General features: G+C 56.0%; 48 protein-coding genes (2 of these 48 only partly in view). 35 read left to right on the plus strand and 13 right to left on the minus strand.

Translation table 11 applies throughout. The annotated features are described in order from the left end of the window. The 5 genes from purL to glnB all read left to right on the plus strand — a co-directional run. Positions 1-132, plus strand: partial view of a phosphoribosylformylglycinamidine synthase gene (purL, locus tag KTJ90_RS04925; RefSeq protein WP_499025975.1) — the 3' portion only. Its footprint begins 3,756 nt before the window's first position; the window shows 132 of its 3,888 coding nt (coding positions 3,757-3,888); its start codon lies off the left edge, out of view; its stop codon occupies positions 130-132. Positions 133-711: 579 nt separating this feature from the next. Beyond that, on the plus strand, positions 712-2,139 hold the full coding sequence (locus tag KTJ90_RS04930; protein ID WP_003848629.1) for a sensor histidine kinase: 1,428 nt from the start codon (positions 712-714) through the stop codon (positions 2,137-2,139). A 3-nt stretch (positions 2,140-2,142) separates the two neighbouring features. Then, positions 2,143-2,811, plus strand: coding sequence for a two-component system QseEF-associated lipoprotein QseG (qseG, locus tag KTJ90_RS04935; RefSeq protein ID WP_003848631.1), 669 nt, complete (start codon positions 2,143-2,145; stop codon positions 2,809-2,811). Next, positions 2,811-4,145 (plus strand): two-component system response regulator GlrR, encoded by a 1,335-nt coding sequence (gene glrR / locus KTJ90_RS04940; RefSeq protein WP_003848633.1) that lies wholly within the window; start codon positions 2,811-2,813, stop codon positions 4,143-4,145. The genes qseG and glrR overlap by 1 nt, the downstream gene beginning before the upstream one ends. Before the next feature lie 184 nt (positions 4,146-4,329). Beyond that, entirely contained in the window at positions 4,330-4,668 is a 339-nt protein-coding gene (gene glnB / locus KTJ90_RS04945; RefSeq protein ID WP_003848647.1) for a nitrogen regulatory protein P-II, read from the plus strand. Between the two features lie 405 nt (positions 4,669-5,073). Here glnB and hmpA read toward each other — a convergent pair whose 3' ends face one another. Continuing rightward, complete coding sequence (hmpA, locus tag KTJ90_RS04950; protein WP_499025977.1) at positions 5,074-6,258, minus strand: NO-inducible flavohemoprotein; 1,185 nt, start codon at positions 6,256-6,258, stop codon at positions 5,074-5,076. A gap of 326 nt (positions 6,259-6,584) precedes the next feature. Between hmpA and glyA the strand changes: the two genes are divergently transcribed. Then, positions 6,585-7,838 carry a serine hydroxymethyltransferase gene (gene glyA / locus KTJ90_RS04955; protein ID WP_003848651.1) on the plus strand — a complete coding sequence of 418 codons (1,254 nt, stop codon included), beginning with the start codon at positions 6,585-6,587 and terminating at the stop codon, positions 7,836-7,838. Positions 7,839-7,966: 128 nt separating this feature from the next. Further along, positions 7,967-9,115: a 3-phenylpropionate MFS transporter gene (locus KTJ90_RS04960; protein WP_003848653.1), complete on the plus strand. Its 1,149-nt coding sequence runs from the start codon at positions 7,967-7,969 to the stop codon at positions 9,113-9,115. Here KTJ90_RS04960 and csiE read toward each other — a convergent pair. Further along, positions 9,097-10,365 (minus strand): stationary phase inducible protein CsiE, encoded by a 1,269-nt coding sequence (gene csiE / locus KTJ90_RS04965; protein ID WP_499025978.1) that lies wholly within the window; start codon positions 10,363-10,365, stop codon positions 9,097-9,099. The genes KTJ90_RS04960 and csiE overlap by 19 nt on opposite strands. A gap of 155 nt (positions 10,366-10,520) precedes the next feature. Between csiE and KTJ90_RS04970 the strand changes: the two genes are divergently transcribed. The 3 genes from KTJ90_RS04970 to KTJ90_RS04980 all read left to right on the plus strand — a co-directional run bounded on the left by KTJ90_RS04970 (position 10,521) and on the right by KTJ90_RS04980 (position 13,330). Further along, positions 10,521-11,147, plus strand: a complete 627-nt coding sequence (locus tag KTJ90_RS04970) for a DUF1007 family protein (protein ID WP_008926712.1) — start codon at positions 10,521-10,523, stop codon at positions 11,145-11,147. Next, the gene (locus tag KTJ90_RS04975) at positions 11,138-12,112 is read left to right on the plus strand and encodes a nickel/cobalt transporter (RefSeq protein WP_499025979.1); all 975 of its coding nucleotides are present in this window, start codon (positions 11,138-11,140) and stop codon (positions 12,110-12,112) included. Before KTJ90_RS04970 ends, KTJ90_RS04975 begins: the two co-directional genes overlap by 10 nt. A 204-nt stretch (positions 12,113-12,316) precedes the next feature. Beyond that, positions 12,317-13,330 carry a TIGR04086 family membrane protein gene (locus tag KTJ90_RS04980; protein WP_008926710.1) on the plus strand — a complete coding sequence of 338 codons (1,014 nt, stop codon included), beginning with the start codon at positions 12,317-12,319 and terminating at the stop codon, positions 13,328-13,330. 63 nt (positions 13,331-13,393) lie between these two features. Here KTJ90_RS04980 and suhB read toward each other — a convergent pair whose 3' ends face one another. Continuing rightward, entirely contained in the window at positions 13,394-14,197 is an 804-nt protein-coding gene (gene suhB, locus KTJ90_RS04985) for an inositol-1-monophosphatase (protein WP_008926709.1), read from the minus strand. A 132-nt stretch (positions 14,198-14,329) separates the two neighbouring features. Between suhB and trmJ the strand changes: the two genes are divergently transcribed. From trmJ to sseB, 5 genes are all read left to right on the plus strand, one after another. Beyond that, a complete protein-coding gene (gene trmJ, locus KTJ90_RS04990) occupies positions 14,330-15,082 on the plus strand; it encodes a tRNA (cytosine(32)/uridine(32)-2'-O)-methyltransferase TrmJ (RefSeq protein WP_003848663.1) in 753 nt (250 codons plus the stop codon). A gap of 130 nt (positions 15,083-15,212) precedes the next feature. Continuing rightward, complete coding sequence (gene iscR / locus KTJ90_RS04995) at positions 15,213-15,710, plus strand: Fe-S cluster assembly transcriptional regulator IscR (RefSeq protein WP_039659528.1); 498 nt, start codon at positions 15,213-15,215, stop codon at positions 15,708-15,710. An 88-nt stretch (positions 15,711-15,798) separates the two neighbouring features. Beyond that, positions 15,799-16,959 carry an IscS subfamily cysteine desulfurase gene (locus tag KTJ90_RS05000; protein ID WP_105098910.1) on the plus strand — a complete coding sequence of 387 codons (1,161 nt, stop codon included), beginning with the start codon at positions 15,799-15,801 and terminating at the stop codon, positions 16,957-16,959. Between the two features lie 161 nt (positions 16,960-17,120). After that, entirely contained in the window at positions 17,121-18,407 is a 1,287-nt protein-coding gene (pepB, locus tag KTJ90_RS05005; RefSeq protein WP_003848667.1) for an aminopeptidase PepB, read from the plus strand. A gap of 60 nt (positions 18,408-18,467) precedes the next feature. Beyond that, complete coding sequence (sseB, locus tag KTJ90_RS05010; RefSeq protein ID WP_039659530.1) at positions 18,468-19,232, plus strand: enhanced serine sensitivity protein SseB; 765 nt, start codon at positions 18,468-18,470, stop codon at positions 19,230-19,232. A gap of 41 nt (positions 19,233-19,273) precedes the next feature. Here sseB and sseA read toward each other — a convergent pair whose 3' ends face one another. Beyond that, on the minus strand, positions 19,274-20,116 hold the full coding sequence (gene sseA, locus KTJ90_RS05015) for a 3-mercaptopyruvate sulfurtransferase (protein ID WP_003848671.1): 843 nt from the start codon (positions 20,114-20,116) through the stop codon (positions 19,274-19,276). 146 nt (positions 20,117-20,262) lie between these two features. On the opposite strand from sseA, the gene KTJ90_RS05020 reads away from it, so the two are divergent. The 13 genes from KTJ90_RS05020 to KTJ90_RS05080 all read left to right on the plus strand — a co-directional run bounded on the left by KTJ90_RS05020 (position 20,263) and on the right by KTJ90_RS05080 (position 40,419). After that, positions 20,263-25,194 (plus strand): alpha-2-macroglobulin family protein, encoded by a 4,932-nt coding sequence (locus tag KTJ90_RS05020; RefSeq protein WP_499025980.1) that lies wholly within the window; start codon positions 20,263-20,265, stop codon positions 25,192-25,194. A gap of 3 nt (positions 25,195-25,197) precedes the next feature. After that, complete coding sequence (gene pbpC, locus KTJ90_RS05025) at positions 25,198-27,534, plus strand: peptidoglycan glycosyltransferase PbpC (RefSeq protein ID WP_192377779.1); 2,337 nt, start codon at positions 25,198-25,200, stop codon at positions 27,532-27,534. 175 nt (positions 27,535-27,709) lie between these two features. Beyond that, positions 27,710-28,141, plus strand: a complete 432-nt coding sequence (ndk, locus tag KTJ90_RS05030; RefSeq protein WP_003848684.1) for a nucleoside-diphosphate kinase — start codon at positions 27,710-27,712, stop codon at positions 28,139-28,141. A gap of 186 nt (positions 28,142-28,327) precedes the next feature. Continuing rightward, complete coding sequence (rlmN, locus tag KTJ90_RS05035) at positions 28,328-29,497, plus strand: dual-specificity RNA methyltransferase RlmN (RefSeq protein WP_078804666.1); 1,170 nt, start codon at positions 28,328-28,330, stop codon at positions 29,495-29,497. 80 nt (positions 29,498-29,577) lie between these two features. After that, complete coding sequence (pilW, locus tag KTJ90_RS05040) at positions 29,578-30,312, plus strand: type IV pilus biogenesis/stability protein PilW (protein WP_008926706.1); 735 nt, start codon at positions 29,578-29,580, stop codon at positions 30,310-30,312. Beyond that, positions 30,302-31,321 (plus strand): cytoskeleton protein RodZ, encoded by a 1,020-nt coding sequence (gene rodZ / locus KTJ90_RS05045; protein WP_003848690.1) that lies wholly within the window; start codon positions 30,302-30,304, stop codon positions 31,319-31,321. The genes pilW and rodZ overlap by 11 nt, the downstream gene beginning before the upstream one ends. Positions 31,322-31,358: 37 nt before the next feature. Continuing rightward, entirely contained in the window at positions 31,359-32,480 is a 1,122-nt protein-coding gene (gene ispG / locus KTJ90_RS05050; RefSeq protein WP_003848692.1) for a flavodoxin-dependent (E)-4-hydroxy-3-methylbut-2-enyl-diphosphate synthase, read from the plus strand. Positions 32,481-32,585: 105 nt separating this feature from the next. After that, positions 32,586-33,860 (plus strand): histidine--tRNA ligase, encoded by a 1,275-nt coding sequence (hisS, locus tag KTJ90_RS05055; protein WP_008926705.1) that lies wholly within the window; start codon positions 32,586-32,588, stop codon positions 33,858-33,860. Positions 33,861-33,899: 39 nt separating this feature from the next. Further along, on the plus strand, positions 33,900-34,517 hold the full coding sequence (locus KTJ90_RS05060; RefSeq protein WP_003848696.1) for a YfgM family protein: 618 nt from the start codon (positions 33,900-33,902) through the stop codon (positions 34,515-34,517). A 19-nt stretch (positions 34,518-34,536) separates the two neighbouring features. Next, entirely contained in the window at positions 34,537-35,718 is a 1,182-nt protein-coding gene (bamB, locus tag KTJ90_RS05065; protein WP_003848699.1) for an outer membrane protein assembly factor BamB, read from the plus strand. A gap of 174 nt (positions 35,719-35,892) precedes the next feature. Then, entirely contained in the window at positions 35,893-37,383 is a 1,491-nt protein-coding gene (der, locus tag KTJ90_RS05070; protein ID WP_008926703.1) for a ribosome biogenesis GTPase Der, read from the plus strand. A 62-nt stretch (positions 37,384-37,445) separates the two neighbouring features. After that, the gene (locus KTJ90_RS05075; RefSeq protein ID WP_039659539.1) at positions 37,446-37,667 is read left to right on the plus strand and encodes a zinc ribbon domain-containing protein; all 222 of its coding nucleotides are present in this window, start codon (positions 37,446-37,448) and stop codon (positions 37,665-37,667) included. Positions 37,668-37,977: 310 nt separating this feature from the next. Beyond that, positions 37,978-40,419, plus strand: coding sequence for a glucose/quinate/shikimate family membrane-bound PQQ-dependent dehydrogenase (locus tag KTJ90_RS05080; protein WP_140915648.1), 2,442 nt, complete (start codon positions 37,978-37,980; stop codon positions 40,417-40,419). A gap of 40 nt (positions 40,420-40,459) precedes the next feature. Here the strand turns inward: KTJ90_RS05080 and KTJ90_RS05085 are convergent, their stop codons facing one another. From KTJ90_RS05085 to xseA, 3 genes are all read right to left on the minus strand, one after another. Beyond that, entirely contained in the window at positions 40,460-40,792 is a 333-nt protein-coding gene (locus KTJ90_RS05085; RefSeq protein WP_008926700.1) for a protealysin inhibitor emfourin, read from the minus strand. Beyond that, a complete protein-coding gene (locus tag KTJ90_RS05090) occupies positions 40,789-41,802 on the minus strand; it encodes a M4 family metallopeptidase (protein ID WP_140915649.1) in 1,014 nt (337 codons plus the stop codon). Before KTJ90_RS05090 ends, KTJ90_RS05085 begins: the two co-directional genes overlap by 4 nt. 117 nt (positions 41,803-41,919) lie before the next feature. After that, positions 41,920-43,293 carry an exodeoxyribonuclease VII large subunit gene (gene xseA / locus KTJ90_RS05095; RefSeq protein ID WP_499026456.1) on the minus strand — a complete coding sequence of 458 codons (1,374 nt, stop codon included), beginning with the start codon at positions 43,291-43,293 and terminating at the stop codon, positions 41,920-41,922. A 168-nt stretch (positions 43,294-43,461) separates the two neighbouring features. Here xseA and guaB point away from each other — a divergent pair, with 168 nt between their 5' ends. The 3 genes from guaB to KTJ90_RS05110 all read left to right on the plus strand — a co-directional run bounded on the left by guaB (position 43,462) and on the right by KTJ90_RS05110 (position 47,653). Further along, positions 43,462-44,928, plus strand: a complete 1,467-nt coding sequence (gene guaB / locus KTJ90_RS05100) for an IMP dehydrogenase (RefSeq protein WP_003848714.1) — start codon at positions 43,462-43,464, stop codon at positions 44,926-44,928. Between the two features lie 68 nt (positions 44,929-44,996). Beyond that, a complete protein-coding gene (gene guaA, locus KTJ90_RS05105; protein ID WP_499025982.1) occupies positions 44,997-46,577 on the plus strand; it encodes a glutamine-hydrolyzing GMP synthase in 1,581 nt (526 codons plus the stop codon). A 302-nt stretch (positions 46,578-46,879) separates the two neighbouring features. Continuing rightward, on the plus strand, positions 46,880-47,653 hold the full coding sequence (locus tag KTJ90_RS05110; RefSeq protein WP_003848719.1) for a DUF3750 domain-containing protein: 774 nt from the start codon (positions 46,880-46,882) through the stop codon (positions 47,651-47,653). A gap of 30 nt (positions 47,654-47,683) precedes the next feature. Here KTJ90_RS05110 and KTJ90_RS05115 read toward each other — a convergent pair whose 3' ends face one another. Next, positions 47,684-47,863, minus strand: coding sequence for a GDFGVC terminal motif YodC-like protein (locus tag KTJ90_RS05115; protein ID WP_003848720.1), 180 nt, complete (start codon positions 47,861-47,863; stop codon positions 47,684-47,686). A 194-nt stretch (positions 47,864-48,057) separates the two neighbouring features. On the opposite strand from KTJ90_RS05115, the gene KTJ90_RS05120 reads away from it, so the two are divergent. Both KTJ90_RS05120 and KTJ90_RS05125 read left to right on the plus strand, forming a co-directional pair. Next, positions 48,058-48,303, plus strand: coding sequence for a hypothetical protein (locus KTJ90_RS05120; RefSeq protein ID WP_003848722.1), 246 nt, complete (start codon positions 48,058-48,060; stop codon positions 48,301-48,303). A 20-nt stretch (positions 48,304-48,323) separates the two neighbouring features. Then, positions 48,324-48,821: a helix-turn-helix transcriptional regulator gene (locus KTJ90_RS05125; protein WP_375150750.1), complete on the plus strand. Its 498-nt coding sequence runs from the start codon at positions 48,324-48,326 to the stop codon at positions 48,819-48,821. On the opposite strand, the gene mgtE is transcribed toward KTJ90_RS05125, so the two are convergent. The 5 genes from mgtE to ppk1 form a co-directional block, all read right to left on the minus strand. Continuing rightward, on the minus strand, positions 48,822-50,255 hold the full coding sequence (gene mgtE, locus KTJ90_RS05130) for a magnesium transporter (RefSeq protein ID WP_499025983.1): 1,434 nt from the start codon (positions 50,253-50,255) through the stop codon (positions 48,822-48,824). A 131-nt stretch (positions 50,256-50,386) separates the two neighbouring features. Beyond that, complete coding sequence (locus KTJ90_RS05135; protein ID WP_003848728.1) at positions 50,387-50,572, minus strand: YfgG family protein; 186 nt, start codon at positions 50,570-50,572, stop codon at positions 50,387-50,389. A 102-nt stretch (positions 50,573-50,674) separates the two neighbouring features. Further along, positions 50,675-51,289, minus strand: coding sequence for a tellurite resistance methyltransferase TehB (gene tehB, locus KTJ90_RS05140; RefSeq protein ID WP_003848730.1), 615 nt, complete (start codon positions 51,287-51,289; stop codon positions 50,675-50,677). Positions 51,290-51,330: 41 nt separating this feature from the next. Further along, on the minus strand, positions 51,331-52,857 hold the full coding sequence (gene ppx / locus KTJ90_RS05145) for an exopolyphosphatase (RefSeq protein WP_003848733.1): 1,527 nt from the start codon (positions 52,855-52,857) through the stop codon (positions 51,331-51,333). A gap of 5 nt (positions 52,858-52,862) precedes the next feature. After that, positions 52,863-54,923, minus strand: a complete 2,061-nt coding sequence (gene ppk1 / locus KTJ90_RS05150; protein ID WP_003848735.1) for a polyphosphate kinase 1 — start codon at positions 54,921-54,923, stop codon at positions 52,863-52,865. Positions 54,924-55,073: 150 nt separating this feature from the next. Between ppk1 and KTJ90_RS05155 the strand changes: the two genes are divergently transcribed. Then, the gene (locus KTJ90_RS05155; protein WP_003848737.1) at positions 55,074-57,161 is read left to right on the plus strand and encodes an ABC transporter permease subunit; all 2,088 of its coding nucleotides are present in this window, start codon (positions 55,074-55,076) and stop codon (positions 57,159-57,161) included. Further along, a protein-coding gene (gene pstA / locus KTJ90_RS05160; RefSeq protein ID WP_499025984.1) for an ABC transporter permease family protein crosses the window boundary here: on the plus strand, positions 57,158-57,671 show its beginning. The gene runs 1,121 nt beyond the window's last position; only the first 514 of its 1,635 coding nucleotides appear in the window; its start codon is at positions 57,158-57,160; its stop codon lies off the right edge, out of view. The genes KTJ90_RS05155 and pstA overlap by 4 nt, the downstream gene beginning before the upstream one ends.

Here is a 57,671-nt window from a genome sequence, read left to right on the forward strand (position 1 = left end):
CGCGTCACCATTATGATGCCGCATCCGGAGCGTGTTTTCCGTACCGTCAGCAACTCCTGGCATCCGGCAGAGTGGGGCGAAGACAGCCCGTGGATGCGCATTTTCCGCAATGCACGCAGACAGCTGGGTTAATGTAATCCGCTGAAATGAACAGGAGGCCGGTGTGCCTCCTGTTCTTTTTTACGCCGCTGTTGGCAAATGGCGACAAGGGGGATATTGCACTGTCTCTTTATGGCGACATCTATCTCATTGATTTTAAATGAGCGGGTATCCGGGGTGATTTAATGTCGCCTTATGGAGACACATTGACGCTGTCTGCATCGGACTTTTCGCAGGTGTCATTGGAGCAGCTCGTTCAATCTGCTGAAAAATATAATGATTTATTTTCTGGCATGAAACTTGCTATACTTATGCAGCTGCTCATTCACCTGTTTATGATTGCCCCGCGAAGCGGATAAGAGCTCATAAAGTCCGAATGACGCACCAAACGGAGCCTGCCGTCCACCTGACCGATAATCGCTTGCGTTATCAAACAACGGACGTAACGTTGAGTAAGGCTCCACCCATTCTTACGCGATGCACCACGCGTCGTGACAGCGGCAGGCCATTGAGCCTGCCGTTTTCTTTTGTTTCTCTTTCTGCCCACCACACCTTTCTTCTGCTGTCAGAGTCCGCTAGCATCCAGACAGTAAATCTTAAGGAAGCGTCTGCGTGAAAAAATGGCGTTTATTTCCCCGTTCTCTGCGTCAGCTGGTGTTGATGGCGTTTGTTCTGGTGCTGCTACCGTTGCTGGTACTGGCCTGGCAGGCGTGGGAAAGTCTCTCTGCGTTAAGTGAACAGGCCGCTGATACCAACCGCAACACCTTCACCGATGTGCGCAGAAGTGAGGCAATGGCACGAACGGCAGTAGAGCTTGAACGCAGTTACCGTCAATATTGCGTGCTGGATGATGCCTCGCTGTCTCGTCTTTATCAGACGCAATACACCCGCTACAGTCAGATGCTGAGCTCGCATAGCGCCAGTCTGCCCGAACTGCCTGCTTTTCAGACCTTGCAGGCGACTCTGCCGCTGCTGACGCCACTGAAATGTGATAATGGCAATCCCATTACACCCGCCGCAGAGGCGCTGGATCGCTTTTCTGCCACTAACGCGCAGATGGTGCAGGACACGCGCGAAGTGGTCTTTTCGCGTGGCTTACAACTGCAGCGTGAAATCGCCGATCGCGGCCAGTTTTTTGGCTGGCAGGCGCTGATTCTGTTTATCATCAGTCTCGCGCTGATGACGCTGTTTACCGGCATGATTATCGGGCCGGTCAAGCGCATTGAGCGGATGATCAACCGGCTTGGCGAAGGGCGGGAGCTGGGTAACAGCGTGATTTTTCGTGGCCCGCGCGAGTTACGCTCGCTGGGACAGCGCATCGTCTGGCTCAGCGAACGGCTTGCATGGCTGGAATCTCAGCGTCATGAGTTTCTGCGCCATCTTTCACACGAACTGAAAACGCCGCTGGCCAGCCTGCGTGAAGGCACTGAGTTGCTGGCGGATGAAGTCGCCGGATCGCTGAACGCCGACCAGAAAGAGGTGGTCACTATTCTCGACAGCAGCAGCCGCCATCTGCAGCGGCTGATTGAACAACTGCTCGATTACAATCGCAAACTGGCGGATGGCCCGATCCAGCTGGAACCGGTCAGCGTGGCAGCGATCGTGGAGGGCGTCGTCAATGCACATGCGCTCTCGGCGCGCGCCAAACTCATGCAGACGGTCGTTAATCTTGAGGTCAGCCACTGTCTTGCTGAACCGACGTTACTGATGCGGGTCATTGATAACCTCTACTCGAACGCCGTGAACTACGGCAGCGAATCCGGTACCATCTGGCTGCGCAGTCAGCAGCAGGGCGATCGGATCTGGATAGAGGTCGCGAATAGCGGCACGCCGATTCCGCCGGAAGAGCAGGCAATGATTTTCGAACCGTTCTTCCAGGGCAGCCAGCAGCGCAAAGGGCCGGTAAAAGGCAGCGGGCTGGGATTGAGTATTGCCAAAGATTGCCTGCGCCGGATGCATGGCGACCTGACGCTGGTCCCCTGTGAGCAGGCTGACGTCTGTTTTCGAATTGAACTGAACACCACTGCCGGGAAAGTCTGACTGATGAAATATTTACCCGCGTTGCTGTTAAGCACGCTGACGACGCTGCTCCTCAGCGGATGTACGACCTCCCCGGCCACCTCATCCCTGTCGTCAGGCCATCAGGTAGCGGAACCCGAGGTCAGCATTGCTGATTATCTGGCGACCCGCTGCAATGATCTCTGGCCGATAGAGAAGAGGGCCGCACTGGATAATCCCCTTTACTGGATGCGGGCGATCGATTGTGCTGAGCGCCTTTCTCCTGCAGAAGCCAGAGCCGAAGCCCATCGCTGGCCGGCAGAGAACTGGTCGCGCGCCTTTAAACAGGGCGTGCTGATGTCTAATGGCAACGTCACGCCTGTTGAGCGTCGTCGCTATGTGGAAACCCTGGATCGTTACAGCGCTGATTTCCCACAGTCTGTGCGCCCGCTGATTCAGTTGTGGCGCAGCAACCAGACCGCGCAGCTTGACCTCAGTGAGGCGCGCACCCGTTATGTCCATCTGCAACAGAGCAGCGATAGTCAGCTTGAGGCGATACGCCAGCAGATGGTTAAGCAACAGCAGCAGCTCAGTGACACGCAGCATAAGCTGGAGCGGCTGACTGACATTGAGCGGCAGCTCTCATCGCGTAAAGCCCCGGATGTTTCTGACAGCAGTCATGGTACAGCGCTGCCGCAGGATGAGGAGCAATGATGGTCAGACAAGCGGCAAAATTGCTGCTGGTGGATGACGATCCCAGTCTGCTGAAGCTGCTGGGCATGCGTCTTCGCAGTGAAGGGTATCAGGTCACCACTGCAGGCAGCGGACCCGAAGCGTTGCGTCTGTTGCAGAAAGAGAAGATTGAGCTGGTGATAAGCGATCTGCGGATGGATGAGATGGATGGGCTGGCGCTCTTTGGCGAGATCCAGAAGCGCCACACCGGTCTGCCAGTGATTATCCTGACGGCGCATGGTTCCATCCCGGACGCCGTTTCCGCCACGCAGCAGGGCGTATTCAGCTTCCTGACAAAACCGGTTGATCGGGACGCGCTCTACAAAGCGATTGATGAGGCGCTGGCACAACAGGCACCGGTCAGTGATGACCGCTGGCGCGAGGCGATCGTCACCCGCAGTCCGCTGATGCTAAAGCTGCTGGAGCAGGCGCATATGGTGGCGCAGTCGGATGTCAGCGTACTGATTAATGGTCAGAGTGGCACCGGCAAAGAGATGCTGGCGCAGGCGATTCACGCCGCCAGCCCGCGTAACGGCAAGCCTTTTGTCGCCATTAACTGTGGCGCTTTGCCGGAGCAGTTGCTGGAGTCAGAGCTGTTCGGTCACGCCAAAGGTGCTTTTACCGGTGCGGTCAGTGCGCGTGAGGGGTTATTTAAAGCGGCAGGCGGCGGCACCCTGTTCCTGGATGAGATTGGCGATATGCCGCAGCCATTGCAGGTTAAGTTGTTGCGGGTGTTGCAGGAGCGTAAGGTCAGACCGCTGGGCAGCGACCACGATAGTGAGATCGACGTGCGAATCATTTCAGCCACGCATCGCGATCTGCCGAAGGCGATGGAGAAGAAAGAGTTTCGTGAGGATCTCTTCTATCGTCTGAATGTGGTGAATCTGAAAATACCCGCGCTGCATCAGCGCACAGAAGATATCCCGCTGCTGGCCAATCATCTGCTGCGCCAGGCAGCGGAACGGCATAAGCCACAGATTCGCAGTTTTTCCGTTGATGCGATGAAGCGTCTGATGGCCGCAAGCTGGCCAGGCAACGTGCGCCAGCTGGTAAACGTCATTGAGCAGTGCGTGGCGCTGAGTTCATCACCGGTGATCAGTGATGCGCTGGTGGAGCAGGCGTTGAGCGGCGAGAACAGCGCCTTGCCGACCTTTGCGGAGGCGCGTAATCAGTTTGAGCTGAACTATCTGCGTAAGCTGTTGCAGATGACCAAAGGCAATGTGACCAACGCCGCACGTCTGGCTGGACGCAACCGCACGGAGTTCTATAAGCTGCTGTCTCGCCATGAACTGGATGCCAGTGATTTCAAAGAGTAGCGGAGGCTGCGACGTAATACCGGCAGGTTGCCTGCTCAGGCCCGAATCAGAATGGGTGCGGTCAGCATAATCTGACAGCGCTTGCGGCAACCTGAAGAATCCCGGATATTACCGCCCGACAGCGCCAGCAACATTTATACTTGATAAACCCTCTGACCATGGAGGGAGTGAAAAAGGGTCTGACATGAAAAAGATTGATGCGATTATCAAACCATTCAAGCTCGATGATGTTCGTGAAGCCTTAGCGGAAGTCGGCATCACCGGGATGACCGTGAGTGAAGTAAAGGGCTTTGGTCGCCAGAAAGGGCATACCGAGCTGTATCGCGGCGCAGAGTATATGGTCGATTTCTTACCTAAAGTGAAAATCGAGATGGTGGTGGGCGACGATATCGTTGATACCTGCGTCGAGACCATTATGCGCACCGCGCAGACCGGCAAAATCGGTGACGGTAAGATCTTTGTCTTCGACGTGGCGCGCGTTGTGCGTATCCGTACGGGTGAAGAGGATGAAGAGGCGATCTGATCGTCTTTTTATCAGCGATTAATCAGTATAAAAAGGCCCGCGTTGCGGGCTTTTTTATACCTGGAAATCGGATGAGGTCTACTGTGAGATCAAGCCAGCTCAGAGAACCCGGTCAGATCGGAAAGACGCAAAACCCGCCATCCATGGCACGCTCGGCCCGCGCGATTACGCACCTCATCCCTGAGGTGCGCCCGTAAACGGGCCAACGCGTTGCATTGTTCAAAAACGCTCCCGGCGTTTTTAGTACGCACCTCGTCCCTGAGGTGCGCCCGTTGCCGGGCCAACGCTTTGCGTTGTTCAAAAACGCTCCCGGCGTTTTTGTCCATGTCGCGGGACGCTTTCCTCTTCTGCCCGAGTTCCCTTCGCTTTGAAGCTGTCTGTTGCTGCCTGAACTTAGTAGCAGATTTACATCCCTTTGTGCGGGCCAAAAAGTTCGTAATGAATGCGTGCATCTGCCACGCGGGCATCGCGCAGTTGCGCCACCACATGCTGCATAAAGGGTAGCGGTCCACAGAGATAGAAGTGGGTATCGGATGACGCTAATCGTGCAGCCATTTTGCTGATATCCATCAGCCCCTGCGTGTCATAGCGACCTGCATCTTCAGCAGCGGGATCGCGATACCAGACCTCACTGATGAAATCGGCGAGCTGCGCGCCAGTGGCACCGACTTCCTCGCTAAACGCATGCTGTTTGCCGTTCTCTGCAGCGTGCAGCCAGCTGACCGGCGCGCGATGTTCACTGGCTGCCAGTGAATGCAGCATCGCCAGCATCGGCGTCTGGCCCACGCCCGCAGAGATGAGCGCGACTGGCGTGCCAGAATCGACCTCCAGGAAGAAGTCGCCGTGCGGTGCGGCGAGCATCAGCTCATCGCCCACTTTGCCATGCTGATGCAGCCAGCCGGAGACCGTGCCCTGCGCTTCGCGTTTCACCGCAATACGATACGCTTTACCGTTGCTGAGATGCATCAGTGAATACTGACGAATCTGGTGATGCTCGAAGCTGGCAGGCTGCAGGTGTACTGTCAGATACTGACCCGGCTTAAAAGCGGCTACCGGGCCGCCATCCACCGGCGTGAAGGTAAAGCTTTTAATGACCTCGCTCTGCTGCTCAACTGCGCTGATGCGAAACGCTCGGGTGCCGCGCCAGCCGCCGGTTTGCTGCGCTGTGGCCTGATAGATCTCTTCTTCCCGATTGATGAACACATCCGCCAGGATGCCATAGGCCTGGCCCCACGCAGCCAGCGCCTCGTCACCGGGATTCAGCAATTCTTTGATGGTCGCCAGCAGATTTTCACCGACGATGGCGTATTGGGCAGGCTGAATATTCAGGCTGGTGTGTTTCTGCGCGATTTTTTCTACCGCAGGCAGCAGCACGGCCAGATTCTCCAGATTCGCGCCATAGGCGCAGATAGCGTTGAACAACGCTTCGCGCTGATCGCCATTGCGCTGGTTATTCATATTGAAGACGTTTTTGAGTTCAGGGTGGTGCGACAGCATACGGTCATAGAAGTGTGCGGTAAGCTTTGGACCGCAGGCGGCTATGGCAGGCAGCGTCGATTTAACGGTGGCGATGGTGTGTGCATCAAGCATATCAATAGCCTCTTATTAAACATGTATTTTAAATGCATGTTATAGCCGCCTTGCCTGTGGTGTAAATAACCCGGGAAACTTTCTGGCTCCCCATGTGGCAACTTTTTGGTGCATCAACAGACGCCGCCGTCACATCGTTGAGAAAAAATGTGACGGGTGAACAGGCTAAAAAGGTGTAAAAAAGCGCTGCCAGTCGCCAGCCAATCGTTTGCGTAAAAAGAGGCGGTTCACCCTACCTTCACCTGTTAAAACGGTTTACACTGTTGGCCTTCGCCCCTGAAGGGGGGTAAATACCGTCAGAAAGTTAGCTGAGTCAGGAGATCCGGATGTTAAAGCGTGATATGAACATTGCCGATTACGATGCCGAGTTGTGGCAGGCAATGGAGCAGGAGACAGTGCGTCAGGAAGAGCACATTGAACTGATTGCTTCTGAAAACTACACCAGCCCGCGTGTTATGCAGGCACAGGGTTCTCAGCTCACCAATAAATACGCTGAAGGCTATCCGGGCAAACGTTACTACGGCGGCTGTGAGTACGTTGATATCGTTGAGCAGCTGGCGATCGACCGCGCAAAAGCGCTGTTTGGTGCTGATTACGCTAACGTGCAGCCACACTCAGGTTCACAGGCTAACTTCGCTGTTTATACGGCGCTGCTTCAGCCGGGCGATACTATCCTCGGGATGAACCTGGCGCACGGTGGACACCTGACTCACGGCTCACCGGTTAACCTGTCTGGCAAACTCTATAACGTGGTTGCTTACGGTATCGATGAGACCGGAAAAATCAATTACGACGAGCTGGCTGAACTGGCGAAAACCCACAAGCCAAAAATGATCGTTGGCGGCTTCTCAGCTTACTCTGGCGTCTGCGACTGGGCGAAAATGCGTGAAATCGCGGATAGCGTGGGTGCCTGGCTGTTTGTCGATATGGCCCACGTTGCCGGCCTGATTGCCGCAGACGTTTATCCAAGCCCGATTCCCCATGCGCACGTCGTGACCTCCACCACCCACAAAACGCTGGCGGGTCCGCGCGGTGGTATCATTCTGGCTAAAAACGGCGACGAAGATTTCTACAAGAAACTGAACTCTGCTGTCTTCCCGGGCGGCCAGGGCGGTCCTCTGATGCACGTTATCGCGGGTAAAGCAGTTGCCTTCAAAGAGGCGATGGAGCCGGAGTTTAAAACCTACCAGCAGCAGGTGGCAAAAAATGCCAAAGCGATGGTTGAAGTGCTGATTGAGCGTGGCTATGACATCGTTTCCGGTGGCACCTATAACCATCTGTTCCTGATCGATCTGGTGAGCAAAAACCTGACCGGTAAAGAAGCGGATGCCGCGCTGGGCCGTGCCAACATCACGGTTAACAAGAACAGCGTACCGAACGACCCGAAAAGCCCGTTTGTGACGTCGGGTATCCGTATCGGTACACCTGCCGTTACGCGTCGTGGCTTCAACGAAGCAGACGTGCGTGAGCTGGCTGGCTGGATCGCTGATGTACTGGATAACGTCAATGACGAAGCCACCATTGAGCGGACCAAAAAGAAAGTGCTGGATATCTGCAGCCGTCTGCCGGTCTATGCTTAATCGCTAACCTGTTGTAAGACAGCACAAAAAGGATGGCAATTGCCATCCTTTTTTATTGCCTGCTCCGCAGTGCTCTGCCAGAGTAACGCCTGTTTATGCTGCCTGGCAGCAAACTTACTGGAGGGAATATGGCAATCGGCTCCGCCAGATGGCTCGGATTGGGCTACTTCACTTACTTCTTCTGTTACGGCATCTATCTGCCATTCTGGGGCGTGTGGCTGAAAGGCACCGGCCTGGATGCTGAAAAGATTGGCCTGCTGCTCGGATGTGGCATGGTCGCGCGCTTTGTCGGCAGTCTGCTTATCGCTTCTCAGGTCAAAAATCCATCACGGTTGATTACGGCGCTGCGCCTGCTGGCGCTGATGACCTGTCTGTTCGCCGCCGGTTTCTGGGTGGGCGAGCAGTGGATGTGGCTGCTTACCGTGATGATTGGCTTTAACCTCTTTTTCTCACCGCTGGTTCCGCTCAGCGATGCGCTGGCCGCCACCTGGACACAGCAGATTGGGCTGGCATACGGGCCGGTCAGGCTGTGGGGCTCGCTGGCCTTTGTCATCAGCTCGGCGTTAACCGGCGTGCTGGTCAGCGCCTGGTCCTCAAACGCAATTCTGATGCTGTTATCCATTGGCGTCATTTCTATGCTGGCGGGCATGATGCTGACACCCGTCACACAACCGCAGGGCCATGAGCGACAGGGCCCTGCGGGCGGTGGATGGCAGGAGTGGCGGGCGTTGCTGCGTGAGAACGCGGTATGGCGATTCATGCTCTGCGTGACACTGCTGCAGGGTGCACACGCTGCCTATTATGGCTTCAGTGCTATCTGGTGGCAGGAGAGCGGCTATTCCGCCTCGACGGTGGGCTATCTCTGGTCGCTGGGCGTGGTGGCAGAGATTGTCGTCTTTGCCATGAGCAACCGGCTGTTCCGCCGCTGGAGCGCGCGCGATCTGCTGCTGCTTTCGGGCATCTGCGCGCTAATTCGCTGGGGTCTGATGGGGGCGACAACGGCGCTGCCGCTGCTGATTGTGGCGCAAATTCTCCACTGTGGCAGCTTCACCGTCTGCCATCTTGCAGCGATGCGATTTATCGCCGCGCGTCAGGGGGCGGAAGTCATCCGACTGCAGTCGCTCTATTCCGCGCTGGCGATGGGCGGTGGCATTGCGATAATGACGATGATCTGCGGCGTGCTGTTCGCCCATCTGCAGGGGCATCTGTTCTGGGTGATGGCACTGGTGGCACTGCCCGCGCTGTTTCTGCGGCCCGGCTACGACTCCAGTAAATAACGAATACGCTGCTGATGGTGTAACGTCAGCGGCAGTTCCGCATGCACCAGCGGCGGAGAGTAGAGTGGCAACGAGGTCGGGTAGGGCGAAATGATGATGTCGACATCACGTGGCGCGCCCTCCCGCTGAAACAGTTTCACGTCCTGATAGGTAATATTAATTGGCAGCAGCGTGATCTCACGAATCTGCTGTTCTACATCCTGTTCCAGATCGGCGTCGTCGCCGGTCAGGATCAGCACCTGCTTCTCCTGCAGCGCACTCTCCTGCATCAGCCAGGCGCCGAAAATAATGGTAATCAAACTCACCTCTTCCGGTGTAAAAGCTATGCGGTAGTGCTGCTCAAAAGCATGCAGCGCCTGCTGAGTGGTGCGAAGCAGACGCGGATAGAGGCGGCTGACATCCAGTGCCACGCTATTGTCGATACCGATATTGAAATGGGTGCGATCCAGCGCCTGCGCCAGATGCGGATAGAGCTGGTGCAGCAGTTCATTGCGGTCAGCAAAGGTAATCCCGGCACAGGCTTCAAAATCATCAATCAGCTGCTGAGTCGCTTTCATTAACTGCTGTTCAGCAGGATGCGCAATCGCGTCCACGACCGGCGTATGTATCTGGCTGAACAGCAGCGTCCAGAAATCCGCTTCACTGACGGGCGGAGCAATATGGCAGCGTTTGCGCCAGTGGTAGATCACATCCTCAGCGGCCTGCCGCTCAGGCTTCTGCTGCAGCCAGAGACATTGCGCCTCACTGAACAGCACCGGCTGACGCTGGCACAAGCCATACTTCATGAATATCTGCAGAAACAGCCGGTCACGTTCGCTGAAGTCACGCTTCAGGCGCAGGCTACAGTGCTGAATCAGTGCCTGTAAATTGGTCTCATCCCACAGCGCTTTCTCAATCTTCATGACTTTCAGGCGCTGACGCAGAGGCGCGGCAAAATGTTCGCAGACGAAGTCCTGCGATAAACGCAGACTGCGTCGCAGGTTATGCAGCAGACAGAGGCGCCGATCCAGCTCAGTTCCATGAAGACGAAAGCTGCCATCTACCATCTGATGCAATTCCAGCTGGTGATATCGCTGTATCTCATGGCCCACATCCGCGATATCCTGTCGGGCAACGTCAGGATCGACGCCATTCAGCTGGCAGACTTTTTCAAGCGTAAGCAAAGGTGTCGGCAGAAACAGCAGCAATAAAAGATGGCACTGACGCTGTGAACGGGAGAAGAGTGGTGCCAAAGGGGTAGCAGAACTCATCAATCAGATTTCCAGCAGGCTATTTTGAGCTAAGAATAGTCAACCCGTTCAGCGCCTGCGCGGTTTACGCGGTTTATTTGCCAGAGGTTTAAGGCGGGTCACAAAATTTTGTTACTTATAGATTCTTTTCGTCGGGAACGTTACTTTATAACATTATGAAACGCGCACTCTTTGCTCTGTTAATGGTATTAAGTCCGGCTGTGCTGGCACACCCTCACAGCTTCATTGATATGAAAACGGAACTGGTGGTGAAGGATGACACCTTTACCGGGTTGAAGATGACCTGGACCATGGATGAGATTACCTCCGCTGATCTGCTGTATGACGCGGGCGACGCGAAACCTGGCACTGTAGTGTGGAAAAAGCTGGCAGCGGGTGTGATGGCAAACGTGCTGGGCCAGCACTACTTCTCAGAAATCTGGCACAACCAACAGCGGGTAAAGTTTTTGAATCTGCCAACGGAATATAACCTTTCGCGAAACGGCCACAAAGCGGTGCTGGAATTTATTCTGCCGCTGGCGGAACCCCCGAAGCTGACCGGACAGCGCTTTGAGATCCTGACTTTTGATCCCACCTATTTCGTCGATATGTTTTACGACAATCCCGGTGCTTTAACGCTGCCGCCTGCACTGCAGACGCGTTGCCGGTTTACCCTCAATACGCCCAAACCCAACGACTCGCTGAAACAGTATGCGTTGTCGCTGGACAAAGCGGATGCCCCGGCTGAAGAGATGGATTTAGGCCGCCAGTTCGCACAAACGGTGGTACTGACATGTCAATAATCTCCACGCCTTCCAGGGCCACCCGACTCTGGCCACTCTGGCTGATAGCAGGACTCTTCTCTGGCGGCGCACTGCTGGTCTGGCTTTACTGGTCGCAGATTCTGCTTCAGAGTGTATTGTGGCAGAAAGATTTGCACCGGCAGATGACTCAGCTGTTACAGCAGGTCGCGGAGCAGCCACACCAGGCAGGCATATCGCTGGTGATATTCAGCCTGATCTATGGCGTGCTGCACGCGCTGGGACCGGGCCACGGAAAAGTGGTGATCGCGACCTTTCTGGCGACCCATCCGAGCCGCGTCAGAACCAGTATCAGGCTGACGCTGCTTGCCTCACTGCTGCAGGGATCGGTCGCGATTGTGCTGGTCACGGTGATGCTGGTGCTGCTGAAAACCTCATCGCGCCAGCTGCATCTCAGCAGTTTCTGGCTTGAAAAGGGCAGTTATCTGCTGGTGATCGGGCTGGGTGTGATGATCGGGTATCGGGCGCTGCGTGCGCTGTGGCTGGCGTTGCGCCCACGACCCGCTCCGGTATTTCGTGCTTTCCAGCCGCAGCATCAGCATGACGAGCATTGCGGATGCGGCCACGCACATCTGCCGACGCCGCAGCAGATGAATGGCAACGTCAGCTGGAAAACTCAGATGCTGGTTGTGGTGTCGATGGGCTTACGTCCCTGTTCTGGCGCGATTATGATGCTGCTGTTCGCCAAAGTGATTGGTGTTTATGGCTGGGGCATTCTCTCTGCTGCGGCAATGGCACTGGGCACGGCTCTGACTATTTCCGCTATTGGTTTGCTGGTGCAACAGGCGCGCTCGGTAGCACAGCGGCTGGCACAGCCTGGTGCTGGCATCATGCGACTTCTGATTCCCATCCTGGCTTTGACCGGTAGCCTGATATTAATCGTAGTGGGTATTGCATTATGGCAGTCTGCCCGGTTAACGTTGGGCGGCGGAATTCGACCTTTCTGACTAAAAGCGCAGCGGGAATAAAATTTCCGCTGTTATCTTTACCTCGCTAATTATCTGAGGCTTCATCACTTTAATTTTTTATCTGAGTAGTTCAGTGGTGAAATCACTATTCCCTGTCTACGCTGTTAATACCAAAACGGCATTCCGCCGTCGGCATGATAAAAGATCAAGACAGCTTTCTGTTTATTGCGAGGAGTATATTTCATGGCTGATACCCGTATTAATAATGGCTACACCGAAACGCTGGCGACCGGACCTGCAGGATTACCTTTAAAGCGTATTTCCTGGAGCGCCGTTTTTGCCGGTGTTATTTGTGCCTTAATCGTTCATATCATTCTGACATTGCTGGGAACAGCCATTGGTGCCACCACCATTGATCCGATGAAAGAACAGAATCCTCTCGACGGCCTGGGTACTGGCGCACTGGTCTGGACAGCCATTGAAATGCTGGTTGCGATGGCGGCAGGGAGTTATGTTGCCGGGCGACTGGCTCAGCGCGAAGGGGCCCTGCACGGTTTATTGATGTTTGGCCTTAGCACAATTTTCACTATTTACCTGGCTATTGCACTGGCGACCAGTGTATTAGGCGGCGCGATGAATATTGTGGGTTCAGGTTTCCAGGCACTCGGTAGTGGTATTTCCGCTGCAGCGCCTTCGGTTACTCAAATGGCAAAACAAAAGCTGCAGGAGAATAATATTAATTTAGATAACCTGCAGAACGAACTGGAAACGACATTACGCCAGACAGGCAAACCGGAATTACAACCCGAGAATTTGAAGCAGGACGCAAATAAAGAAGCGCAGAATGCAGAAAACCAGGCTAGCAACACCGCGAATCATCCGCAGACAGCTGATACTGATCTGACTAACTGGGTAAAAGGTGTGATGGATCGTCATTCAGATACTCTGCAGGCAGCCGACCGTGATGCGCTGAAAAATATTATTAAAGCGCGTACCGGTAAAAGCGATCAGGAAGTGGATCAGATTGTCGCTAAAACTGAGCAGAACTATCAGCAGGCCGTTCAGAAATACCAGGAACTGAAACAGCAGGCTGAACAGAAAGCGCGTGAAGCCGGTGAGAAAGCCGCGGCTGCAACCGCTAAAGCAAGCTGGTATGCACTGATTCTGCTGATCATCGAAGCCGTACTGGCCGGTGTGATGGGTATGGTCGGTCGTCGTACACAGCCCCGTCAGGTGCTGGCACACGAACGTCGTTAATCATCACTGAATAACAGGCAACAAAAAAGGCGGCTGAGAAGCCGCCTTTTTCTGTACTGAACCTTAGCGTTTTAACGCTTCGCTCAGCTCATCACGCATATTCGACAGCATCGATTTCACGACACGTGGGTTACCCGCGACCAGGTTACCTGACAGCAGATAGCCGTGGTTACCGGTGAAGTCAGTGACCAGACCGCCCGCTTCACGCACCAGCAGTTCGCCCGCGGCAAAATCCCATGGCTTCAGGCCAATCTCAAAATAGCCATCGACGCGACCGGCAGCGACATAAGCCAGATCCAGCGCAGCAGAACCGGTGCGACGGAAATCAGCACACTGGGTAAAGAGTTTGGTCATGATGTTCATGTAAGCAGGCGCGTGCTGCTTCATTTTGAACGGGAAGCCGGTTGCCAGAACGGTGCCATCCAGATCGCGTGCCGTGCTGCCACGCAGACGGTAGCCATTCAGCTGCGCGCCCTGACCACGTGAAGAGGTGAACAGTTCATTGCGCATAGGATCGTAAACAACGGCGACTTCAGTGCGGCCTTTGATGCGCACAGCGATCGAAACAGCAAAGTGAGGTAAACGTTTGATGAAGTTAGAGGTGCCATCCAGCGGATCGATAACCCATTGAACATCCTGATCTTCGCCCGCCAGCTCACCGCTTTCTTCAGTGATGATGGTGTGTTTCGGGTAAGATTTACGAATAATTTCGATAATCAGGCGTTCTGCTTCGCGGTCAACATTCGTTACGAAGTCGTTGCTGCCTTTCTGGCTGGCTTCGACGGCGTCCGGGGTTTCATAATATTTGGCAATTAAATTTCCGGCCTTGCGCGCTGCGCGCACGGCAATGTTGAGCATTGGATGCATCGGTATCTCTCGCTGGATGTTAAAGAACGGGGAAAACGGCGCGGAGTATAGCAGTGTGTTCGGTAAATGTCCTGCTTTATGTTAATATTCGCCCTACTGATTTTACTGACCCGTTTCTGAGTATCCCTAATCATGTTGCAAAATATTCGTATCGTGCTGGTTGAGACGTCTCACACCGGTAACATGGGCTCCGTTGCGCGCGCCATGAAAACCATGGGCTTAACTAACCTCTATCTGGTTAATCCGCTGGTCAAACCTGATTCACAGGCTATCTCCCTGGCCGCCGGTGCCAGTGACGTTATCGGCGAAGCTAAAATTGTCGACTCGCTGGATGAGGCGATCGCCGGATGCAGTCTGGTTGTTGGGACCAGCGCCCGTTCCCGCTCGCTGCCCTGGCCGATGCTGGATGCACGTGAATGTGGCGTGAAAAGCGTGGAAGAGGGCCAGCAGGCACCTGTTGCGCTGGTGTTTGGTCGTGAACGTGTTGGCCTGACCAATGAAGAGTTGCAGAAGTGCCATTATCACGTCGCGATTCAGGCTAACCCGGAATACAGTTCGCTGAACCTGGCGATGGCGGTGCAGATTATTGCCTATGAAGTGCGCATGGCGTGGTTGCAGTCGCAGGAGCAGGCCAGCCCGGCACCGAAGTATGAAGAATCCCCTTATCCGCTGGTGGATGACCTTGAACGCTTCTATCAGCATATGGAGCAGATGATGCTGAACAGCGGTTTTATCCGTGAAGCTAATCCGGGTCAGGTGATGAGTAAACTGCGTCGTTTATACACCCGCGCACGCCCGGAACGTGATGAACTCAACATCCTGCGTGGCATGCTTTCATCGTTTGAAAAGCGTAAAAACGAGAAAAAAGAAGCAGATAATAGTTGAGTAAATTACCAGGTTAAATACCTGACTAATTTACCAGGTTAAATAGTTGACCAAATTACTCGGGAATGGCAGACTTCAGCGCATCTGTTGCTAATCCTCCGATAACCGGACGCTATTGAGGTCACACGCTATGAGACTGACATCCAAAGGACGTTATGCCGTTACTGCAATGCTGGACGTTGCCCTTCACTCCCATGAAGGTCCGGTCCCGCTGGCGGATATTTCCGAGCGTCAGGGCATCTCGCTCTCCTATCTGGAGCAGTTATTCTCCCGACTGCGTAAAAATGGTCTGGTCTCGAGCGTGCGTGGTCCGGGTGGCGGTTATCTGTTAGGTAAAGAATCCAGCACCATTTCTGTCGGTGAAGTGATTACCGCCGTGGATGAGTCTGTTGATGCGACCAAATGCCAGGGTAAAGAAGGTTGTCAGGGTGGCGAGCGCTGCCTGACTCACGTGCTGTGGCGCGATCTGAGCGTGCGCATCAGTGAATTCCTGAACAATATTACGCTGGCTGAGCTGGTGAATAATCAGGAGATTCTGGATGTGGCCGATCGTCAGAATGCAATTGATAATCGTCGCTTCCAGAGCCCGCGTTCTCAGGGAATTAACGTTAACCAACGCGCCTCCTGATCCCCGCTGTTGCGGCCCTAACTGCTAACGCGGTCAGGGCCGAATCTGCTATAAAGACGTATGATTTTTTATACGGAGCTGTAGCGCAATGAAATTACCGATTTACCTGGATTATGCCGCCACCACGCCGGCCGATCCGCGTGTAGCCAGCAAAATGATGCAGTTTCTGACGCTGGATGGCACGTTCGGTAATCCGGCCTCGCGATCGCACCGTTTTGGCTGGCAGTCTGAAGAAGCGGTTGATGTTGCCCGTAATCAGATCGCCGAACTGGTCAACGCCGATCCCCGCGAAATCGTCTTTACCTCTGGCGCCACCGAATCCGATAACCTCGCGATCAAAGGCGCTGCCCATGCCCACCAGGCACGCGGCAAACATATCATCACCAGCCAGACCGAACATAAAGCGGTGCTCGACAGCTGCCAGCAGCTGGAGCGTGAAGGCTTTGATGTCACGTATCTGACGCCAGCAACCAATGGCATTATCTCGCCTGACCAGTTACGTGCAGCGCTGCGCGACGACACGATTCTGGTCACTCTGATGCATGTAAACAATGAAACCGGGGTGATTCTGGATATTGCCGCCTTTGGTGAAATTTGCCGTGAGCGTGAGATTCTGTTCCATGTTGATGCCACCCAGAGCGTTGGCAAATTGCCCATCGATCTCAGCCTGTTACCGGTCGATTTGATGTCGTTTTCTGCCCACAAGCTTTATGGACCGAAAGGCATCGGCGCGCTCTATGTACGGCGTAAACCGCGCGTGCAGATCGTTGCGCAGATCCACGGCGGCGGACATGAACGCGGAATGCGCTCCGGGACCTTGCCGGTGCATCAGATTGTCGGCATGGGTGAAGCCTATCGTATTGCCGCCGAAGAGCGCGAAACTGAAATGGCGCGGATTCAGGCGCTACGCGATCGCCTGTGGCAGGGCATCAGCGCACTGCCGGACGTTACCCTTAATGGCGATCTGCAGCAGAGTGCACCGAATATTCTTAACCTCAGTTTCGCTGATGTTGAGGGTGAATCACTGATCATGGCGCTGAAAGACCTGGCGCTCTCTTCCGGTTCGGCCTGTACCTCCGCCAGCCTGGAGCCTTCCTATGTCCTGCGCGCGCTGGGCCTGAGTGAAGAACTGGCGCACAGTTCGCTTCGCTTCTCGCTGGGACGCTTCACGACCGAAGAAGAGATCGACTACGCCATTGCACTGGTGCAGAAGTCAGTGACCCGTCTGCGGGCCTTAATGAAATCCTGATACCCGGCGATAGTCCGGAAACTGCGCCAATATGGGCACTTCGCTGGCAACGCCCGGCGGAATCTGTTATCAGGTCTCTCTGTGAATTACATTTAACATCTTATTAAAGCCGTTATAACAATCAGGCTGGATGAAACAGATAACGATTACGGAGCTTTTCGATGACCACACAACCGATGAACATTACGCTTAGCAGCCAGCCCGCCGATGCGCGCTGGGGCGAAAAAGCGATTCTCAGCAGCAACGACAGCGGCATGACACTGCACCTGACCGGCGCAGATGCGCTGAATACCATTCAGCGTGCGGCCCATAAAATCGATGGCCAGGGCATCCGCCATGTGGCGCTGACCGGCGAAGGCTGGCACCTTGAGCAGTGCTGGGCATTCTGGCAGGGCTTCCGTGGCCCGAAAGGCCAGCGTCAGGTTGACTGGCCTGAACTGGGCGAACATGAGCAGGCGGAGTTTGATCGCCGTCTGAAAATCATCGACTGGGTGCGCAACGTCATTAACCTGCCCGCAGAAGATCTGGGGCCGGAGCAGCTGGCGCACAATGCCGTCGATCTGATCAGTGAAGTGGGCGGTGACGCCGTCAGCTATCGTATTACCAAAGGCGATGAACTGCGGGTGCAGGGTTATATGGGCCTGCATACTGTGGGACGCGGTTCAAATCGTCCGCCGGTCTATCTGGCGCTCGACTACAACCCGACCGGCGACGAGAATGCGCCGGTTTACGCCTGCCTGGTCGGTAAAGGCATTACCTTTGATACCGGCGGCTACAGCCTGAAGCAGAGCAGCTTTATGGACTCGATGAAGTCTGACATGGGCGGCGCGGCGACGGTGACTGGCGCGCTGGCGATGGCGATTTCTCGCGGTCTTAACAAGCGCGTCAAACTCTACCTCTGCTGCGCCGATAATATGGTCAGCAGCAACGCCTTCAAGCTGGGCGACATTATTCGCTATCGCAACGGCAAATCGGTGGAAGTGATGAACACCGACGCGGAAGGCCGCCTGGTGCTGGCCGACGGTTTGATCGACGCCAGCGAGCAGAACCCGACGATGATCATTGACGCCGCAACGCTGACCGGCGCGGCTAAAACGGCGCTGGGCAACGATTACCATGCGCTGTTCACCTTTGATGAGGTGATGGCGCAGTCGCTGATGGGCAGCGCAGTGAGTGAGAACGAACCTTTCTGGCGTCTGCCGCTGGCCGAATTCCATCGCAGCCATCTGCCGTCTAACTTTGCCGATCTTAATAACATCGCCAGTCCGTCTCATGCGGCCGGTGCCAGCAGCGCGGCAGCGTTCCTGTCACACTTCGTCAGCAACTATCAGCAGGGCTGGCTGCACATCGACTGCTCTGCGACCTATCGCAAAGGCGCCGTTGATCAGTGGGCGGCAGGTGCAACAGGTCTGGGCGTGCGTACCCTCGCCAATCTGTTACTGAAATAAGCCGATCTCAGCGGTGGCTGATGCTGCCGCTGTTCAGAGGGAAACGTTCAGAGGGAAACTATGAACCGTCTTGAAGAGGTGCTGAAGCTGGCGGCGACTGAGCCTGCCCATCGGCCCGAGTTTTTCCAGTTGCTGCTGGAATCTGACGTCTTTGTTCCGGGCGAAAGTACCACGCAACAGTTTGATGCCAGCACGCCCGTTGATCTCCAGCACTGGGAAAAAGAGGATGGCAGCAGCATTATTCCTTTTTTCACGTCAGAAGAGGCGATGAGTGAAGCAGTAAGCGGTGAGCAGTCCTGGTTGCGTCTGCCGGTACGGACGTTGTTTGAGATGACGCGTGGCGAGACGCTGTTTCTCAATCCTAAACTGCCTTCCGGTAAAGAGTTCACTGCAGCGGAGATCACGCATCTGCTGGCGGAAGAGGGCAGTGCGCTAAGTCAGCAGACTGTGCTGGAAGGCGGGCAGTCACTGCTGCTCTCTGAGGTGGCTGAACCGCCTGCACAGATGATCGACTCGCTGACTCAGCTCTTCACGAAGCATAAGCAGGTGCGTCGGGCATTTATTGCCAGCATTCGTGAACGGGCAGACGAAGCACCTAATTTACTGATTGGCATTGAAGCGGACAGCAACATTGAAGCGATCATCCAGGCGGCGGGCAGTGTGGCAACGGATACGCTGCCAGACGATGCGCCAGTGGATATCTGTGAAGTGATGCCGAACGATCGCGGCATCAGCCACTTCTTTACCGCGCACATCCCCCCCTTCTATGAACGTCGCTGGGGCAGTTTCCTGCGCGACTTCAAGGGCAGTGAGCGGATTATCTGACGCACTCAATACAAACAGGCGGCTCATGAGCCGCCTGTTTTTTATTTCGCAATAGGCAGGTCGTCCCGGCTGCCCCATTCGCCCCAGGATCCGTCATACAGCGTGGCATCCCGTGCGCCCAGCGCGGTCAGCGCCAGAATCAACACCACCGCCGTTACGCCTGAGCCACAGCTGGCGACCACTGGCTGGGAAATATCGACACCTGCGTCAGCAAAAATTCTGCGCAGTTCCGCTTCCGGCTTGAGTGTTCCCTGCTCAACCAGCATATTCCACGGCACGTTCAGGCTGTTGGGAATATGGCCGCGATGCAGGCCGGGACGCGGTTCGTCCACTTCAGCGTTAAAACGATTGGCAGCACGGGCATCAACAATCTGCGCGCCGCCTTCATGGCTGATCAGCAGCACATCCGTCAGGCGTTTCACCCGGCTTTCATCCGCGTGGGCTTCAAACTCACCTTCCGGCAGATTCACTTCGCCGCTTGCCAGCGCAAAACCGGCCGCTTTCCAGCCCTGCAATCCCCCGGCCAGAATCGACACCTGAGCCACACCAAAGGTCTTCAGCATCCACCAGGCGCGGGGTGCGGAAAAGAGATTGCCTTCGTCATAAACGACCAGATGTTTATCACTGCTGATGCCCAGCTCGCGCATCGCGACGGCAAAGGTCTCGGCACGCGGCAGCATATGTGGATAAGGGCTGGTGTGATCGGAAAGGGCTTCAATATCAAAGTAAGGGGCGTCAGGTAAATGACCCGCCAGATACTCAGCCTGGATATCGCGAACCGCTTCCATTCCGGGTGGCAACAAACGTGCATCCAGTACCTGAAGGCGTTCATCGTTGTAGTGCTCTTGTAACCAGTCGGCGGACACAAACAGTGGCGTCGTCATAACAACCTCATCTCAGCAATCTGTCATACCAGTGTCAGGGAATGTGCGCACCATCTCAAGAGAAGCGTTGATTAAATGCGAGCATTGATATGAAATTACGCGGCGTAATCAAACGACACTCCCTGCGTCCCGGTGAAGGAACTACCATGAAGAAACGCAACACCCGGCTGCTGCTCAGCATGCTGATCGGTGGCTCGCTGCTGTCAGCAACTCTATTACCTGTTTTGCCTCTTCAGGCGGCAGAGGCACCCTCAACGGCTCAGGTCAGCAAACCGCTGACCATTATCGATCTCTCAGAACTGCAGATCGACGGTGCCGCTGCGCTGGTCTTAACCTTCAGTCAGCCGCTGGATGATAAACAGGATATCGCGCAAAAAGTCAGGCTGACTGACGATAAACAGGGCCGGGTGGATGGCGGCTGGGAGCTTTCCGCTAACCGCAAAACGTTGCGCTTCCGTCATCCTGAACCCTCACGTCACTTCACCGTCACGGTGGATGCAGGATTGCGCGCGGCCAGCGGTGAAACGCTTGCCGCCGATTACAGCCAGAAAATCGCCACCAGTGATATCCAGCCGATGGTGGGGTTTGCCAGTCGCGGTTCACTGCTGCCGCTGCGTATCACGCAGGGACTGCCGGTGCTGGCGCTGAATGTGAACCAGGTCGATGTCGATTTCTTCCGCATTAAGAATGCCGGCCTGGCAGAGTTTCTCTCGCAGTGGAATTACGGCAATAACCTCTCCAGCTGGCAGTCACAGGATCTGTTGAAAAGCAGCCAGCTGGTCTACTCCGGTCGCTTCGAGCTTAATCCGGCGCGCAACACCCGTGAAAAATTGCAGTTGCCGATGAGTGACATTACCGCGCTTCAGCAGCCGGGCGTCTATCTGGCGGTGATGAAGCAGGCCGGAACGTATCGCTACAGCCAGCCCGCTACACTTTTCACCCTGAGCGACATTGGCCTCTCACTGCATCGCTTCCCGACTCAATTTGAACTGTTTGCCCAGAGCCTGGCAAACGGCCAGCCACTTTCCGGCGTCAGCGTCAGGTTGCTGGATGCCAAAGGGCAGGTGCTGCAAAGCGGCACCAGTGACAACACCGGCCATCTGCGCCTCAGGGCGGATGAAAAAGGCAGGATCCTGCTGGCCGTGCAGGGTGAACAGACCTCAATGATTGACCTGTCGCGTCCGGCGCTGGATCTCGCGGAGTTTCCGGTTGCCGGACCGCAGGGTTATGACAAACAGCTGTTTGTCTTTGGGCCGCGCGATATCTATCGCCCAGGCGAAATCGTCATCGTCAATGCGCTGCTGCGTGATGCCGACGGACATCCGTTGCCCGTTCAGCCGATAAAAGCAGAACTGGTGCAGCCCGATGGCCAGGTGATGCGAACCTTTGTCTGGCAGCCTGAGGCGGGCCTCTACCAGCAGCGCCTGACACTGCCCGAATCTGCCATGACCGGCAACTGGATACTGCGACTCAATACCGGCGATAACCTCAAGCGTGAATGGACGTTCCACGTCGAGGATTTTCTGCCGGAGCGTATGGCGTTAACCCTGAAAAATGACCCTCAGCCGCAGCCTGCTGATTCCCCCGTTGAGTTTGGTATTGAGGGGCGTTATCTCTTTGGCGCACCGGCGGCGGGTAACACGTTACAGGGACAACTCTATCTGCGACCGGCACGCGAAGCGGTGGCTGCACTGCCGGGCTACCAGTTTGGTGACATTACCGAAGAGGGGCTAAAGCGCACGCTGGATGAGGTCGATCTCAAACTCGACGCCAGCGGTAAAGCGCAGCTTTCGGTAGAGAGTCAGTGGGATCAGCTGCACTCTCCGCTCAACCTGATCCTGCAGGCCAGCCTGCTGGAGACCGGTGGACGTCCGGTCACCCGACGCGCTACCCAGGCCATCTGGCCTGCAGAAGCTCTGCCGGGTATCCGGCCGCTGTTCGGTAACAAGGCCGTTTATGACTACCGCAGTGACAGCTATCACGATGAGCCTACCGTGCCGGAAGAGAGCCTGGCCGAATTCGATATTGTCTATGCCAACAGTCAGGGCAAGAAACTGGCGGCAGACAAGCTGGATGTGCGCCTGATTCGTGAGCGCCGTGACTACTACTGGAGCTTCTCGGACAGCGAAGGCTGGCAGTCGCAGTATGGCGACAAAGACCTGCAGGAAGATGAACGCGCTATCTCTGTTCCGGCTGACGGCAGCACCAAAGTCAGCTTCCCGGTTGAGTGGGGCCACTACCGGCTGGAAGTGCAGGCGGGCGAGAAGATCGTCAGCAGCGTGCGGTTCCAGGCCGGTTATGACTGGCAGGACAACACCAACGGCACGGGTGCACTGCGTCCGGATCAGGTCAGACTGAAGCTGGACAAAGCGGCTTACCAGCCGGGCGACACCGTGCATCTGCAGGTTGACTCCCCGGCAGCCGGTAAAGGTTACCTGATGGTGGAGTCGAGCAGCGGCACGCTCTGGTGGCAACCGCTGACTGTACCTGAGGGCGGCACAACAGTGGATGTCCCTGTTGCTGAGAGCTGGCGGCGTCACGATCTCTACTTCAGCGCTATCGTGGTGCGTGACGGTGATAAGGTCAGTGGCGCAACACCAAAACGCGCGGTGGGGCTATTACACCTGCCGATGGCGACAGAGGCGCGCCGCTTAAACCTGACGCTGGATGCGCCCGATAAAATTCGTCCTGAACAGCTCCTGACGGTCAGGGTTCACGCCAGTCGTGACGGTGGTCCGCTGCCTGAAAAAGTGAATGTGCTGTTGTCAGCCGTGGACAGTGGCGTGCTGAGCGTCACAGATTTTAAAACGCCCGATCCGTGGCAGGCTTTCTTTGGCCGTAAACGCTACAACGTCGATCAGTACGATGTCTTTGGTCAGCTGATCGAAGGCGGTGGCCGACTGGCGGCGCTGCGTTTTGGTGGTGATGGTGAAGATGAATCGATGACGCGCGGCGGTAAAAAGCCGGTAACGCATGTGAATATCGTGGCGCAACAGTTGCAGGCGGTAACGCTGGATAAAGAGGGCAACGGGACGATTACGCTACCGATCCCGGCGTTTAACGGCGAACTGCGGCTGATGACCCAGGCCTGGAGCGACGATAGCTTCGGCGCGGCAGAGCGCAAACTGGTGGTTGCGGCGCCGCTGATCAGCGAACTGGCCACGCCGCGCTTCCTTGCCAGCGGCGACTCGGCATCACTGGCGCTCGATCTCACGAACCTGACCGATCTGCCGCAAACTCTGAAAGTGGATGTGGCCAGCAGTGGCTTAGTCGATCTGGCCGGTGCGGCCAGCCAGAGCGTGACGCTGGCCAAAGGCGCTCGTACCACACTGCAGATTCCGGTCACGGCGAAAACCGGCTTTGGTGATGGCGAGATTGCCGTACAGATTTCCGGTCTGAACCTGCCGGGTGAACAGGTTAAGGCCAGCAAACAGCAGTGGAAAATCGGCGTCCGGCCGCCTTATCCTGCCCTGACGCTGAACTTTGATGCCGTTATCAATCCCGATCAGCCCTGGCAGATCGCGGCAGCGGCGCTGACCGGCCTGGATGCACAGACCCTGAGTGGACAACTCACGCTGAGCAATCGTCCGCCGCTGAATATCGCCAGCTATATCAGTGCGCTCTATGCCTATCCCTACGGCTGTCTGGAACAGACTACCAGCGGGCTCTGGCCTTCGCTTTACACCAGCCATGCTGAGCTAACTGCTATGGGCATTAAAACCAGCCATGCTGAGCTAACTGCTATGGGCATTAAAACCAGCAGCGATGAAGCGCGACGGGCCGCCGTCGACACCGGCATTGCTCGTCTGGCGGGCATGCAGCGGGCTAACGGCAGTTTCGGGCTGTGGGATAAACAGAGTGAAGAGGAGTTCTGGCTGACGCCTTATGTAACGGACTTCCTGCTGCGCGCCAGTGAGGCGGGCTATGCGCTGCCAGATAATGTGGTTGATCGCGCTAACGCACGGCTGCTGCGCTACTTGCAGGATCCCGCGCAGATCAGCGGCGGCAGCAGTGACGACAACGCCGCGCTGCAGTTCAGCGTGCAGGCTTACGCCGGATTGGTGCTGGCGCGTCAGCAGCGCGCGCCACTGGGTGCGCTGCGTGCATTGTATGAAAAGCGTGAGAAAGCCCGCTCCGGCCTGGCGCTGATGCAGCTGGGTGTCGCGCTGAAGCTGATGGGTGACGGGCAGCGCGCATCGCTTGCGATCATGCAGGGTGCCACGCTGACCCGCTCGGACAAAGCGTGGTACGGCGACTATGGCAGCACGGTGCGCGATGAGGGGATGATGATTGCCCTGTTAGCAGAGAATAAGCTGCAGCCTGATTTGCAGAATAGTCTGCTGCTGTCGCTCTCCAAAGAGGTCAGGGGAAAACGCTGGTTCTCGACCCAGGAAAATAACGCGCTTTATCTGGCTGCGCATACCTTACAGCAGGCGCAGGGCGGGAGCTGGCAGGCGCAGCTGTCCGGTAACCCAGCTCCGTTACAGGGCGATGCACCGCTGAATAAAGGGCTGGGCGCGGAGCAACTGCTGCAGGGGCTAACCATCAGTAATCCGGGCAGTGCGCCGCTGTATGGTCGTCTGGACGTCACCGGTTATCCGCTGGCTGCGCCTCAGCCGGAGAGTAATGTGCTCGGGATAAAACGTGAATATTTCACCCTGGATGGCAAAGCTGCCGATCTCAGTAATCTGCGCAGCGGTGAATTGCTGGTGGTTCGTCTGACGGTCTCCTCGAAACGCAGCATCAGCGATGCGCTGGTGGTGGATCTGCTGCCTGCTGGTCTGGAGCTGGAAAACCAGAATCTGGCGGATAGCAGCGCCAGCCTCGGTGACAGTGCGGATGCGCTGAAGGAGAGCATGGGTGACATGCAGCAGGCTGATATCAAACACATCGAGTTCCGAGACGATCGATTCGTCGCGGCCCTGGCGGTGGATACCTATCGTCCCGCCACGCTGGTCTATCTGGCCCGGGCGGTCACGCCGGGTCGCTATCTGATGCCACCGCCGCAGGTGGAGTCGATGTATGTGCCGGAGTGGCGCGCCACCGGCAGTACACCGCCGCAGCTGCATATCCAGTAAGTGATGCAGGGCGTGATTAACATCAGCGCCATTAAAAAGCGGTGGCTCGCGCTGCCGTTTTTTTTTCTGGCGTTATGGCTGGCGACATGGGGACTGGATCGGCTGTTCCCGCTGCCGCTTAAAGAGGTGCAGCCTGCGCGGGTGATTGTGGCCAGCGACGGCACGCCGCTGTGGCGCTTTGCGGACAGCAAGGGCATCTGGCGCTATCCCGTCACACCAGAAGAGGTCGCTCCGGCTTATCTGCAGGCGCTGCTCACCTACGAAGATCGCTGGTTCTGGTATCACCCCGGCATCAATCCGCTGGCGCTGGTGCGTGCGGCCTGGCAGGATTTGCGCCATCAAAGCGTTATTTCCGGTGGCAGCACGCTGACCATGCAGGTAGCACGCCTTATCGACCCGCAACCCCGTACGCTGCGGGGCAAGCTAATCCAGGCGTGGCGGGCGCTGCAGCTTGAATGGCACCTTTCCAAACGTGACATCCTGACGCTCTACCTTAACCGTGCGCCTTTTGGCGGCACGCTGGAAGGGGTGGGCGCGGCAAGCTGGAGCTGGCTGGGGAAATCCCCGTCACAGCTGACACCGGGCGAGGCAGCGCTGCTGGCGGTTTTGCCGCAGGCACCCAGCCGACTTCGCCCCGATCGCTGGCCAGAGCGGGCAGAAGCGGCACGCAATAAAGTGCTGGATCGGCTGGCGGAATACCGCATCTGGTCCGCTGAGCAGGTGGCGGAAATCCGTCAGGAGCCGGTCTGGCTGCCGCCACGGCAGATGCCGCAGATGGCGCCGCTGCTGGCCCGGCGATTACTGTCGATCAGTTCCAGCGACAAGATTGTCTCCACGCTCGATCCTTCACTGCAGCGCGAACTGGAAAGCCTGGCGCTGAACGTTAAAAACCAGCTTCCGCCGCGTACCTCACTGGCGATGCTGGTGGTCGATCACACCACCATGGCGGTTCGGGGCTATGTCGGTTCGGCTGACTTTACCGATGACAGTCGGTTCGGGCATGTGGACATGATCGCCAGCGTGCGTTCGCCTGGCTCGGTGTTAAAACCCTTTGTTTACGGCATGGCGCTGGATGAGGGGCTGATTCATGCCGAATCGCTGCTGCAGGATGTGCCGCGTCGCTTTGGTGATTACCGGCCAGGCAATTTCGACACCGGTTTTCACGGGCCGGTCAGCGCCAGCGATGCGCTGGTACGCTCCCTGAATCTGCCGGCTGTACAGGTGCTGGAGGCGCTGGGACCGAAAAACGTTGCGGCGCGTCTGCGCAATGTGGGTCTGAATTTACGTTTCCCGCCAGGCGCGGAACCCAATCTTTCGTTGATTCTTGGCGGCACCGGCGCCCGTATGGATGAAATTGTGGCGGCTTATAGCGCCTTTGCCCGTCACGGCAATGCCGCTGCACTGCGCTGGACGCCCGATCAACCCTTGCAGCAGCGACCGCTGCTTTCACCCGCATCGGCGTGGATCATCCGGCGCATCCTGGCGGGTGAAGCGCAACCGGCCGGTAATGGCAGCGTACCTGATGTGGTGCCGCTGGCCTGGAAAACCGGCACCAGTTACGGCTATCGCGACGCCTGGTCGGTGGGCATCAATCCCCGTTATCTGATTGGCGTCTGGGTGGGGCGGCCGGATGCGACCCCGGTTGCCGGGCAGTTTGGTTTCGCCTCTGCCGTGCCAGTCATGAATCAGATTAACAGCGTGCTGATGAGCCGTCTCGGCAGGCGTGACGTGCCGGTCGACCCACGTCCGGCCTCGGTAACGGTCGCGACCATATGCTGGCCTGGTGGTCAGCCGTTGCCTGCCGGAGATGAAAACTGCCGCCAGCGTCGGCAAAGCTGGGTCGCTTCTGATACGTTGCCGCCAACACTGCTGGCGCCCGGTCAGGAGAGCCTCAGCGGATTACGCGCCGGCTACTGGCAAAATGTGCAGGGACTGCGCGTCGCAGCAGATTGCCCCGGCGCTACCCGCCACGAACGGCTGGTCTGGCCGCTGCCGCTGGAGGCCTGGCTGCCGCCTCAGGAGCGGCGGGCGCAGCGCTTACCGCCTGTCGATACCCATTGTCCGCCATTACAACAGGGCAGTAGCGCACCACTGATTGTCACCGGCGTTGTTGAGCGGCAAATCGTTAAACCGCTGCCGGGTAATAGCACGCTGACGATCCCGGTCGCGGTGCAGGGAGGGCAGGGCACGCAACGCTGGTGGTTCCTGAATGGTGAGCCATTGATGACGCAAAACGCGGCGAACAGCCTGTCGCTGCATCTTGATCATCCCGGCGAGTATCAGCTGGTGGTAATGGATGAAGAGGGACAACTTGTCTCGGTCACCTTCACTCGGGGCTGACGATTTTTTGCGCTAAATCATAACTATGGCGCGCCTGCCTCGACTCAGATCAAGAATTTTCAACAAATTGGGGATCTCTGATAGGCAATGCCGCACTCAGCCCCTATAATCGGCGCCGTTTCTTAACCGGGGCGGACGCCACCGGTTTCTTCAGAACGTCAAGACAGAGGTCATCATGGCAATCGAACGTACTTTTTCTATCATCAAGCCAAACGCCGTCGCTAAAAATGTGATTGGTGCTATCTATAACCGTTTTGAAAGCGCTGGCTTCAAAATCGTTGGCGCAAAAATGCTGCAGCTGAGCAAAGAGCAGGCTGAAGGCTTTTACGCTGAGCACCAGGGCAAGCCATTCTTCGATGGTCTGGTTGAATTCATGACCTCTGGCCCGGTTGTTGTATCCGTGCTGGAAGGTGAAAATGCGGTTCAGCGTCACCGTGACCTGATGGGTGCAACTAACCCGGCAAACGCACTGGCTGGCACACTGCGTGCTGACTACGCTGACAGCTTCACCGAAAACGCGACCCACGGTTCAGATTCTGCTGAATCCGCTGCCCGCGAAATCGCTTATTTCTTCGGCGAAAACGAAATCTGCCCACGTACCCGTTAATCGCCCGGCGATAAACGTTACAGCGGCTTTACAAAAATCTGCGTAGGGGAGGTCACTCCCGCCTGTTATCAGGCCGCAGATGTTGTACAATATTGCGCCTTCATTGACATCGCTTAATGAAGGCGCAATTTTTTCACCTATCCCTGAACAGCGCCATAACGTGTAACAACGAGGCCAGAGAATATTATGTCCGAACAGATTGAGACGTCCGCGTCCGCTTCCCCCATTGTCGTTTCTCCCAAAAGCCAGAAAATAAACCTGCTGGATCTCAACCGTCAGCAGATGCGGGAATTTTTCCTGTCGCTGGGCGAGAAGCCTTTCCGCGCCGATCAGGTCATGAAGTGGATTTATCACTACTGCTGCGATGACTTCGAGCAGATGACCGACATCAACAAAAAGCTGCGTAACCGGCTGATGGAGCTGACGGAAATCCGCGCGCCAGAAGTGGCGGAAGAGATGCGCTCCACCGACGGCACCATTAAATGGGCCATTCGCGTGGGCGACCAGCTGGTGGAAACGGTCTACATCCCGGAAGGCGATCGCGCCACGCTGTGTGTCTCTTCACAGGTGGGGTGTGCGCTGGAGTGTAAATTCTGTTCGACCGCACAGCAGGGCTTTAACCGTAACCTGCGGGTGTCAGAAATTATTGGTCAGGTGTGGCGTGCGGCGAAAATTGTTGGCGCAGCCAAAATCACCGGCCAGCGTCCTATCACCAACGTGGTGATGATGGGCATGGGCGAGCCACTGCTCAACCTCAATAACGTGGTTCCGGCGATGGAGATCATGCTGGATGACTTCGGTTTTGGTCTGTCGAAGCGTCGCGTAACCCTCTCAACGTCAGGCGTCGTGCCTGCGCTGGATAAACTGGGTGATATGATCGACGTGGCGCTGGCGATCTCGCTGCATGCACCAAACGACAAGCTGCGTGATGACATCGTGCCGATCAACAAAAAGTACAATATCGAAACCTTCCTGGCCGCGGTGAAGCGTTACATCGCGAAATCCAACGCCAACCAGGGACGCGTGACCATTGAGTACGTCCTGCTGGATCACGTCAATGACAGCACTGATGATGCGCATGAACTTGCCGCATTACTGAAAGAAACACCGTGTAAAATCAACCTGATTCCGTGGAACCCCTTCCCGGGCGCGCCGTATGGCCGTAGCTCTAACAGCCGTATCGATCGCTTCTCCAAAGTTTTAATGGACTATGGTTTTACCACCATCGTGCGTAAAACCCGTGGCGACGACATTGATGCCGCCTGCGGTCAGTTAGCCGGCGAAGTCATTGACCGTACCAAGCGGACGATGCGCATCAAAATGGCGGGTGAAGCCATATCTGTGAAGCCGCTCTAGAAGGTTGAAATCGCGCGTTTCCTGACGTGATGACCCGTGGCAGGCTGCAGCCTGTCAACGTCAAACGGAGGGAAACGATTATGCGTAATGGATTACCTGCAGTGTTGCTGGCGCTGTTTGTTGTAAGCGGGTGTGTCAGTCAGCCGCGTGAACCTGGCGCAGAAGAGGTGCGTCTGCAGTTAGGGATGCACTATCTGGCCAGTGGCGACGCTGCTGCGGCTGAGCGAAACTTTCTACGGGCACAGGCCGCTGCGCCACATGATTACCGGGTCTCGCTTGCGCTGGCACGGCTGGCACTGAAGCAGGGTAATCAGACAGCGGCGCAGGCACGGTTTATACTGGCACAGCAGCAGGCGCCGGAGAATGGTTTTGTTGCTAACAATTACGGTGCGTTTCTCTGCGCTTTAAGGCAGTATGACGAAGCGCATCAACAGTTTAGTCGGGCAAGCGCAGCACAGCAGTTTGATGCTCGCAATGACGCGCTTGAACTGGCAGGCTTTTGTTATCTGCAGGCTGGCGATGTTGCTGCTGCCCGAAGGGCGTTACGTCAGGCCATTGATGCTGACAGGCGTAAAGCTGACTCGCTGCTGTCGGAAGCTGAAAAGCAGCTGGCAGATAACCATCTGTCGAAGGCCCAGGTTTTGCTTGGTGTTTACCAGCAACAGCTGCCTGAAACAGCACGAAGTCTGGCGTTACACTTACGTTTCGCCGCGCTACAGGGAAATGCCGCTGACGTTTCACGTTATGGCGACCGGTTAGCGCGACGTTTTCCGCAATCGATACAGTACCAGCGTTATTTAGCTAATGAATACTGAAGCCACTCAAGAAAACTCTGCATTACAATCAACAGGTGAACGCCTGCGTCTGGCCCGTGAGCAGATGGGGCTGACGCAGCAGAACGTCGCTGAACGCCTGTGCCTGAAACTTTCTACCGTGCGTGACATCGAGGAGGACAAATCACCTGCTGATTTAGCTTCCACGTTCCTGCGCGGCTACATTCGCTCTTACGCGCGTCTGGTGCATATTCCTGAAGAGGAACTGCTGCCGATGATGGCGAAGCAGACACCGATTCGGTCTTCAAAGATTGAGCCGATGCAAAGTTTTTCACTGGGCAAACGCCGCAAGAAACGCGACGGCTGGTTAATGATTTTTACCTGGCTGGTGGTGTTTGTGGTCGTGGGGCTGACGGGCGCCTGGTGGTGGCAGAACCATAAAGCGTCCCAGGACGATCTGGTGCCGATGACCGACCAGAGCAGTAGCAGCGGTGATAATGGTCAGTCGATTCCGCTGGGTGAAAGCAGTGGTGATAGCGCGGCACCTGCCGCAACTGACGAGAGCAACACCACCACTACCAGTAACAGCGGCGCAGCCAGTGCGCCGGCGAGTGCGGCTCCGGCCGCCACCGCCAGCAATAGCGCGACCACCACTCAGCCGGATAACACCAGCAATGCTGTGGTGTCGCCGAGCCAGGCGCCAGTGGACAACTCAGCGGCTGCACCAGCAGCCACGACGCCGACAACCAGCGCGGCACCTCCGATGCCCGTCGGTGCAGCTGCGGTCAATGAGCCGGCAGCTGACCCTAATGCGGTGGTCATGAACTTCAACGCCGACTGCTGGCTGGAAGTCAGTGACGCGACCGGCAAAAAACTGTTCAGCGGCATTCAGCGTAGTGGTGGTAAACTCAGCCTCGCAGGAACGCCTCCGTATCGTCTGAAAATTGGCGCGCCTCGTGCAGTTCAGGTGCAATATCAGAATCAGCCCGTTGATTTAAGTCGTTTTATCCGTAATAACCAGGTTGCTCGCCTGACGTTGGGTGCGCAATAACAGCGTACCGCGTACCGGGCAATTGTGGAGAAGAAATATGCATAACGAAGCACCCATTATCCGCCGTAAATCCAAACGCATTTACGTCGGCAAGGTGCCGGTCGGTGACGGCGCGCCAATCGCTGTTCAGTCGATGACCAACACCCGCACCACTGACGTGGAAGCGACGGTAAATCAGATCAAAGCCCTTGAGCGAGTCGGTGTCGACATCGTTCGTATCTCGGTGCCTACCATGGATGCCGCAGAAGCATTCAGACTGATCAAACAGCAGGTGAATGTACCGCTGGTTGCAGATATTCATTTTGACTACCGCATCGCCCTGAAAGTCGCCGAGTATGGCGTCGACTGCCTGCGCATCAATCCCGGTAATATCGGGAACAACGAGCGCATCCGTATGGTGGTTGACTGCGCACGCGACAACAATATTCCGATTCGAATTGGCGTGAACGCCGGTTCACTGGAAAAAGATCTGCAGGAAAAGTATGGCGAGCCGACGCCGCAGGCGTTGCTGGAATCAGCCATGCGTCATGTCGATCATCTTGACCGTCTTAACTTCGATCAATTCAAAGTCAGCGTAAAAGCCTCTGACGTCTTCCTTGCCGTTGAATCTTATCGCCTGCTGGCGAAACAGATCGAACAGCCTCTGCATCTCGGCATCACCGAAGCGGGTGGCGCACGCGCAGGCGCAGTAAAATCTGCGATTGGACTTGGCCTGTTACTGTCAGAAGGGATCGGCGATACGCTGCGTATCTCGCTGGCGGCCGACCCGGTTGAAGAAGTCAAAGTCGGTTTCGATATCCTGAAGTCACTGCGCATTCGCTCTCGCGGGATCAACTTCATCGCCTGTCCAACCTGTTCACGTCAGGAGTTTGACGTTATCGGCACGGTCAACGCGCTGGAGCAGCGTCTGGAAGATCTGATCACCCCGATGGATGTCTCCATTATCGGCTGTGTCGTCAACGGACCGGGTGAAGCGACCCTCTCTACGCTGGGCGTGACCGGCGGCAGCAAGAAGAGTGGTTTCTACGAAGATGGCGTGCGTCAGCGCGATCGTCTCGACAACAATGACATGATCGATCAGCTGGAAGCGCGCATTCGCGCCAAAGCGTCGATGCTGGATGCCAGCCGCCGTATTGATGTGCAGCATCTGGAAAAATAATGGCGCGCGCGGTCTGCGTGCGTGACTTTTTTGACTGAACCTGTGCGGTTTCATCCTCATAAGGTATGATGCCGGACAGGTTTTTTTGCATTAAGAGATTCTAACGTGGCGAAGAATATTCAGGCGATTCGCGGGATGAACGACTACCTGCCTGCGGATACTGCCCTCTGGCAACGGATTGAAGGCGTTCTCAAGCAGACGCTGGCGAGCTACGGTTACAGCGAAATTCGCTTACCGCTGGTAGAGCAAACCCCACTGTTTAAGCGCGCCATCGGTGAAGTCACCGACGTGGTTGAAAAAGAGATGTATACCTTTGACGATCGCAACGGCGAAAGCCTGACGCTGCGTCCGGAAGGCACAGCAGGCTGCGTGCGAGCCGGTATCGAACACGGTTTACTCTACAACCAGGAACAGCGTCTGTGGTACATGGGTCCCATGTTCCGCTATGAGCGTCCGCAGAAAGGCCGCTATCGTCAGTTCTATCAGATTGGCGTGGAAGTTTTTGGTCTGCAGGGACCAGACATCGATGCTGAACTGATCATGCTGAATGCCCGCTGGTGGAAAGCCCTGGGTATCTCTGAGCACGTTCGCCTTGAACTTAACTCTATCGGTTCGCTGGAAGCGCGTGCTCACTACCGTGATGCGCTCGTCGCCTTCCTTGAACAGCACAAAGAGGTGCTGGACGAGGATTGCAAACGCCGCATGTACAGCAATCCGATGCGTGTTCTCGACAGTAAAAATTCCGACGTTCAGCAACTGCTGAATGATGCGCCACAGCTTGGCGACTACCTGGATGATGAATCACGTGAACATTTCAGCGGCCTGTGTGCCTTGCTGGATGATGCCGGAATCAGCTACACCGTCAATCAGCGTCTGGTGCGCGGTCTGGATTACTACAACCGCACCGTGATTGAGTGGGTGACGGATAGCCTGGGTTCACAGGGCACGGTATGCGGCGGCGGTCGCTATGATGGCCTGGTTGAGCAGCTCGGTGGCCGCGCGACACCTGCCGTTGGCTTTGCAATGGGTATGGAGCGTCTGGTATTGCTGGTTCAGGCAGTTAATCCTGAATTTGAACCGACGAGCAATGTGGATGTCTATGTTATCGCTTCAGGTCAGGGCGTGCAGTCTGCTGCGATGCAGCTGGCTGAGAAATTGCGTGATGAAGCGCCTGAACTGAGGCTGATGACCAACTTTGGCGGCGGCAACTTCAAGAAGCAATTTGCCCGTGCTGACAAGTGGGGCGCGCGCGTTGCCCTGGTGTTAGGCGAGGATGAAGTTAAAGCCGGTCAGGTCGTGATTAAAGATCTGCGCCGTGGCGAGCAGCAAACGCTGGATCAGGCAGAGGCTGCTGCTGTATTGCGTACGCTGCTACAGTAAGCGTGACACAGCACCAACCATAGAAAGGAGAAGGATTGCGTGGAAGTGTATAGCAATGAAAACGAGCAGACCGACGCGCTGCGCAACTTTTTTGCCAGTAATGGCAAAGCGTTAGCCATTGGCGTAGTGATCGGCATTGCTGCGCTGGGTGGCTGGCGTTACTGGAGCAGTCATCAGGATGATACGGCGAAATCGGTATCCGCACAGTATCAGCAGCTGACCAGCGCCATGCAGGCAGGCAAGCCGGAAACGCTGGAAGCGGTAAACCGTTTTGCCAGTGAAAACAGCAACACTTACGGTGCTCTGGCCGCGATGGATCTGGCGAAGCAGTACGTTGACGCCGGTCAGCTTGATAAAGCGGCATCACTGCTGCAAAACGGTCTGAAAGATACCAAAGATGCCAATCTGCAGGCGGTGATTAACCTGCGCCTGGCACGCATTCAACTGCAACAGAATCAAGCAGATGCGGCGCTTAAAACCCTTGACGGTGTGAAGGGTGATGGCTGGACAGCCATTGTGGCCGATATTCGCGGCGAAGCGCTGCTGACCAAAGGCGACAAGCAGGGCGCGCGCGATGCATGGAGTAAAGGGGTTGAATCTGACGCCTCTCCGGCATTGAAGCAAATGATGCAGATGAAGATGAATAACTTAAGCTAAGCCAGTCAAGAGAGAGCGCATGGAATTACGTAAATACCTGCTGCCGGGACTGATTTCAGTCACTTTGCTCAGCGGTTGTTCGCTGTTTAGCGGCGAAGAAGATGTAGTAAAAATGGCCCCGTTGCCGAAGGTCGAAAACCAGTTCACGCCACAGAAAGTGTGGAGCACCTCGGTCGGTGACGGTGTGGGTGATTTCTACTCAAATCTGCATCCTGCCTGGCAGGATAATACGGTTTACGCTGCCGACCGCTTTGGTATCGTCAAAGCACTGGATGCCGCAGACGGTAAAGAAAAGTGGAAAGTCGATCTCTCTGAGAAAACCGGCTTCTTCTCGAAAAATATTTCAGCCCTGCTATCAGGTGGCCTGACGGCCGATGGCGACCGCATTTATGTTGGCAGCGAACGCGGCCAGGTTTTTGCCCTGAACAGCAGCGATGGTAGCGTGGCCTGGCAGACGAAAGTCGCCGGTGAAGCGCTGTCACGTCCGGTGGTCAGCGATGGTCTGGTGCTGATTCATACCAGCAACGGCATGTTGCAGGGACTGGATCAGAGCAGCGGTGTGGTGAAGTGGAGCGTCAACCTGGATATGCCAGCGCTGTCTCTGCGCGGTGAATCTGCGCCGGCTGTGGCCTTTGGCGGCGCAATTGTCGGTGGCGACAACGGCCGTGTCAGTGCCGTGGCAATGAACCAGGGACAGCTGATCTGGCAGCAGCGTATTTCTCAGGTCAGCGGTGCCACGGAGATTGACCGTCTTAATGACGTCGATACCACACCGGTTATCGTTAACGGCGTCGTTTATGCACTGGCCTACAATGGCAATCTGTCGGCGCTGGATCTGCGTTCAGGTCAGATTTTGTGGAAACGCGAAATCGGCGGTGTGAAGGATCTGATTGTTGATGCCGGCCGTATCTATCTGGTCGATCAGGACGATCGTGTGATCGCTCTTAACACTGACGGCGGTGTTGCCATCTGGCGTCAAAGCGATCTGCTGCATCGCAACCTGACTTCACCGGTGCTCTACAACGGTTATCTGATAGTCGGTGACAGCGAAGGTTATCTGCACTGGCTGAACACCACAGATGGACGTTTTGTCGCGCAGCAGGAACTGGATAGCTCAGGCTTCCAGACCGAGCCGGTAGTTGCCAGCGACAAGCTGCTGATCCAGTCCAAAGACGGTGAGGTTTATGCGATTACCCGTTAACGGGTAAACGTCTGGCAGGTGAAATCCTCCGTTCCGACGGCTCCTGATTTAATCAGGGGCCGTTTCGTTTTTAGTCAGGCATGGTATTCTTTGCGCCTTAAGCCTGAACTTAACGGCCAGAGCCGTTATAATCTCGCCATTCGGGCGATTAATTTTTTATTGAGGCATTTTGTTATGGTACCTGTGGTCGCGCTGGTTGGGCGTCCCAATGTGGGAAAATCTACGCTATTCAACCGTTTAACACGCACACGTGATGCGCTGGTAGCGGATTTTCCTGGACTGACTCGCGATCGCAAATATGGTCGCGCCGAAGTGGAAGGGCGCGAATTTATTGTTATTGATACCGGTGGTATCGACGGCACCGAAGAGGGTGTTGAAACGCGGATGGCTGAACAGTCACTGCTGGCGATCGAAGAAGCCGATGTTGTGCTGTTTATGGTGGATGCGCGTGCGGGCATGATGGCCGCCGATCAGCAAATTGCGAAGCATCTCCGTTCCCGTCAGAAAGCGACCTTCCTGGTGGCAAATAAAACTGACGGGATGGATCCGGATCAGGCGATTGTCGACTTCTATTCACTGGGCCTGGGCGAAATCCACGCCATTGCGGCGTCGCATGGTCGTGGTGTGAGCAGCCTGATTGAAGAGGCGCTGCTGCCGTGGATGGAAAAAGTTGAGGCGGTCGAGCTCACTGAAGAAGAAGAGAACCAGGCTTACTGGGCTGCGTTAGAAGCTGACGAGATTGCTGAGCAGGAAGCCGCAGAGGAAGAAGAAAACTTCGACCCGACGGGCCTGCCGATCAAACTGGCTATCGTTGGTCGTCCAAACGTAGGTAAGTCAACGCTTACCAACCGCATTCTCGGTGAAGACCGCGTGGTGGTCTACGATATGCCGGGCACCACCCGCGACAGCATCTACATTCCGATGGAGCGCGATGGACGTGAATACGTTCTGATCGACACCGCCGGTGTCCGTAAGCGTGCCAAAATCTCTGACACTGTAGAGAAATTCTCGGTGATCAAGACGCTGCAGGCGATTGAAGATGCCAACGTGGTGATGCTTGTGATTGATGCGCATGCCGGCATTTCCGATCAGGATCTCTCACTGCTTGGCTTCATTCTCAACAGTGGTCGCTCGCTGGTGATTGTGGTCAACAAATGGGATGGCCTGTCGCAGGAAGTACGTGATGAAGTGAAAGAGACGCTGGACTTCCGTCTGGGCTTTATCGATTTCGCCCGTATCCACTTTATCTCTGCGCTGCACGGCAGCGGCGTGGGTAATCTGTTCGAGTCGATCACTGAAGCTTATGACTGCTCGACCCGACGCGTAAATACCTCGCTGCTGACGCGCATCATGAACATGGCTGCAGACGATCACCAGCCGCCGCTGGTACGCGGTCGCCGCGTTAAGCTGAAATACGCGCATGCCGGTGGTTATAACCCGCCTATCGTAGTGATCCACGGTAATCAGGTGAAGGATCTGCCCGATTCTTACAAACGCTATCTGATGAACTACTTCCGTAAATCACTGAACGTGATGGGAACGCCAATTCGTATTCAGTTCAAAGAGGGTGATAACCCTTATGAAGGCAAACGTAACCTGCTGACGCCAACGCAGCAGCGTAAACGTAAGCGTCTGATGGCGCATATGAAAAAGAATAAGCGTTAACAAAATGAGGGCCATCTGGCCCTCTTTTTTTTGCTCTGAACTCATCAGGCAGGGAGAAGAAAATGATGGTGATGTGTGAAAAATGTCAGCAACCGCTGTCGCTCAGCAACGGTGAAATTATCTGCAGTGCCTGTGGTGCACATTATCCCGCGAAACCCTGTTGCCCTGAGTGTCACCAGCCGCTTGACGTACTCAAAGCCTGCGGTGCAGTGGACTACTTTTGCCGCAATGGACATGGTCTGATCTCCCGCAAGCGCGTACTGTTCCAGCCGCCAGGTCACTAACGCCGCTTTCAGCTACGCGTAATCTGTCTGAGAATCCACCGCGACGCCCGGCTATTTGTAGCAAAAATGCTATTGCGCCGTAACAAACCGGTTAGATATGTTCACTCTGTAACGTACCAGGTGGTACAATCCTGCCGCGTCGTGGGAGGGGTCAGCCACATCAGTGCTCTTCCGGCCCACAGATTCTCACGGACGCGGGTCTGTTTATATTCGATTTGAAACCGAGCGATGCTCCACGCGCACCTGTTAACGCGCCGGAGTCCGGATGGCCTCTGTCCGGGCGCTCTGTTTATTCAGGAGAGTAAGTGTTATGGCTGAAACATCCTCCCGCGCCGGAAAGGGGCTGGGAATCGCATCCATGCTGCTCGGACTGGTGCTGCTTGCCACCGGTCTGTTTTTTGCAATTGGCGGCGGTAAACTGGCCGCCCTGGGCGGCAGTTGGTACTTTTTAATTGCGGGTATTGTTACTGTCCTCTCCGCAATCCAGTTCTTCCGTCGCAAATCTTCGGCAGTGGTTCTGTTCCTGCTGGTCTTTGCTGGCACCCTGATCTGGTCGCTGTTTGACGCAGGTCTGGATTTCTGGCCACTGGTCTCGCGTCTGATGGTTCCAGCCGGACTGACGCTGCTGGCTTTCCTGATCTGGCCTTCACTGCGTAAGCACGAAGGTAAGCACTCACTGGCGAAACCTTCTTACGCGTTCGCGGCAGTGCTGGCGGCAGGCATGGTGGCAACACTGGTGCAGATGTTCCAGCCTCATCCTACCGTTGCGGCTACGGGCGAAGAGTTACCGTTGATCCCGGTAGACAAAGCGAAACAACAGAAAGACTGGGATAACTACGGCAACACGCCTCAGGGCAGCCGCTTTGTGGCACTCGATCAAATCACCCGCGACAACGTGAAAGATCTGCAGGTCGCGTGGACCTTCCGCACGGGTGATACCCCAGTCAGCCCGACCGGTAACGGCGCAGAAGATCAGCAGACGCCATTACAGATTGGCAATACCCTTTATCTCTGTACGCCGCATAACAACGTTATCGCCGTTGAAGCCAACACGGGTAAGCAGCTCTGGAAACGTGAAATCAACGCCCAGGCTGAAGTCTGGCCGCGCTGCCGTGGTCTGGCTTACTTTGATGCAACCAAACCGCTGCAACAGCCGGACAAGCCGGGTTCTGTACCGGTGACGGCGGCTGTGCTGCCAGCTGGTGACAGCTGTCAGCGCCGTATTCTGATGAATACCATTGATGCGCGTCTGATTGCGATCAACGCCGACAATGGTGAGTTCTGTGAAGATTTTGGTAATCACGGCATCGTAGATCTTAAAGCGGGCCTGGGTCAGGCACCGGACCCACAATATCAGCTGACCTCCGCGCCAACGCTGGCCGGTACCACGGTTGTGGTGGGTGGCCGTGTCGCAGATAACGTACAGACCGATATGCCTGGTGGTGTGTTACGTGGTTTTGACGTGATTACTGGCAAAATGCGCTGGGCGTTTGACCCGGGCAATGTTGACCCGAATGCGATACTGATGCCGGGCAAAGATTATACCCGCAGTACGCCAAACTCATGGGCGCCGATGTCTTATGACCCGGCAATGAACACCGTGTTCATCCCAATGGGGAGTTCGTCAGTTGACCTCTGGGGTGCGAACCGTACCGCGCTGGATCACAAATATGGCGCATCGGTGCTGGCGCTGGATGCCACCACCGGTAAAGAGAAGTGGGTCTATCAGACCGTACATAACGATCTGTGGGACTTCGACCTGCCGATGCAGCCAAGCCTGATCGACTTCCCGCAAAAAGATGGCAGCACCACGCCAGCGGTGGTGATTGGCGGCAAAACCGGCATGATCTTCGTGCTTGACCGTATGACCGGTAAGCCGCTGACCAAAGTCGAAGAACTGCCGATGCCGCAGGGTCATATCCCGAACGAGCAGTACACCAAAACACAGCCGCACTCGACCGGTATGCCGCAGATCGGCAACCAGACGCTGAAAGAGTCTGACATGTGGGGTGCCACGCCGTTTGACCAGCTGGCTTGCCGTATTGGTTTCAAATCGATGCGCTATGACGGTCTGTTCACCGTACCAGACACTGACAAGTCTCTGAGCTTCCCGGGTTCACTGGGTGGAATGAACTGGGGCAGCATGTCGATCGATCCGAACAATCACCTGTTGTTCGTCAATGACATGCGTCTGGGCCTGTGGGTTCAGATGATCCCGGCGGATACCAATAAAACGGCGCGTGGCAGTAACGGTGGCGAAGCGATCAACACCGGTATGGGTGCGGTTCCGCTGAAAGGCACGCCTTATGCTGTGAATAAGAACCGCTTTATGTCACCGCTGGGCATCCCTTGTCAGAAACCGCCATTTGGTACGCTGTCGGCGATTGACCTGAAAACACAGAAAATCGTCTGGCAGGTGCCGGTCGGTACGGTGCAGGATACCGGTCCGTTTGGTATTAAAATGCGCGTGAAAATGCCGATTGGTATGCCAACGCTGGGCGGTACGCTGGCAACGCAGGGTGGCCTGGTGTTCATCGCCGGTACACAGGATTACTACCTGCGCGCCTTTGATGCATCAACCGGTAAAGAAGTGTGGAAAGCACGTCTGCCGGTGGGCAGTCAGGGCGGCCCAATGAGCTACGTCTCACCGAAAGATGGTAAGCAGTACATCCTGATCTCGGCAGGTGGCGCACGTCAGTCACCGGACCGTGGTGATTACGTGATTGCGTACGCGCTGCCAGACAGCAAGTAACAACGCTTAACGAGAAGGGCCGACATTGTCGGCCCTTTTTTTATTTGCCGTCGCGCCACAGCGCCTGCAACTCAGGTGGTGCCACCTGTTCCGGAATCAGCAGCACAATGGTGCCCACCTCGCGGCGGGTGGCATACTGAATCTGGATGCGGAAATAGCGCTGATCGCCACTGCCCACCTGCGCAGCTTTTTCCTCGGGTTCGCCCAGCGGCATTGCCTGCTCCAGCGCATGGCAGACGCGCTCTTTTTCCGGTGCCGGCAGCTCACCCAGCATAAAACGACGTTCGGCGCGCAGCCCCGGAATAAAGGCCATGCCGCCTTCACGCGCGACGATGATGGTGGCATCATCGGTGAGTTCGGGCAGGTCACTCATAGCACGCCAACCTCCTTCCACGCCTGTTCAATAGCATTGCTGACCGACGCGTCGAAGCGTTTTTTACCATGCTCAACGGTGAAGCGGGCAAAGGTCTTAAAGTCCGCATTCTGTGGCAGTTCGTCGTCACACACGGTGTCGTACCAGGCATATCCCGCCTGTTCCCAGGCATAACCACCCAGCGCTTTGGCCGCCAGATAAAAGGCCCGGTTAGGAATGCCGGAGTTGATATGAACGCCGCCATTATCTTCACGGGTTTTCACGTAGTGATCCATGTGTGCCGGTTGCGGATCTTTGCCCAGCATCGGGTCATCGTAGGCGGTGCCAGGTTCAGACATCGATCGCAGACCACGTCCGTTGATGCCTTTCGCCAGCAGGCCTTCACCGATAAGCCAGTCCGCCTCATCGGCGCGCTGTTTTTTACTGAACTGTTTCACCAGCGAGCCAAAGACATCCGACAGCGACTCATTCAGCGCGCCAGCCTGCTCAAAGTAGATTAACCCGGCTTCATTTTCTGTGACGCCATGCGCCAGTTCATGCGCCACAACGTCAATCGCAATGGTGAAGCGATTAAAAATTTCACCGTCACCATCACCAAATACCATCTGCTGACCGTTCCAGAAAGCGTTCTGGTATTTTTCACCATAGTGCACGGTACCCAGCAGTTTCAGCCCCTGATTATCCAGCGAGTTACGCTGATAAGCCTGCCAGAAGAAGTCATAGGTCACCCCAAGGTAGTCCCAGGCTTCTTCAGCCGCGACATCATCATTACCGGGCTGGCCCTCCTGACGAATCAGCTTGCCCGGCAGGGTTTCCTGGCTCTGGGCATCATAAATTTCACGATCCACATGACCGCCCGCCGCCGTTTTAACGCCGGTCGGCTTTTGCCAGTGTTCCGCCATGAGATGTTGAACGTGCGTCAGGGTGCGACGCGCCTGCTCCTGCTGGTGGCCGGAACCGTGTGCGATGATCTTGCGAAGGATATAGGGAGGGATAACGCAATAAGGCATCTGAAACTCCTTGGCATCAGGGATGTGCCAAAAAGTATAGACCCGTCAGGCTGGATAGACCTGGTAATTAAGGCCATAGTTAAGTGGAAAAATGTGAGCTAACGGGCATAGTTGGCGTCAGGAAGCGGTTTTGCGGCGACGCTTTTTTTCAGGCAACAGCTGTGTCACCTGGCTTTCAACCCAGCCATCATCAAGGCGGGTGCGCAGCAGATCGCCGCTCTGGAGCTGTGCGGTTTTCTTCACCACCTGTCCGGTGTTGTCAGTGGTCACGCTAAAACCACGCGCCAGCGTCGCCAGCGGGCTGACGCCTTCCAGCTGCGCCACCAACTGACCAAAGTCCTGTTTGTTGCTGTTCAGCTGGCTGGTCATGCTCTGCTGCAGGCGATAGTGCCAGCTTTGCAGCTGCTTTTGCGCCTCGAACAGGCGCTGCTGCGGCTGTTGGGCATTGAGCCGATGCGCCAGGCGATCCTGCTGACGTGTAACCTGACGCAGGCGGGTTTCCATCGCTTCACCCAGACGCTGCTGCAGACGGAACAGGGCGGTCTGCTGACGAGCCAGACGCAACTGCGGGTGCTGCTGCTGCAGACGATGCTCAAGGCGGGTATAAAGCCGCTGCTGGCGCGCCAGGTAATAATCCATCGCCATCTCCAGCCGCTGTTGCTGAGATTGCAACTGGCGCAGCAGCTCCAGCTGGTTACGGCTGACAATTTCAGCGGCGGCGGAAGGGGTGGGCGCGCGTAAATCGGCAACAAAGTCAGCAATGGTGACATCGGTTTCGTGACCGACCGCGCTGACGACAGGAATGCGGCTGGCAAAAATGGCGCGTGCTACGCGTTCGTCATTAAAACTCCACAGATCTTCCAGTGAACCGCCGCCGCGTCCGACGATTAACACGTCGCACTCATTGCGCAGGTTGGCGATTTCAATTGCACGGACAATCGCCGCGGGCGCATCAACACCCTGAACTACGGTGGGGTAGATCACCACGGGCAGCGAAGGATCACGGCGATGCAGCACACGTAACACATCGTGCAGTGCCGCACCGGTGGAAGAGGTGATAACCCCGACCTGGCGTGCCGGTTCCGGCAGTGGTTGCTTATGCTGCGGATCGAACAATCCTTCGGTCGCCAGTTTTGCTTTCAGCAGTTCAAACTGCTGCTGCAACAAGCCTTCACCCGCCGGATGCATACTCTCGGCAATCAGCTGATAGTCACCGCGGGGCTCATAGAGCGTGATGTTGGCACGCACCAGTACCTGCTGACCGTGCTGCGGACGGAAGGTGACGCGACGATTGCTGTTACGGAACATGGCACAGCGAACCTGAGCGCCATCATCTTTCAGCGTGAAGTACCAGTGACCGGATGCCGGTTGCGTGAAGTTGGAGATCTCGGCGCTGATCCAGACCAGACCCATCTCTTTCTCCAGCAGTTGACGCACTGTCGTATTGAGACGGCTGACGGTAAAAATATTGGCGATGGGTGGCAGCGACATGTGACGAAGATCAAATTCCAAATCAGCAGGTTAATTCATCGATACTACATTGCTGCCTGCGCGGATCAAGAGTTTTTCTTAAATAATGCTGGAGGCAATCGATTACGGCCTGTATAATGCCGCGGCAATATTTTATCTATTCTCAATCACCCGAGGTGGAGTATTGCCATGTTAAGAATCGCTAAAGAAGCACTCACTTTTGACGACGTTCTGCTCGTCCCTGCACACTCCACCGTCCTGCCTAATACGGCCGATCTCAGCACTCAGCTGACCAAAAATATCCGTTTAAACATTCCTATGCTCTCCGCTGCCATGGACACCGTGACCGAATCGGGTCTGGCGATTGCGCTGGCACAGGAAGGCGGCCTTGGCTTCATCCATAAAAATATGTCGATTGAACGCCAGGCGGACGAAGTGCGCAAGGTGAAGAAACATGAAAGCGGCGTGGTCACTGAACCACAGACCGTGCTGCCAACCACGCCTCTGGCTGATGTGAAAGTGCTGACCGAGCGCAACGGCTTTGCAGGCTACCCGGTAGTTAACCGCGACAACGAACTGGTGGGTATCATCACCGGTCGTGATGTGCGCTTTGTAACCGACCTCTCTCAGCCGGTCTCTGCGGTCATGACCCCGAAAGAGCGTCTGGTGACGGTGAAAGAGGGTGAAGCGCGTGATGTGGTCCTGCACAAGATGCACGAAAAGCGCGTTGAGAAAGCGCTGGTCGTGGATGACAGCTTCCATCTGCTGGGCATGATCACCGTTAAAGACTTTCAGAAAGCCGAACGTAAACCTAACGCCTGTAAAGATGCGCAGGGTCGACTGCGTGTCGGTGCAGCGGTGGGCGCGGGTGCCGGTAACGAAGAGCGTATTGATGCGCTGGTCGCAGCAGGCGTTGACGTGCTGCTGATTGACTCTTCACACGGCCACTCTGAAGGTGTGCTGTCACGCATCCGTGAAACCCGCGCTAAATACCCGGATCTGGAAATCGTCGGCGGTAACGTGGCAACAGGCGCAGGCGCTCTGGCGCTGGTCGCGGCAGGCGTCAGCGCCGTTAAAGTCGGTATCGGCCCGGGCTCAATCTGTACTACCCGTATCGTAACCGGCGTGGGCGTTCCACAGATCACTGCTGTTTCTGACGCGGTTACTGCGCTGGAAGGCACCGGTATTCCGGTGATTGCTGACGGTGGTATCCGTTTCTCCGGTGATATCGCTAAAGCAATCGCGGCGGGTGCGTCCTGTGTGATGGTCGGTTCAATGCTGGCGGGGACCGAAGAGTCGCCGGGCGAGATCGAACTCTATCAGGGCCGTTCATTCAAATCCTATCGCGGTATGGGTTCACTGGGCGCGATGTCCAAAGGCTCGTCTGACCGTTACTTCCAGACTGATAACGCCGCTGACAAGCTGGTGCCGGAAGGTATCGAAGGTCGCGTGGCCTATAAAGGCCGTCTGAAAGAGATCGTGCATCAGCAGATGGGTGGATTGCGCTCGTGCATGGGCCTGACCGGTTGCCCGACCATTGACGACCTGCGCACCAAAGCGGAATTTGTCCGCATCAGCGGCGCAGGCATCAATGAGAGCCACGTGCATGATGTGACCATCACCAAAGAGTCACCGAATTACCGCATGGGTTCATAATCCCGATTTCCCGCCCGGCTCAAGCCGGGCGCTTTTATTGATCAAGTCACCGTTCTGGAAACCCCTCAATGACGACGGAAAATATCCATAAGCATCGCATTCTGATTCTCGATTTCGGCTCACAATATACTCAGCTGGTTGCACGTCGCGTGCGCGAACTCGGCGTTTACTGTGAACTCTGGGCATGGGACGTCACCGAAGAGCAGATTCGCCAGTTCAACCCAAGCGGCATCATCCTTTCCGGTGGCCCGGAAAGCACCACCGAACTGAACAGCCCGCGAGCACCTGACTATGTCTTCAACGCTGGCGTGCCGGTGCTGGGCGTCTGCTACGGTATGCAGACCATGGCGATGCAGCTGGGCGGCACCGTGGCTGGCTCAAACGAGCGTGAGTTTGGTTATGCGCAGGTCGAAGTCACCACGCCAAGCGCGCTGGTTCGCGATATCGAAGATGCTATCAGCGCCGCCGGTAAACCGCTGCTGGATGTCTGGATGAGCCACGGCGACAAAGTTACAGCGATTCCGGCTGACTTCGTGACTGTTGCCAGCACAGAAACCTGTCCATTTGCCATTATGGCCAACGAAGAAAAGCGTTTCTATGGCGTGCAGTTCCACCCGGAAGTGACTCATACCCGTCAGGGTCTGCGGATGCTTGAGCGCTTCATCATCGACATCTGTGAATGTGAAGCACTGTGGACACCGGCCAAAATCATTGAAGATGCCGTTGAACGCCTGCGTGAGCAGGTTGGCAACGACAAGGTCATCCTTGGTCTGTCAGGCGGAGTGGACTCCTCTGTGACGGCAATGCTGCTGCATCGTGCCATCGGCGACCGTCTGACCTGTGTGTTCGTGGATAACGGCCTGCTGCGTCTGAACGAAGCACAACAGGTAATGGATATGTTTGGCGACCACTTCGGTCTGAACATCATCCATGTGCCGGCTGAGATGCGCTTCCTGGATGCGCTGGCGGGTATTGATGAGCCAGAAGCCAAGCGTAAGACCATTGGTCGCGTCTTTGTGGAAGTGTTCGACGAAGAAGCGCTGAAGCTGCAGGATGTGAAGTGGCTGGCACAGGGCACCATCTATCCGGACGTGATTGAGTCGGCGGCGTCAGCTACCGGTAAAGCGCACGTCATCAAGTCACACCACAACGTGGGTGGACTGCCGAAAGAGATGAAGATGGGCCTGGTTGAGCCGCTGAAAGAGCTGTTCAAAGACGAAGTGCGCAAGATTGGTCTCGAGCTGGGCCTGCCGTACGACATGCTGTATCGCCATCCATTCCCGGGTCCGGGTCTGGGCGTGCGTGTGCTGGGCGAAGTGAAGAAAGAGTATTGCGACCTGCTGCGCCGTGCCGATGCCGTCTTCATCGAAGAGCTGCATAAAGCGGATCTCTACAACAAAGTCAGCCAGGCGTTCACTGTCTTCCTGCCGGTTCGTTCAGTCGGCGTGATGGGCGATGGCCGTAAATATGACTGGGTTGTCTCGCTGCGTGCGGTGGAAACCATCGACTTTATGACCGCACACTGGGCGCACCTGCCGTATGATTTCCTGGGACGCGTCTCAAACCGCATCATCAATGAAGTCGACGGCATCTCCCGCGTGGTGTACGACATCAGCGGCAAGCCACCGGCGACGATTGAGTGGGAATAAACCGGCCCATGCCGATTAAGCGCTGATGCAAAAAAGCCCGCTTCCAGCGGGCTTTTTATTGCCTGAACTCCACTTAGACGGGCCATTTTAACCTTTCAGCACATCTATCCCCATCACTGGCGGTTTTCTGTTCACTTTACCGGAAATTGCGCTATTCTCCCTGCAGTAGAAGCCTGCACTTAACTTCCTTTGTGTCCTGCTTTTATTCGCCGCTTCGATAATCCGTATCCCAAAGCCGCCACTTACTGTAACCGCCTGCCACTCAGGCGTTTCGTGATTCTTACGTCATCAGGAATGTTGTCATGCTCTCACTGAAAGTGTTCAGCCTGTTTTTTGTTGCCGTGCTACTGCTGTCGCTGGGGGCCAGCATTGCGCAGGCGACGCGTCACGGCGAAACCGCACAGACCGGTGGCTGGGCCACTGCCCGGCGGGATTCGTCCGGAATCGCGCCCGATCCGCGTGCGTTATATAACCTGGCTATCGTGCAGGTCTATGCGGCGCCGACCTATGGCTGGAAAGGGCGGGTGGCGGTGCATCCCTGGATCATCTTTAAGCGCGCAGGTGAAACGCGTTTCACCCGCTACGAAGTGATTAGCTGGGGCAGCGGCGACAAAATCCGGCGCAACACCAACCTGCCGGATGGTTACTGGTATGGCGCAAAACCCCGGCTGCTGGTGGAGCATCGCGGACCGGAAGCCGAGGCGATGATTCCGCAGATTGAAGCCGCCATTAAATCCTATCCGTGGCCGACAACTTATCGTGCCTGGCCCGGACCGAACAGCAATACCTTCCTGGCGCATATCGGCCGTGAAGTGCCGGCTTTAAAACTGGATCTGCCCGCCAATGCGCTGGGCAAAGATTACCGGTCACTGTGGCATCCCATCGGGCTGCCGCCATCCGGGCGCGGTTTGCAGGTGTCGATTCTGGGCGTGGCGGGCGTGACGCTGGGCGCGGAAGAGGGACTTGAAGTGAACCTGCTGGGGCTTAATATGGGACTCGATTTTACGCCGTTCCGGCTGCGGTTGCCGTTTATCGGTGGTCTGGGCAATGACAACCTTCAGCAGGACAAACCCTGACAGTCTGGCCCCGTCAGGGGCCATTTTGCGTCAGCACACGCCAAAGTCACCCTCTTCATGATAGAGATTGACGCTCTCTGCCTTCACTTCGATCTCTTTCTTTGCCGCATCATCAACGCGCGCACACCACAGGGTGTCGCCGTCGACGCGCAGTACCTGCATTTTAGGTCCGCCGGTTTTCGACTGAACAAAATCCTCTGCTTTAAACATTCCTGCCTCCGTTGTTGAACATGAGTCCGGCCGGATTCTCGCTGGCGCGGTTTATTTTTTGCGTGACGTTATCCAGTTTATACCCTGACCGTTTTACTGCGAGAAAAAGTCTGCGCATGCTGAGGCGCATTAAGAAATATTCACCTGGTTGTCAGTTGACAACTCAATCATTCAGCGTCAGGATAGGGACACACATGGCAAGGAAGCGACATCCCAGTAAAGAGATTGAAACGGCGTTACGTTACGCCGAAACCCATGGCTGGCTGGTCGTGACGGGAGGTCATCACGCCTGGGGCAAAATGTACTGCCCGAAAAATCTGTTGATGTGCCGATGTGGGGAGTTTTGTCTGACCTGCATCTGGAGCACACCGAAAAATGCACATCAGCATGCCCAGGCGCTGCGGCGCGTGGTAGATAATTGTCACTATCTGAAGTCCTGAAGCAGCACAAGGAGAGGCATATGGAATATTGTTTTACACTGCGGTTTAGCCTGCCGGAAGGGCATGCGCCGGTGGATGAGTGGCTGGAAACACTGGCAGCAGCAGGCTGTGATGATGCACTGATCGGTCTGGGTATGCCAGGGCGCATTGCACTGGAGTTTACCCGGGAGTCTGACTCTGCCACGGAGGTATTGAGACAGGCAGAAGAGGATGTGCTGCGTGCTATACCGGGTGCCACGCTGGTAGAAGCGGCACCTGATTTTGTGGGATTGACGGATGTGGCCGAGATCATCGGCATGACGCGTCAGAATATGCGTAAGTTAATGCTCAGCCACCGCCCGCCGTTTCCACTGCCGGTGCACGACGGTAAAACCGCCATCTGGCACTTAGCGGACGTGCTGGAGTGGCTGAGCCAGCGCGGCAATTACACGTTGCCTGCGGCGACCCGTGAGCTGGCACAGGTGACGCGCCAGCGCAATCTCAACGGGTCGCTGCAACGTTACGGCCTGCACGCCTGATCAGTGGGGCAGCAGGAAGATCGTCGCCAGTCCCAGGAAGATAAAGAAGCCGCCGGTATCAGTCAGGGCGGTGATCAATACGCTGGAGCCTACGGCCGGATCGCGCTTCATTTTGGTCATTACCAGCGGAACCAGTACACCCATTAGCGCGGCCAGCAGCAGATTCAGCGCCATGGCCAGCATCATGACGCCGCCCAGCGCCATATTGTCATACATCAGCCAGGTAATGCCGCCCATAATGCCGCCCCAGAACAGGCCGTTGATCAGCGCTACGCCCAGTTCACGCACAATCAGAAACGAGAAGTTACCCGGTTCAACCTGATGTAAGGCCAGCGCCCGCACAATCATGGTGATGGTCTGGTTACCGGTGTTGCCGCCAATACCCGCAACAATTGGCATCAGGGTGGCAAGCGCCACGATTTGCGAAATCGTCCCTTCAAACAGCCCGATAACCCGCGAAGCAACAAAGGCGGTACAGAGATTAATGGCCAGCCAGGCCCAGCGTTTGCGTACTGATTTACGCACCGGGGCAAACACATCCTCTTCCTGACTGATGCCGCCCATTTTACGAATGTTACTTTCGTTTTCGGCATTCACCAGGTCGACAATGTCTTCGATGGTCACACGGCCAATCAGTTTGCCCCTGGCGTCGGTGACGGCAGCAGAAATCAGGTTATAACGCTCAAAGGCGCTGGCCGCATCTTCGGCCTTGTCGTTGAGCTGGAAGGTGGTCGGGCGCGCGTTCATAACGTCGCTGACCAGAGTTTTAGGTTTGTTGAGCAGGATATCCGTCAGCAGCAGTTCGCCAAGCAGCTGATTGTCTTTGTTAGTAATAAAGAGTTTATCGGTACCGCCGGGCATGCTTTTACGCTTGCGCAGAAAACGCTGCACCGTTGCCAGCGTGACATCGTCGCGCACCGTCAGGATATTAAAATCCATCACCCGGCCTACGCGGTCGCGGTCGAGCTGCACCATATCCAGCATACGGGCGCGCAGAGCCGGCTCCACGGTCGCCAGCAGGCGCCCGGTCAGGTCACGTGGCAGATATTGTGCCAGCCAGACCTGATCGTCGATGTCCAGCGGCTGGATAGCGCGCAGGATATCACGGTCGCTCATCTCTTCGGTGAGGCTGGCCCAGACCGTTTCTGAGGCTTCAACCAGCACGTGACCACGCCGCTCGTTTGGCACCAGACGCCACAATGCCTGACGTTCCTCTTCGGGCAGGGCTTCAAGAATGTCGGCGAGGTCAGCGGCATGAAGCTGCTGAATATACTGTTCCAGCGCATCACGCTGGGCCGCATTTTCACGTTGCTGTTCAGGGTTGAGATCGCCGGATTTCTCCAGCAGGGAATCAACCAGATCGTGCTCATTGAGCAGCAGCGTCAGAATGCGATGACGTATTTCACTTAAACGTTGAGATTGAGAGGCAGACACATTGGATCCCTTAGTCTGTAAGCACCAGCACGCAGTGTAGCGTTTCGCCTGAAAAAGGGATGCAAAAAAGAGTCCAGTTATCTGGATTCCGTTCAGGTTTCAGTGCAATTCAGGCGAAATATCACTATTCGCTAGCGCGTATCATTTGATGTGACGGTGACAGGCTCAGGAATAGCTTTCTGTTGCTGATGATGCTCGAAGGCAGCAGGCAGGATAAAAATCAGGCGACTAAAGAGAATGATAAAACTGATCAGCAGCACGATGCGGGTCATGGTGCCGGTTTTTTGACGTCTTCGGGGAGAAATAGCGCTGTTCACGCGGGGTGGTTCCTGTAATGAGCCCATCAGAGGGCGACTGCAATATTTAGTCACAGTCGCCAGATGAAATCAATCGCTGTTGAAAAAAACAGCAGATAAAGATCAATAACTCGCTTTTTGCGCCAGTAACGTCGCAAAGCGGCAGGTGATGCGGTTACCGTTTTCATCTTTACGATGCAGCTGACCGGGGTGCTCGTTGTACTTCACGATATGCCAGTTGCGATAATAGTGGCTGAGTTCGCCCGATTTAAACGCAAAAGAGAAATCTGCCGGGCAGGGCATATCGTCCGTGTTCATCGCCGCCACAATCAGGTTGAAACCATCCCTGACCGTACAAGCCTGCATGTCGGCAATCAGCTGCGGAATGGTCTGCGGCTGCAGAAACATCATTACCACGGTCGACAGCACAACGTTGAAGCCGCCATTAAAGCGTGTGTTGTTCAGATCGCGCTGCTCAGTGTGAATACCCTGAAGGTTTTCCTGCGCAATAATCTCCTGCAGGCGCGCCAGGCTCTGCGGATTGTGATCCCACGCTGTGACGTCAAAACCGTGCTGATTCAGAAACAGCGTATTGCGTCCCACGCCACAGCCAAGATCAAGCGCCTTGCCGACGTTAAGCTGGGGCAGAGCCGCAACCACTTCGGAGTGGGGCGGCGTTAAACCATAGGTGTCGGCAAAATAGTTTTCGCCTGAAAGCGGTGCGGTTGGTTGTGTCATAGTCATCAATTCAGTTAAACGGGCGCGGTGCGCCCGGGTTGTCAGATATCTTCTTCGAGGATCAGCTTCCATCCGGTGACGTCGTTCCAGTAAGCCTGCTCGCGTTCAAGATCGAGCTGAACCAGATTGTTCTGCGCAAAGTAGCCCGCCGGGAAAATCAGCGTCCAGTGGCCATCATCGCATTTCAGGGTTAACGCATCCGGACGCGTGGTGGCCTGGCGCTGATTATTCAGCAGGGTGCCCAGGCGCAGCAGAAAAATCAGCGGCACAAACTGCTTTTTCTTGAACAGCGTTACGCGTGGTAACTCATCAAGCTTCACCGCTTTACGATGGAATCTGACCAGTGCCGCCAGCAACATCTGCTGATCCTGATTGAACCCAGGCAGGTTGGTATTTTGCAGAATATAAGCTGAATGGCGTTGCAGGCCGCTGTGATTGATAGTCAGGCCCACTTCATGCAGCATCGCCGCCCATTTAAGCAGTGCAGCCAGTTGCGGATTCGCCAGCTTTGGGTTCTGATCGCGCCATTGCAGATAAAGCTGCTCGGTCGTCTCCAGCACACGTCGAGCCTGATCGCTGTCGATGGCGTAATGGTTAGCCAGACTTTGTGCTGTGCGGCTGCGAATATCCTGATGGCGGAAACGGCCCTCCATCTCATAGAGCACACCTTCACGCAGCGCACCGTCGGAGAGGCGCAGCTCGCGAATCGCCAGCGCATCGAAGACGCCACAGAGAATCGCCAGTCCGGGGACAAACACACCTTTGCGCTCTTCTGACAGGCCCGGCAGGCTCAGTGCAGAGAAGGATTTATGTTTCATCACTTCGTCATAGAGCTTTTCGAGACGCTCAGGCGTAATCAGCTTCTCTTTTTCATCCATCGCCTGCAGCACTTCGCAGGCAGCTTTGATGGTACCGGATGCGCCCAGCGCATATTGCCAGCCATGCAGACGATATTGCCATGCCAGCGTTTCCAGCTTTTGTGCAGCCGCTAAGCGGGCACGGCGGAAGTTTTCACGGCTGATTTCCCCTTTCGGGAAATAGAGCTGGGCGAAACTGACGCAACCCATGCGCCGGCTCTCAACCAGCTGAGGTTCGAAATCCTCACCAATCACCAGCTCAGTGGAGCCGCCGCCGATATCGATCACCAGCTTGCGGCCTTTTTCCGGCTGTGTGTGCTCCACACCCATAAAGATCAGACGCGCTTCTTCATGGCCTGAAATCACCTCGATTGGATAGGGGATCACCTCGGCAGCGCGCTGCAGGAAGGTTTCGGCATTGATCGCCTCGCGCAGCGTATGGGTGCCGACAATCGTCACGTTGCTGGGACTGAATCCCTGCAGGCGTTCGGCAAACAGGGCCAGGCAGGCTAAGCCACGCTCCATCGCCTCTTCGCTGAGGTTGTGTTGAGCATCCAGCCCATCCGCCAGATGGACGCGCTGTTTAAGGCGGCCCAGTACCTGCATCGCACCATCGACAACCCGCGCAATTACCATATGGAAACTGTTCGAGCCCAGGTCAATCGCCGCAAACTCCTGGGGTTTTGGCGTACTTTTATGAGAAATTGGCATAGGATTTATTCAGGTTGTTCCAGTTTCTTGATGTAATCATAGATGGCCAGCTGCGAGCGCACTTTACGACGATTGCCGCGCTGGACGTAATGGTTACTCAACTCTTTATCGACGATGCGGGCTTTTACCGTATCACTCAACTGAATAGCAATAATGTCGAGTATACGCTGCCGGATGTGGGGATCGAGAATCGCCACAGCCACTTCGATGCGGTAATCGATGTTACGCGTCATCCAGTCAGCGGAGGAGAGGAACACCTTTTTATCGCCGCCATTTTCAAAAATATAGACGCGATCATGTTCCAGATAACGATCAACAATACTGATGACACGAATATTTTCACTGATCCCAGGCAAGTCAGGAATTAATGAGCACATTCCGCGCACCAGAAGATTGACCTTTACCCCTACGCTCGAGGCTGTATAAAGCCGATCAACCAGACCTTTGTCCACCAGATTGTTTATTTTCAGAGTAATGCCGCAGGGCTTATTTTGCTGAGCATTGGCAATTTCGGTGTCGATCAGTTCATACAGCATCCGGCGCGAGTTTTGTGGCGACACCATCAGGTGATCGAACGTCACAGGCCGATAGGGATTCTCAATAAAGTTGAACACCCGGCGCACTTCATTGGTGATGCGCGCATCCGCGGTCAGCAATGAGTAATCGGTATAGAGTCGCGCGGTTTTCTCATTAAAGTTGCCGGTACCGATATGCGCGTAGCGCACAATCTCTTCGCCTTCGCGGCGTGAAATCAGGAACAGCTTGGCGTGAATCTTAAGGCCTGGTGCAGAGAAAATGACGTGCACACCCGCTTCAGTCAGGCGTTTCGCCCAGTAAATGTTAGCTTCTTCATCAAAGCGCGCCTGCAGTTCCACCACCACCGTGACTTTTTTACCGTTATAGGCGGCATGGATCATCGCATCCATAATGCGGGAGTGTTTGGCTACGCGGTAGATATTGATTTTGATTGCCAGCACGCTGGGGTCAAACGATGCCTGACGCAGCAACTCCAGCACATGTTCAAAGGTATGGTATGGATAGTAGAGCAGCACATCGCGATTGCGAATCGCATCAAAGCCGTTGCGGAAGCCATCAAAGCCGATGTGGCGAATCTGCGGCAGCGGGCGGTTAACCAGGTTGTTTTTGCCGACGTTCGGGAAGCCGATAAAGTCTTTGAAGTTGTGGTAGCGGCCGCCCGGCAAAATGGAATCCAGGTTAGAGATGGAAAGCTTATGACACAGCAGCGACACCATGGTGTCGGGCATATCGCGCTGGTAGACAAAACGTACCGGCTCCGCCGTCAGGCGCTGCTTCAGGCTGGAGGACATCAGCTCCAGCAGGCTCGACTCCATCTCCGTAACCAGGTCATACTCGGCGTCACGCGTCATTTTCATTGAATAGGCGTTGAGCGCGTCGTAGTCGTAGAAGCCTTTGAAAATATCATCCAGGCAGTAACGCAAAATGTTATCCAGCAGAATCATCGGTTTACGGCGACGCGGTGGCTCTGCCGGTAAATTAATGAAACGCGGCACTTTGTCAGACGGAATTTCCAGCAGTGCATACTGAATATGGTCACCACGGATAATCTCTACTGCCAGATAGGTGTAGTCGTCTTTGAGGAATTCCGTCAGGTCGGTTTCGTGGGTGATCAGGATCGGCGAGATGTGCTGACGCAGTTCATGTTTGAAGTAGTGGCGCAGCCAGGCCTGCTGATTGGATGAGAGCTGACGTTCGTTGATCAGGAAGATCTGATTACGTGCCATCTCCAGCAGCAGATCGTTATAGAGCGCATCAAACTCCTGATCGGACTTCATCACCCGTTGCTGAATTTTCTTAAACAGATGGCGTGGCGTACTGGCGGAACCCTGCTCTTCACCAATCAGAATGCGGCGTTTGAGGTCGGCGAAACGCACTTTATAGAATTCGTCGAGATTATTGGAGTAGATGCCCAGAAAGCGCATCCGCTCAATCAGTGGATTGCTTTTGTCTGCGGCTTCCTGCAAAACCCGTTCATTAAAGGATAACCAGCTTAATTCTTTTTCAATATAAAGCTTTACCTGACCCATTCTCACTCCATTTAGCGGTTGCAGGACTGAAGATCCAGTATCCACCAACATTATGGCGAGAGTATGGCAGCGTTGTCCAACGCCAGGAGTTGTCTTATCAATCGGCTACGGGCAACATAGCGGCTTATTTCAGGCTGCCACCGGAACCGCATGAGCGCAAACCACATTCCTGTCCAATTCAGCGATCGTAAGCGTCGTGCCGTTGACCGTCTGACGCGACGACTGGTCACCTGCTGTGGCGTAGCGATCCTATTGCTGATGCTGCTGCTATTCTGCTGGTTGATCGGCGTGGTATTACCGCTATTTAATGCGCCTGGCCTGCAAATTGCGGCCAGCCAGCAGCTCTGGGATCGTGCGCCCGCTTTAGCCATGGGCAATCAGGGCAGTGTTGGCTGGCGAATCAGCGCGCGCGGTGCGGCCCGTTTTATTCCGCTGGATGGACAGCCTGCGGAACCGGCGCTGACCCTGACTCCCGCTCCCGATGACGCCGTGCAGAGTGCCGATGGGCAAACACTGTTGCTGAATATGCAGGGCGCGCTAACACTGATGCAGCCGAAAGCCGACCAGCAATGGCGTTTTCCATTGGGTGACAAACCGTTCCATCTGCCTGATGGCGCGGTGACGAAGATGGCGCTGGCGACGCGTCATGCGGGCCAGTGGCGCATTGCTGCTCTCACCGAGGCCGGACTCCGGGTGCTGACGCTGGGCACCGATCGTCAGGCATCCATTATCCCGCTTCCGCAACGTCAGCTGGATCTGCTGGCACTCTCGCCATCCGGCGATCTGCTCTACACCACTGAAGGCAATCTGCTGCGGGTCTGGCAACTTGATGATGATCGGGCACTGTTGCGCGAAACCCACATGCTGCCGCAGCCTCCGCAAAGTTTGCATCTGCTGGTGGGGGGGAAAAGCCTGCTGATCCAGGATAATCGCGGTGTCACCCAGTGGTTTGCGATTGCCAGCGATCAGGGGCCACGGCTGCAGCAAATCCGGACCTTTGCCGACAGCGACGGCGAGACGATTCTGGTGACGGAATCTCAACGTCGCGTGTTTGCGACCCTCAGTAAACAGGGGACGCTTCGGCTGTTCGCCAGCAAGCAGCGTGGCCCGATACTGCAGCGTCAGCTGGCGCCGGGCATTGTGCAGGCGCAGTTCTCTCCCCACGGCGACAGCCTGCTGATTGAGCGGCCGGGCAGCTGGCAGACACTGCGGCTTGATAATCCGTGGCCGGATGTCACCTGGCGCAATTTCTGGCAAAAAATCTGGTATGAAAACTACCCTGGACCCGACTGGGTCTGGCAATCGACTGCGGCCGGCGATAACTATCAGGCCAAATTCAGCCTGATGCCGATGGTCTCGGGAACGCTGAAAGCGGCCAGTTTAGCACTGCTGTTTGCGACACCGCTGGCGCTGGCGGCGGCGATGTACACCGCATGGTTTATGGCGCCAGGCCTGCGGCGCTGGGTTAAACCGGCCATTGAGATGATGGGTGCGCTGCCGAGCGTGGTGGTGGGGCTGATTGCCGGGATTTGGCTCGCGCCGCATATTGGTCAGGCGCTGGTGGGTGTGCTGCTGCTGCCGCTGACCCTGGCAGGCGCGCTGCTGCTGTGCGGCGTATTCAGTGCGCGTTTACCACCACGCTGGCGTCAGCCGGGCCGTGAGGTCATGGTTCTGCTGCCGCTGTTGCTGCTGGTCACGCTGCTGACGCTGTGGCTGCCCACACTGTTTATACCGGATGCCGGTGACTGGCTCCCGCATTACGAGCAGCGCAATCTGCTGGTGGCTGCGCTGGCGATGGGCTTCGCGCTGGTGCCGCTGATTTTCACCCTCTCGGAAGATGCGCTGTTTAGCGTGCCTGCTGCACTGGGGCAGGGCTCGCTGGCACTGGGGGCGACGCCCTGGCAGACACTGACCCGCGTCGTGCTGCCGGGTGCCTCTGCCGGTATTTTTGCCGCCCTGATGATCGGTCTGGGACGCGCCGTAGGAGAAACCATGATTTTGCTGATGGCGACCGGCAATACGCCGCAAAGTGAAGGTGGCCTGTTCAGCGGGCTGCGCGCGCTCTCTGCAAACATCGCCATTGAGATGCCGGAAGCGGCAGCGGGCAGTGCCCACTATCGCGTGCTGTTTCTCAGCGCACTGATGCTGTTGCTGTTTACGCTGGTGATTAACACGGTTGCCGAGCTGATCCGTCAGCGACTGCGTCAGCGCTACAGCCAGCACGAGGAGCAGGCATGAAAGCGATGCGACAGAATGACCGCTGGCGCTGGTTAACCGCCGGTGCCGTCGCCGTCTGCCTGCTGGCTTTTACGCTGCTGATTGGGCTACTGGCGTGGCAGGGCGTTCGCGCTTTCTGGCCGCAGCGCGTTGACCTTTATACGTTCAGTCAGCCTGAGGGCGGCGAAACACGTCTGCTGGGCGAAACGCTGGAACATCAGCGACGTTTTCCGGCCCCGGCCGATGAGCAGGGTAACAGCGGCGGTCAGGTGAATCGCTATCTGATCAAAACCGGTAACCGTGACTGGGACGCACCCGATTTCCGCGTCGTCTACAGTCGCACGGCAGCGAAGGTCAGCCAGCCAGCAGATATCATGGTGCTGCAACGCCGCAGTCACGGCCAGGCTTATGGCTGGTTTGTTGGCCTGCGTGAAGATAATGAAGAGTTAACTGCGCAGGATCCCGATGCGCTGCTGAATCAGCGGCTCGGACAGGTGCAGATGCTGGTGCGGCAGGCTAACCAGATTCGCC

Source organism: Pantoea jilinensis (assembly GCF_019104105.1).
In the GTDB taxonomy this organism is placed as follows: domain Bacteria; phylum Pseudomonadota; class Gammaproteobacteria; order Enterobacterales; family Enterobacteriaceae; genus Pantoea; species Pantoea eucalypti.

Coding starts and splice junctions, on each gene's coding strand:
- qseG (WP_003848631.1), top strand. CDS start 2,143: ATGAAATATTTACCCGCGTTGCTGTTAAGCACGCTGACGACGCTGCTC.
- glrR (WP_003848633.1), top strand. CDS start 2,811: ATGGTCAGACAAGCGGCAAAATTGCTGCTGGTGGATGACGATCCCAGT.
- glnB (WP_003848647.1), top strand. CDS start 4,330: ATGAAAAAGATTGATGCGATTATCAAACCATTCAAGCTCGATGATGTT.
- hmpA (WP_499025977.1), bottom strand. CDS start 6,258: ATGCTTGATGCACACACCATCGCCACCGTTAAATCGACGCTGCCTGCC.
- glyA (WP_003848651.1), top strand. CDS start 6,585: ATGTTAAAGCGTGATATGAACATTGCCGATTACGATGCCGAGTTGTGG.
- KTJ90_RS04960 (WP_003848653.1), top strand. CDS start 7,967: ATGGCAATCGGCTCCGCCAGATGGCTCGGATTGGGCTACTTCACTTAC.
- csiE (WP_499025978.1), bottom strand. CDS start 10,365: ATGAGTTCTGCTACCCCTTTGGCACCACTCTTCTCCCGTTCACAGCGT.
- KTJ90_RS04970 (WP_008926712.1), top strand. CDS start 10,521: ATGAAACGCGCACTCTTTGCTCTGTTAATGGTATTAAGTCCGGCTGTG.
- KTJ90_RS04975 (WP_499025979.1), top strand. CDS start 11,138: ATGTCAATAATCTCCACGCCTTCCAGGGCCACCCGACTCTGGCCACTC.
- KTJ90_RS04980 (WP_008926710.1), top strand. CDS start 12,317: ATGGCTGATACCCGTATTAATAATGGCTACACCGAAACGCTGGCGACC.
- suhB (WP_008926709.1), bottom strand. CDS start 14,197: ATGCATCCAATGCTCAACATTGCCGTGCGCGCAGCGCGCAAGGCCGGA.
- trmJ (WP_003848663.1), top strand. CDS start 14,330: ATGTTGCAAAATATTCGTATCGTGCTGGTTGAGACGTCTCACACCGGT.
- iscR (WP_039659528.1), top strand. CDS start 15,213: ATGAGACTGACATCCAAAGGACGTTATGCCGTTACTGCAATGCTGGAC.
- KTJ90_RS05000 (WP_105098910.1), top strand. CDS start 15,799: ATGAAATTACCGATTTACCTGGATTATGCCGCCACCACGCCGGCCGAT.
- pepB (WP_003848667.1), top strand. CDS start 17,121: ATGACCACACAACCGATGAACATTACGCTTAGCAGCCAGCCCGCCGAT.
- sseB (WP_039659530.1), top strand. CDS start 18,468: ATGAACCGTCTTGAAGAGGTGCTGAAGCTGGCGGCGACTGAGCCTGCC.
- sseA (WP_003848671.1), bottom strand. CDS start 20,116: ATGACGACGCCACTGTTTGTGTCCGCCGACTGGTTACAAGAGCACTAC.
- KTJ90_RS05020 (WP_499025980.1), top strand. CDS start 20,263: ATGAAGAAACGCAACACCCGGCTGCTGCTCAGCATGCTGATCGGTGGC.
- pbpC (WP_192377779.1), top strand. CDS start 25,198: ATGCAGGGCGTGATTAACATCAGCGCCATTAAAAAGCGGTGGCTCGCG.
- ndk (WP_003848684.1), top strand. CDS start 27,710: ATGGCAATCGAACGTACTTTTTCTATCATCAAGCCAAACGCCGTCGCT.
- rlmN (WP_078804666.1), top strand. CDS start 28,328: ATGTCCGAACAGATTGAGACGTCCGCGTCCGCTTCCCCCATTGTCGTT.
- pilW (WP_008926706.1), top strand. CDS start 29,578: ATGCGTAATGGATTACCTGCAGTGTTGCTGGCGCTGTTTGTTGTAAGC.
- rodZ (WP_003848690.1), top strand. CDS start 30,302: ATGAATACTGAAGCCACTCAAGAAAACTCTGCATTACAATCAACAGGT.
- ispG (WP_003848692.1), top strand. CDS start 31,359: ATGCATAACGAAGCACCCATTATCCGCCGTAAATCCAAACGCATTTAC.
- bamB (WP_003848699.1), top strand. CDS start 34,537: ATGGAATTACGTAAATACCTGCTGCCGGGACTGATTTCAGTCACTTTG.
- der (WP_008926703.1), top strand. CDS start 35,893: ATGGTACCTGTGGTCGCGCTGGTTGGGCGTCCCAATGTGGGAAAATCT.
- KTJ90_RS05075 (WP_039659539.1), top strand. CDS start 37,446: ATGATGGTGATGTGTGAAAAATGTCAGCAACCGCTGTCGCTCAGCAAC.
- KTJ90_RS05080 (WP_140915648.1), top strand. CDS start 37,978: ATGGCTGAAACATCCTCCCGCGCCGGAAAGGGGCTGGGAATCGCATCC.
- KTJ90_RS05085 (WP_008926700.1), bottom strand. CDS start 40,792: ATGAGTGACCTGCCCGAACTCACCGATGATGCCACCATCATCGTCGCG.
- KTJ90_RS05090 (WP_140915649.1), bottom strand. CDS start 41,802: ATGCCTTATTGCGTTATCCCTCCCTATATCCTTCGCAAGATCATCGCA.
- xseA (WP_499026456.1), bottom strand. CDS start 43,293: ATGTCGCTGCCACCCATCGCCAATATTTTTACCGTCAGCCGTCTCAAT.
- guaB (WP_003848714.1), top strand. CDS start 43,462: ATGTTAAGAATCGCTAAAGAAGCACTCACTTTTGACGACGTTCTGCTC.
- guaA (WP_499025982.1), top strand. CDS start 44,997: ATGACGACGGAAAATATCCATAAGCATCGCATTCTGATTCTCGATTTC.
- KTJ90_RS05110 (WP_003848719.1), top strand. CDS start 46,880: ATGCTCTCACTGAAAGTGTTCAGCCTGTTTTTTGTTGCCGTGCTACTG.
- KTJ90_RS05115 (WP_003848720.1), bottom strand. CDS start 47,863: ATGTTTAAAGCAGAGGATTTTGTTCAGTCGAAAACCGGCGGACCTAAA.
- KTJ90_RS05120 (WP_003848722.1), top strand. CDS start 48,058: ATGGCAAGGAAGCGACATCCCAGTAAAGAGATTGAAACGGCGTTACGT.
- KTJ90_RS05125 (WP_375150750.1), top strand. CDS start 48,324: ATGGAATATTGTTTTACACTGCGGTTTAGCCTGCCGGAAGGGCATGCG.
- tehB (WP_003848730.1), bottom strand. CDS start 51,289: ATGACACAACCAACCGCACCGCTTTCAGGCGAAAACTATTTTGCCGAC.
- ppx (WP_003848733.1), bottom strand. CDS start 52,857: ATGCCAATTTCTCATAAAAGTACGCCAAAACCCCAGGAGTTTGCGGCG.
- ppk1 (WP_003848735.1), bottom strand. CDS start 54,923: ATGGGTCAGGTAAAGCTTTATATTGAAAAAGAATTAAGCTGGTTATCC.
- KTJ90_RS05155 (WP_003848737.1), top strand. CDS start 55,074: ATGAGCGCAAACCACATTCCTGTCCAATTCAGCGATCGTAAGCGTCGT.